General features: G+C 61.0%; 53 protein-coding genes (2 of these 53 running past the window's edge). 34 read left to right on the top strand and 19 right to left on the bottom strand.

Annotation, left to right across the window (positions count from 1 at the left end; all coding sequences use genetic code 11):
• Positions 1-444, bottom strand: partial view of a 3'(2'),5'-bisphosphate nucleotidase CysQ gene (gene cysQ, locus AB4N80_RS03660; RefSeq protein WP_460080732.1) — the 5' portion only. Its footprint begins 384 nt before the window's first position; only the first 444 of its 828 coding nucleotides appear in the window; the start codon lies at positions 442-444; the stop codon falls past the left edge of the window.
• Entirely contained in the window at positions 441-1,007 is a 567-nt protein-coding gene (gene nudE / locus AB4N80_RS03665; protein ID WP_214510973.1) for an ADP compounds hydrolase NudE, read from the bottom strand. The genes cysQ and nudE overlap by 4 nt, the downstream gene beginning before the upstream one ends.
• Before the next feature lie 88 nt (positions 1,008-1,095).
• On the opposite strand from nudE, the gene yrfG reads away from it, so the two are divergent.
• Positions 1,096-1,758, top strand: a complete 663-nt coding sequence (gene yrfG, locus AB4N80_RS03670) for a GMP/IMP nucleotidase (protein WP_122565202.1) — start codon at positions 1,096-1,098, stop codon at positions 1,756-1,758.
• A gap of 150 nt (positions 1,759-1,908) precedes the next feature.
• Here yrfG and lysM read toward each other — a convergent pair whose 3' ends face one another.
• The gene (gene lysM / locus AB4N80_RS03675; protein ID WP_092330074.1) at positions 1,909-2,349 is read right to left on the bottom strand and encodes a peptidoglycan-binding protein LysM; all 441 of its coding nucleotides are present in this window, start codon (positions 2,347-2,349) and stop codon (positions 1,909-1,911) included.
• Between the two features lie 132 nt (positions 2,350-2,481).
• On the opposite strand from lysM, the gene AB4N80_RS03680 reads away from it, so the two are divergent.
• The 4 genes from AB4N80_RS03680 to AB4N80_RS03695 all read left to right on the top strand — a co-directional run bounded on the left by AB4N80_RS03680 (position 2,482) and on the right by AB4N80_RS03695 (position 7,474).
• Positions 2,482-3,369: a LysR family transcriptional regulator gene (locus AB4N80_RS03680; RefSeq protein WP_122565201.1), complete on the top strand. Its 888-nt coding sequence runs from the start codon at positions 2,482-2,484 to the stop codon at positions 3,367-3,369.
• Between the two features lie 93 nt (positions 3,370-3,462).
• Complete coding sequence (gene fdhD / locus AB4N80_RS03685) at positions 3,463-4,302, top strand: formate dehydrogenase accessory sulfurtransferase FdhD (protein ID WP_305469234.1); 840 nt, start codon at positions 3,463-3,465, stop codon at positions 4,300-4,302.
• Positions 4,299-6,647 carry an FdhF/YdeP family oxidoreductase gene (locus tag AB4N80_RS03690; RefSeq protein WP_122565199.1) on the top strand — a complete coding sequence of 783 codons (2,349 nt, stop codon included), beginning with the start codon at positions 4,299-4,301 and terminating at the stop codon, positions 6,645-6,647. The genes fdhD and AB4N80_RS03690 overlap by 4 nt, the downstream gene beginning before the upstream one ends.
• A gap of 344 nt (positions 6,648-6,991) precedes the next feature.
• Positions 6,992-7,474 (top strand): glycine zipper domain-containing protein, encoded by a 483-nt coding sequence (locus AB4N80_RS03695; protein ID WP_460080739.1) that lies wholly within the window; start codon positions 6,992-6,994, stop codon positions 7,472-7,474.
• Between the two features lie 86 nt (positions 7,475-7,560).
• Here the strand turns inward: AB4N80_RS03695 and AB4N80_RS03700 are convergent, their stop codons facing one another.
• The 3 genes from AB4N80_RS03700 to AB4N80_RS03710 all read right to left on the bottom strand — a co-directional run bounded on the left by AB4N80_RS03700 (position 7,561) and on the right by AB4N80_RS03710 (position 11,288).
• Positions 7,561-7,980: an acyl-CoA thioesterase gene (locus AB4N80_RS03700; RefSeq protein ID WP_122565197.1), complete on the bottom strand. Its 420-nt coding sequence runs from the start codon at positions 7,978-7,980 to the stop codon at positions 7,561-7,563.
• Positions 7,981-8,025: 45 nt separating this feature from the next.
• A complete protein-coding gene (locus tag AB4N80_RS03705; protein ID WP_122565196.1) occupies positions 8,026-9,252 on the bottom strand; it encodes a 3-hydroxyacyl-CoA dehydrogenase in 1,227 nt (408 codons plus the stop codon).
• Between the two features lie 107 nt (positions 9,253-9,359).
• Positions 9,360-11,288, bottom strand: a complete 1,929-nt coding sequence (locus AB4N80_RS03710) for a RecQ family ATP-dependent DNA helicase (RefSeq protein WP_122565195.1) — start codon at positions 11,286-11,288, stop codon at positions 9,360-9,362.
• 256 nt (positions 11,289-11,544) lie between these two features.
• Between AB4N80_RS03710 and AB4N80_RS03715 the strand changes: the two genes are divergently transcribed.
• Positions 11,545-12,609 (top strand): S8 family peptidase, encoded by a 1,065-nt coding sequence (locus tag AB4N80_RS03715; protein ID WP_460080744.1) that lies wholly within the window; start codon positions 11,545-11,547, stop codon positions 12,607-12,609.
• A 105-nt stretch (positions 12,610-12,714) separates the two neighbouring features.
• On the opposite strand, the gene AB4N80_RS03720 is transcribed toward AB4N80_RS03715, so the two are convergent.
• Both AB4N80_RS03720 and AB4N80_RS03725 read right to left on the bottom strand, forming a co-directional pair.
• Complete coding sequence (locus tag AB4N80_RS03720) at positions 12,715-12,942, bottom strand: hypothetical protein (RefSeq protein ID WP_305491511.1); 228 nt, start codon at positions 12,940-12,942, stop codon at positions 12,715-12,717.
• A complete protein-coding gene (locus AB4N80_RS03725; protein ID WP_460080747.1) occupies positions 12,939-14,150 on the bottom strand; it encodes a colicin E3/pyocin S6 family cytotoxin in 1,212 nt (403 codons plus the stop codon). The genes AB4N80_RS03720 and AB4N80_RS03725 overlap by 4 nt, the downstream gene beginning before the upstream one ends.
• 188 nt (positions 14,151-14,338) lie before the next feature.
• On the opposite strand from AB4N80_RS03725, the gene AB4N80_RS03730 reads away from it, so the two are divergent.
• Positions 14,339-14,701: a DUF1493 family protein gene (locus AB4N80_RS03730; RefSeq protein ID WP_122565194.1), complete on the top strand. Its 363-nt coding sequence runs from the start codon at positions 14,339-14,341 to the stop codon at positions 14,699-14,701.
• Positions 14,702-14,838: 137 nt separating this feature from the next.
• Here the strand turns inward: AB4N80_RS03730 and AB4N80_RS03735 are convergent, their stop codons facing one another.
• The 3 genes from AB4N80_RS03735 to AB4N80_RS03745 all read right to left on the bottom strand — a co-directional run bounded on the left by AB4N80_RS03735 (position 14,839) and on the right by AB4N80_RS03745 (position 18,117).
• On the bottom strand, positions 14,839-16,383 hold the full coding sequence (locus AB4N80_RS03735; RefSeq protein ID WP_122565193.1) for a phosphoenolpyruvate carboxykinase: 1,545 nt from the start codon (positions 16,381-16,383) through the stop codon (positions 14,839-14,841).
• Between the two features lie 178 nt (positions 16,384-16,561).
• Positions 16,562-17,464 carry an Hsp33 family molecular chaperone HslO gene (gene hslO, locus AB4N80_RS03740; protein ID WP_122565192.1) on the bottom strand — a complete coding sequence of 301 codons (903 nt, stop codon included), beginning with the start codon at positions 17,462-17,464 and terminating at the stop codon, positions 16,562-16,564.
• Between the two features lie 248 nt (positions 17,465-17,712).
• On the bottom strand, positions 17,713-18,117 hold the full coding sequence (locus AB4N80_RS03745; protein ID WP_122565368.1) for an RNA-binding S4 domain-containing protein: 405 nt from the start codon (positions 18,115-18,117) through the stop codon (positions 17,713-17,715).
• A gap of 235 nt (positions 18,118-18,352) precedes the next feature.
• Between AB4N80_RS03745 and rimB the strand changes: the two genes are divergently transcribed.
• Both rimB and rimK read left to right on the top strand, forming a co-directional pair.
• A complete protein-coding gene (rimB, locus tag AB4N80_RS03750) occupies positions 18,353-18,835 on the top strand; it encodes a retropepsin-like aspartic endopeptidase RimB (RefSeq protein ID WP_122565191.1) in 483 nt (160 codons plus the stop codon).
• Positions 18,832-19,737, top strand: a complete 906-nt coding sequence (rimK, locus tag AB4N80_RS03755) for a 30S ribosomal protein S6--L-glutamate ligase (protein WP_003196697.1) — start codon at positions 18,832-18,834, stop codon at positions 19,735-19,737. The genes rimB and rimK overlap by 4 nt, the downstream gene beginning before the upstream one ends.
• A gap of 166 nt (positions 19,738-19,903) precedes the next feature.
• On the opposite strand, the gene AB4N80_RS03760 is transcribed toward rimK, so the two are convergent.
• Positions 19,904-21,217: an ATP-binding protein gene (locus AB4N80_RS03760; protein ID WP_060739672.1), complete on the bottom strand. Its 1,314-nt coding sequence runs from the start codon at positions 21,215-21,217 to the stop codon at positions 19,904-19,906.
• A 114-nt stretch (positions 21,218-21,331) separates the two neighbouring features.
• Entirely contained in the window at positions 21,332-22,072 is a 741-nt protein-coding gene (gene ompR, locus AB4N80_RS03765) for an osmolarity response regulator transcription factor OmpR (RefSeq protein ID WP_003196691.1), read from the bottom strand.
• 357 nt (positions 22,073-22,429) lie between these two features.
• Here ompR and AB4N80_RS03770 point away from each other — a divergent pair, with 357 nt between their 5' ends.
• The 7 genes from AB4N80_RS03770 to tauD all read left to right on the top strand — a co-directional run bounded on the left by AB4N80_RS03770 (position 22,430) and on the right by tauD (position 30,760).
• A complete protein-coding gene (locus AB4N80_RS03770) occupies positions 22,430-24,754 on the top strand; it encodes a Tex family protein (RefSeq protein ID WP_122565190.1) in 2,325 nt (774 codons plus the stop codon).
• The gene (locus AB4N80_RS03775) at positions 24,754-25,137 is read left to right on the top strand and encodes a PaaI family thioesterase (protein ID WP_122565189.1); all 384 of its coding nucleotides are present in this window, start codon (positions 24,754-24,756) and stop codon (positions 25,135-25,137) included. Before AB4N80_RS03770 ends, AB4N80_RS03775 begins: the two co-directional genes overlap by 1 nt.
• A gap of 269 nt (positions 25,138-25,406) precedes the next feature.
• Positions 25,407-26,990: a glutamate--cysteine ligase gene (gshA, locus tag AB4N80_RS03780; RefSeq protein ID WP_122565188.1), complete on the top strand. Its 1,584-nt coding sequence runs from the start codon at positions 25,407-25,409 to the stop codon at positions 26,988-26,990.
• A gap of 248 nt (positions 26,991-27,238) precedes the next feature.
• Complete coding sequence (gene tauA / locus AB4N80_RS03785) at positions 27,239-28,216, top strand: taurine ABC transporter substrate-binding protein (protein WP_122565187.1); 978 nt, start codon at positions 27,239-27,241, stop codon at positions 28,214-28,216.
• A 20-nt stretch (positions 28,217-28,236) separates the two neighbouring features.
• Positions 28,237-29,031 carry a taurine ABC transporter ATP-binding subunit gene (tauB, locus tag AB4N80_RS03790; protein WP_122565186.1) on the top strand — a complete coding sequence of 265 codons (795 nt, stop codon included), beginning with the start codon at positions 28,237-28,239 and terminating at the stop codon, positions 29,029-29,031.
• Positions 29,028-29,867, top strand: coding sequence for a taurine ABC transporter permease TauC (gene tauC / locus AB4N80_RS03795; protein WP_460080756.1), 840 nt, complete (start codon positions 29,028-29,030; stop codon positions 29,865-29,867). Before tauB ends, tauC begins: the two co-directional genes overlap by 4 nt.
• A 50-nt stretch (positions 29,868-29,917) precedes the next feature.
• Positions 29,918-30,760, top strand: a complete 843-nt coding sequence (tauD, locus tag AB4N80_RS03800) for a taurine dioxygenase (RefSeq protein WP_122565184.1) — start codon at positions 29,918-29,920, stop codon at positions 30,758-30,760.
• 214 nt (positions 30,761-30,974) lie between these two features.
• On the opposite strand, the gene mgrA is transcribed toward tauD, so the two are convergent.
• Positions 30,975-32,012, bottom strand: coding sequence for an L-glyceraldehyde 3-phosphate reductase (gene mgrA / locus AB4N80_RS03805; protein ID WP_122565183.1), 1,038 nt, complete (start codon positions 32,010-32,012; stop codon positions 30,975-30,977).
• Between the two features lie 208 nt (positions 32,013-32,220).
• The gene (locus AB4N80_RS03810; RefSeq protein ID WP_460080761.1) at positions 32,221-33,111 is read right to left on the bottom strand and encodes a LysR family transcriptional regulator; all 891 of its coding nucleotides are present in this window, start codon (positions 33,109-33,111) and stop codon (positions 32,221-32,223) included.
• Between the two features lie 131 nt (positions 33,112-33,242).
• Between AB4N80_RS03810 and AB4N80_RS03815 the strand changes: the two genes are divergently transcribed.
• Entirely contained in the window at positions 33,243-33,983 is a 741-nt protein-coding gene (locus tag AB4N80_RS03815) for an SDR family oxidoreductase (protein ID WP_305482404.1), read from the top strand.
• Positions 33,984-34,134: 151 nt separating this feature from the next.
• Here AB4N80_RS03815 and betT read toward each other — a convergent pair whose 3' ends face one another.
• Complete coding sequence (betT, locus tag AB4N80_RS03820) at positions 34,135-36,096, bottom strand: choline transporter BetT (RefSeq protein WP_163006691.1); 1,962 nt, start codon at positions 36,094-36,096, stop codon at positions 34,135-34,137.
• Between the two features lie 492 nt (positions 36,097-36,588).
• On the opposite strand from betT, the gene AB4N80_RS03825 reads away from it, so the two are divergent.
• The 12 genes from AB4N80_RS03825 to AB4N80_RS03880 all read left to right on the top strand — a co-directional run bounded on the left by AB4N80_RS03825 (position 36,589) and on the right by AB4N80_RS03880 (position 49,239).
• Positions 36,589-37,587, top strand: coding sequence for a D-cysteine desulfhydrase (locus AB4N80_RS03825; protein ID WP_305469210.1), 999 nt, complete (start codon positions 36,589-36,591; stop codon positions 37,585-37,587).
• Between the two features lie 314 nt (positions 37,588-37,901).
• Positions 37,902-38,702 (top strand): cystine ABC transporter substrate-binding protein, encoded by an 801-nt coding sequence (gene tcyJ / locus AB4N80_RS03830; protein ID WP_122565177.1) that lies wholly within the window; start codon positions 37,902-37,904, stop codon positions 38,700-38,702.
• A complete protein-coding gene (tcyL, locus tag AB4N80_RS03835) occupies positions 38,702-39,367 on the top strand; it encodes a cystine ABC transporter permease (RefSeq protein ID WP_163006689.1) in 666 nt (221 codons plus the stop codon). Before tcyJ ends, tcyL begins: the two co-directional genes overlap by 1 nt.
• A 3-nt stretch (positions 39,368-39,370) precedes the next feature.
• Positions 39,371-40,132, top strand: coding sequence for an L-cystine ABC transporter ATP-binding protein TcyN (tcyN, locus tag AB4N80_RS03840; RefSeq protein ID WP_122565176.1), 762 nt, complete (start codon positions 39,371-39,373; stop codon positions 40,130-40,132).
• Positions 40,133-40,642: 510 nt separating this feature from the next.
• Positions 40,643-41,413: a hypothetical protein gene (locus AB4N80_RS03845; protein WP_122565175.1), complete on the top strand. Its 771-nt coding sequence runs from the start codon at positions 40,643-40,645 to the stop codon at positions 41,411-41,413.
• A gap of 420 nt (positions 41,414-41,833) precedes the next feature.
• On the top strand, positions 41,834-43,075 hold the full coding sequence (locus tag AB4N80_RS03850) for an SfnB family sulfur acquisition oxidoreductase (RefSeq protein ID WP_305491504.1): 1,242 nt from the start codon (positions 41,834-41,836) through the stop codon (positions 43,073-43,075).
• A gap of 23 nt (positions 43,076-43,098) precedes the next feature.
• A complete protein-coding gene (locus AB4N80_RS03855; RefSeq protein WP_122565173.1) occupies positions 43,099-44,292 on the top strand; it encodes an SfnB family sulfur acquisition oxidoreductase in 1,194 nt (397 codons plus the stop codon).
• On the top strand, positions 44,292-45,650 hold the full coding sequence (locus tag AB4N80_RS03860; RefSeq protein WP_122565172.1) for an LLM class flavin-dependent oxidoreductase: 1,359 nt from the start codon (positions 44,292-44,294) through the stop codon (positions 45,648-45,650). Before AB4N80_RS03855 ends, AB4N80_RS03860 begins: the two co-directional genes overlap by 1 nt.
• A gap of 185 nt (positions 45,651-45,835) precedes the next feature.
• Positions 45,836-46,645, top strand: coding sequence for a MetQ/NlpA family ABC transporter substrate-binding protein (locus tag AB4N80_RS03865; RefSeq protein ID WP_122565171.1), 810 nt, complete (start codon positions 45,836-45,838; stop codon positions 46,643-46,645).
• A 1-nt stretch (position 46,646) separates the two neighbouring features.
• Positions 46,647-47,771, top strand: a complete 1,125-nt coding sequence (locus AB4N80_RS03870) for a methionine ABC transporter ATP-binding protein (protein ID WP_122565170.1) — start codon at positions 46,647-46,649, stop codon at positions 47,769-47,771.
• A complete protein-coding gene (locus AB4N80_RS03875; protein ID WP_122565169.1) occupies positions 47,761-48,405 on the top strand; it encodes a methionine ABC transporter permease in 645 nt (214 codons plus the stop codon). The genes AB4N80_RS03870 and AB4N80_RS03875 overlap by 11 nt, the downstream gene beginning before the upstream one ends.
• A gap of 204 nt (positions 48,406-48,609) precedes the next feature.
• Positions 48,610-49,239: a class I SAM-dependent methyltransferase gene (locus tag AB4N80_RS03880; RefSeq protein ID WP_460080770.1), complete on the top strand. Its 630-nt coding sequence runs from the start codon at positions 48,610-48,612 to the stop codon at positions 49,237-49,239.
• A 160-nt stretch (positions 49,240-49,399) separates the two neighbouring features.
• Here the strand turns inward: AB4N80_RS03880 and AB4N80_RS03885 are convergent, their stop codons facing one another.
• A complete protein-coding gene (locus tag AB4N80_RS03885; protein WP_122565166.1) occupies positions 49,400-49,966 on the bottom strand; it encodes a transporter substrate-binding domain-containing protein in 567 nt (188 codons plus the stop codon).
• 133 nt (positions 49,967-50,099) lie between these two features.
• On the opposite strand from AB4N80_RS03885, the gene AB4N80_RS03890 reads away from it, so the two are divergent.
• Positions 50,100-50,525 carry a DUF4399 domain-containing protein gene (locus AB4N80_RS03890; RefSeq protein WP_305469193.1) on the top strand — a complete coding sequence of 142 codons (426 nt, stop codon included), beginning with the start codon at positions 50,100-50,102 and terminating at the stop codon, positions 50,523-50,525.
• Positions 50,526-50,721: 196 nt separating this feature from the next.
• On the opposite strand, the gene serA is transcribed toward AB4N80_RS03890, so the two are convergent.
• Positions 50,722-51,951, bottom strand: coding sequence for a phosphoglycerate dehydrogenase (serA, locus tag AB4N80_RS03895; protein ID WP_122565165.1), 1,230 nt, complete (start codon positions 51,949-51,951; stop codon positions 50,722-50,724).
• Between the two features lie 204 nt (positions 51,952-52,155).
• Between serA and AB4N80_RS03900 the strand changes: the two genes are divergently transcribed.
• The 4 genes from AB4N80_RS03900 to AB4N80_RS03915 all read left to right on the top strand — a co-directional run bounded on the left by AB4N80_RS03900 (position 52,156) and on the right by AB4N80_RS03915 (position 56,459).
• Positions 52,156-53,550 (top strand): FAD-binding oxidoreductase, encoded by a 1,395-nt coding sequence (locus AB4N80_RS03900; protein WP_122565164.1) that lies wholly within the window; start codon positions 52,156-52,158, stop codon positions 53,548-53,550.
• 41 nt (positions 53,551-53,591) lie between these two features.
• The gene (locus tag AB4N80_RS03905; RefSeq protein WP_122565163.1) at positions 53,592-54,257 is read left to right on the top strand and encodes a fumarylacetoacetate hydrolase family protein; all 666 of its coding nucleotides are present in this window, start codon (positions 53,592-53,594) and stop codon (positions 54,255-54,257) included.
• A 233-nt stretch (positions 54,258-54,490) separates the two neighbouring features.
• Entirely contained in the window at positions 54,491-55,423 is a 933-nt protein-coding gene (locus AB4N80_RS03910; RefSeq protein WP_122565162.1) for an SdiA-regulated domain-containing protein, read from the top strand.
• 121 nt (positions 55,424-55,544) lie between these two features.
• A complete protein-coding gene (locus tag AB4N80_RS03915) occupies positions 55,545-56,459 on the top strand; it encodes an SdiA-regulated domain-containing protein (RefSeq protein ID WP_305491501.1) in 915 nt (304 codons plus the stop codon).
• A 79-nt stretch (positions 56,460-56,538) separates the two neighbouring features.
• Here the strand turns inward: AB4N80_RS03915 and rpiA are convergent, their stop codons facing one another.
• Positions 56,539-56,888, bottom strand: partial view of a ribose-5-phosphate isomerase RpiA gene (rpiA, locus tag AB4N80_RS03920; RefSeq protein WP_122565160.1) — the 3' portion only. 325 nt of this gene lie beyond the right edge of the window; 350 of the gene's 675 nt are visible here — the last part of the coding sequence; its start codon lies off the right edge, out of view — the gene reads right to left on this strand; the stop codon is at positions 56,539-56,541.

Raw genomic sequence — 56,888 nt, forward strand, 5'->3', positions numbered from 1 at the left:
CGGCAAAGGCACACCGCCCTTGTCACCACGCCAGGCACCCAGCCCTGCGCCGCCCACGTAAAAGCGACCATTGGTGGGCATCGACACCACGCCGAACACCACGCGCCCCTGTTCCACCAAGGCAATGTTGACAGTGAACTCTTCGCTGCCGGAAATGAATTCCTTGGTGCCATCCAATGGGTCCACCAACCACCAGCGTTGCCAGCCGGCGCGTACGCTTTGGGCAATATCGGCGTCTTCTTCGGAAAGGATGGGAATATCCGGGGCCAGCGCCGTCAGCCCGGCCACGATCACATCATGAGCCGCCATATCTGCGGCAGTCACCGGCGACTCGTCGGCCTTATGGTTGACCTGCACGTTGGCGCGCCAGAACGGCAGGATCGCGTCGCCGGCCTTGAGCGCCAGCTCGACCACCGGGGCCATCAGCGAATGAGGAAATGTCATGACAGGAACGCTCCACGCTGGGTCAGCAGGTCACGGGCCAGGTACAGCGCCGCCAAGGCACGGCCCTCGGTGAACTGCGGGTTCTGCGCCAGGGCCGAGAGCTCACGCAGGTTGACCTTGTCCACGCGCATCGGCTCGGGCTCGTCGCCCTCCAGCCGTTCTTCATACAGATCGGTGGCCAGCACCACCTGGATCTTCTGGCTCATGTAGCCAGGGGACAGCGACAACTCGGTCAGGTGTTCCAACTGTCGCGCACCGAAACCGGCTTCTTCCTTGAGCTCCCGCTCGGCCGCCGCCAGCACATCTTCCCCCGGCTCGATCAAGCCCTTGGGCAGGGACAATTCGTAGGCATCGGTGCCGCCGCAATATTCTTCCACCAGCACTGCGTGATCGGCGTCGAGCATCGCCACGATCATCACCGCGCCGTAGCCTGCACCCTTGCTCGCCAGACGCTCATAAGTGCGCTCCACACCGTTGGAAAACCGCAATTTCAGTTCTTCCACGCAGAACAGGCGGCTGGTAGCGACGATCCGGCGATCGAGTATGGTGGGTTTCTGGCGCATAAACGGCTCCCTGGGCGATAGCGGGCTACTATACCCGGCCTATTCTGATTGTTTGTGTCGGATATCCGATTACCGCTGGAGAAGTTTTATGGCCTTGTTGCCCTGGCATGAGATCGATACGGTTCTGCTGGACATGGACGGCACCCTGCTGGACCTGCATTACGACAACCATTTCTGGCTCGAACACCTGCCCCAGCGCTACGCCGAACTGCATGGCGTGAGCCGGGCGATGGCCGAGATGGAGCTACAGCCGCTGTTCGAGCGCAACGCCGGCCAGTTGCAATGGTATTGCCTGGATTTCTGGAGCACTGAGCTGAAACTGCCGGTGCGCGAACTGAAGTTGGAAACCGCGCACCTGATCGCCTTGCGCCCGGACGCCGATACGTTCCTGGCGGCGATCAAACAGGCCGGCAAACGGGTGGTGATGATCACCAACGCCCACCGCGATTCGTTGTCCTTGAAGCTGGAACGCATCGAACTGGCCCCCTACTTCGAACGCTTGATCAGTTCCCACGACTACGGCTTCCCCAAGGAAAACCCGCAATTCTGGGACGCGCTGCAAGCCGACCTGAATTTCGACCCGGCCCGCAGCCTGTTCATCGACGATACGTTGCCGGTGTTGCGCAGCGCCAGGGACTTCGGCGTGGCGCACCTGCTGGCCGTGAGCGAGCCGGACAGTCGCAAGGGGCCGAAGGACACGGGGGAGTTCGAGGCGTTGGGGGATTATCGAGTCCTGATCGAAGGGCTTTGACAGGCTCTAATGTGGCGAGGGGATTTATCCCCGCTGGGCCGCGAAGCGGCCCCCAACCAGCCAACTCGGCATGCAAGGAAGATTGAGTTCACTGCTTTAGGGCTGCTGCGCAGCCCAGCGGGGATAAATCCCCTCGCCACAGGGGGCCGGTTACTCAGGGATACGCAACACCTGCCCCGGGTAGATCTTGTCCGGGTGCGACAGCATCGGTTTGTTGGCCTCGAAGATCTTGTTGTACTTGTTCGCGTCGCCGTACTCGGCCTTGGAGATGGCGCTGAGTGTGTCGCCTTTCTTCACGGTCACGAAGCGCGCTGCTTTTGCTACTGGGCCGGTCACGGTGATCTGGTCGTCGACACTGCCGACACCGGCGATGTTGCCCACCGCCAACAGGATCTTTTCCTTCTCTTCCTGGCTCGCCACTTCACCCGTGACGATGACTTTGTCGCCTTCGACGGTCGCCTGGACATTCGGATTACCCAGGCCGACCTTTTCAATATGCTCTTTCAGTTGTTCGCTGGCATTGGCATTACCGGGGGTCAGCAGGTCGATCAGCTTTTCACCGGCTTCCTTCACAAAGCTAAAGATACTCATGGCACACGCTCCTTGATTAAGTGTCCAGACGCAAAGACTAGACCAGGCGAAACGAACCCGGTTCCCAGCCGACCAATGACCCCGCCACGCGCAAGCGCTAGAATCCGAACCTTCCCGCGCCCTGGAGCGAAGATGGACATCAAGCAGCTGAAATTTCTCATCGCGCTGGACGAAACCCGTCACTTCGGCCAGGCCGCCGCACGCTGCCATATCACCCAGCCGACCCTGTCGATGCGACTGCGCAGCCTTGAAGAAGAACTCGACCTGCCGCTGGTCAACCGCGGCCAGCGCTTTGAAGGTTTCACCGCGCCGGGGGAACGGGTACTGGCCTGGGCGCGCACGGTGCTGGCGGCCTATGACGGGCTGCAGGCCGAAGCGGCAGCCTGTCGGGGCAACCTGGTGGGTACGCTGCGTCTGGGCGTGGTGCCGTTGTCGGACTTCGACCCGCTGGCGATGATGCAGCGCTTGCACGCCGAGCACCCCAGCCTGCGTTTCGAATTGTCGTCCCTGAGCTCCGAACGCATCCTCGAACAGTTGGCGAACAACCGCATCGACCTGGGGGTTTCCTACCTGGAACGCCTGGACAACGAACGCTTCGAGGCCCTGCCCTTCAGCCCCACCCGCATGGGCCTGCTTTACGACCAGCGGTTTTTCTTTTTCGGTGAACAACCGCTGAGCTGGGAAGCCCTGATCGAACTGCCTCTGGGCATGCTCACCAGCGGCATGCATTTTCGCCAGTCCATCGACCACAACTTCCACAGCCGAGGTCTGACGCCCCTACCGCTGTTGCAAACCGACGCGGTGCATCAATTGTTACAAGCTGTGCACGGCGGGCTGTGTTGCGCGGTGATGCCCCTGGACAGCGGCCTGGACGTCTTGACCGAAGACTTGCGCATCCAGCCTATTGAAAGCGCCCAGACGCTTGTCCCGCTGGGCCTGATCATGCGCCGCGGCGCCCCCCGCTCGGCGTTGGCGGAGGCCTGTTTCGCCCTCTATCAGAAATCACCGACAGCTTCTTGATCGACGTCATCTATTGGAAGATCAGTAATAGCGATTAGACGTGGCAGATTGCCGCATTTAGTCTTAACACTATTCCTACTTTCAGTGATGCCTATGAACGACAAGCCTCCGGTCAGTCCAGCGCCCGCGATGGAAACATCCACGCCGGTCGCCAGCCAGAGCTATCGCTACTGCAATCTGGACCACTCTCAATCGGACAGCACCGCGCTGGCCGAGGAAGTGGCGCTGGCGATTGCCTATAACGGCATCAGCCAGGCGGTCATGCTGGTCACCCCCACCGACCTTGAAGACTTCATCGTCGGCTTCAGTCTTGGCAGTGGCATCATCGAAGATTCAGCGGATATCTATGACCTGCAACTGAGCGGCACGGGTGCCGCGCACTATGCCCAGGTGACCATCGCCAACCGCGCCTTCTGGAACCTCAAGCAGCAACGCCGACAGTTGGCGGGCACCAGTGGCTGCGGATTGTGCGGCGTGGAAGCGGTGGAACAGGCCTTGCCAAACCTCAAGGTGCTACCCGGCGCACCACTGCCTGCGGCGCAATGGCTCGATGGCCTGCGTGACCGTATCAGCCAGTTCCAGCCCCTGGGCCAACATTGCGGCGCAGTGCATGCGGCGCTGTTCATGAACGCCCAGGGTGAATTACTGCTGGGCCGCGAAGACATCGGCCGGCACAACGCTCTCGACAAGCTGATCGGCGCGTTGATCCGGCAACAGGTCCCGGTGGCCGGTGGCGTGGCGATCGTCACCAGCCGCTGCAGCCTCGAACTGATCCAGAAAGTACTGCGCGCCGGCATCCAGACCCTGGTCAGCCTGTCGTCGCCCACGGGCCTCGCCGTGCAGTGGGCCCGCCAACACAACCTCAACCTCATCCACCTGCCGCAAAAAAGTGCGCCGCGGGTCTACAGCCCTGCGATGGAGAAACAAGCGTGAGCAATCATCAACAAGCCGACCAGAAACCCGTACCACGCTACAAGCCCTACAAGGGCCCCGCTGGTGGTTGGGGTGCGCTGATCAGTGTCGCTCAGGCCTGGTTGACCAGCGACAACGCGCTGAAAAACATCCGCATGATGCTCAAGACCAACCAGAATGGCGGTTTTGACTGCCCCGGCTGCGCTTGGGGTGACTCTCCGGAAAGCGGCATGGTCAAGTTCTGCGAGAACGGCGCCAAGGCCGTGAACTGGGAAGCCACCAAACGCCGCGTCGATGGTGCATTTTTCGCCAAGCACAGCGTGACCTCGCTGCTGGAGCAGAGCGACTACTGGCTCGAGTACCAGGGTCGTCTCACCGAGCCAATGCGCTACGACGCCGAAACTGACCGCTACAAGCCCATCAGTTGGGAAGCGGCGTTCGCCCTGATCGGCAAGCACCTGCAAGGGCTGTCCAGCCCCAACCAGGCCGAGTTCTACACCTCGGGCCGGGCCAGCAACGAAGCGGCCTACCTGTATCAACTGTTCGTGCGCGCCTATGGCACCAACAACTTTCCCGACTGCTCGAACATGTGCCACGAAGCCAGCGGCGTAGCACTGGCCCAGAGCGTGGGCGTGGGCAAGGGCACGGTGACGTTCGACGACTTCGAACACGCCGACGCGATTTTCGTCTGGGGCCAGAACCCTGGCACCAACCATCCGCGGATGCTCGAACCACTGCGCGAGGCCGTGAAACGCGGCGCCCAGGTGGTGTGCATCAACCCGCTCAAGGAGCGTGGCCTGGAGCGTTTCCAGCATCCACAGCATCCGCTTGAAATGCTTACCAACGGTGATAAGCCGACCAACACCGCGTATTTCCGCCCCGCCCTGGGCGGTGACATGGCGATCTTGCGCGGCATGGCGAAGTTCCTGCTGCAATGGGAACGTGAGGCGCAGAACACTGGCGCTGCGGCGGTGTTCGACCACGCGTTCCTCAATGAGCACAGCACCAACGTGCTGGATTACCTGGCGGCGGTCGACGATACGCCGTGGGAACAGATCGTCGAGCAATCGGGCTTGACCCTGGTCGAAATCGAGCAGGCGGCGCGCATGTACGCCAAAAGCGAGAACGTGATCATGTGCTGGGCGATGGGCATCACCCAGCACCGTCATTCGGTGGCGACCATCCAGGAAATCGCCAACGTGATGATGCTGCGCGGCAACATTGGCCGGCCAGGCGCAGGCCTGTGCCCGGTTCGCGGCCACAGCAACGTGCAGGGCGACCGGACCATGGGCATCAACGAACGTCCACCAGCGGCATTCCTCGACGCGCTGGAGCGGCGCTTCCATTTCAAGGTACCGCGGGAAAACGGCCACAACGTGGTCGAGGCGATCCACGCCATGGCCGACGGCCAGGCGAAGGTGTTCATCGCCCTGGGCGGCAACTTCGCCCAAGCCACGCCGGACAGCCATCGGACGTTCCAGGCCTTGGCCAATTGCGACCTGACGGTGCAGATCAGCACCAAGCTCAATCGCAGCCACCTGGCGCACGGCAAGGACGCGCTGATCCTGCCGTGCCTGGGCCGCACCGACATCGACCTGCAAACCGAAGGTGCGCAAGCAGTGACCGTGGAGGACTCCTTCAGCATGGTGCATGCTTCCAACGGCCAGTTGCAGCCGCTGTCGAACCAGATGCGCTCCGAACCGTGGATCATCGCCGGCATCGCCGCCGCCACGCTGGGTAGCCGCCCGGTGGACTGGAACTGGCTGGTGGCCGACTACAGTCGCATCCGCGACCTGATCGCCGATACCATACCCGGCTTCAAGGACTTCAACGAAAAGCTGAAGAACCCCGGTGGATTCTATCTGGGCAACAGCGCCGGTTCGCGACGCTGGAACACCCCGTCAGGCCGCGCCAACTTCAAGCCCAACCTGCTGCCGACCGACCTCGTGCATGAACGCACCCGTGCCACCGGCCAGTTGCCCGATCTGATCATGCAATCCATGCGGTCCCACGATCAGTACAACACCACCATCTATGGTCTTGATGACCGCTATCGCGGCGTCAAGGGCCAGCGTGACGTGTTGTTCGCCAACGAAGCGGACATCATTCGCCTGGGCTTCAAGCCGGGGCAGAAAGCCGACATCGTCTCGCTCTGGGATGACGGTCGCGAACGTCGGGTCAAGGGCTTTACCCTGCTGGCGTTTGACATTCCGGCCGGGCAGGCTGCGGCCTACTACCCTGAAGTGAACCCGTTGGTGCCACTGGAAAGCACGGGCGACGGCAGCCACACCCCGACCTCGAAATTCGTTGCGATCCGCCTGGAAGCGGCAAGCGAGAATGGACTGATCCTGGCCAAGTCGGCCTGACACACAGTTCCATGGCGAGGAGATTGGGTTGTGTGGGAGCAAGGCTTGCCCGCGATGAAAGCGATGCGGTCTTGCAGAAATAGAGTCGCCTGTGTCGCGAGCAAGCTTTGCTCCCACACAGTGTTGCTCCCATCATCGTACTTTTCGAACGCCCACAAAAAAGGCCGTTTTCCATAGAAAACGGCCCATCTGAAGTAACTAAAGACCGGCCGATTTGCCTTAAGTTCCCGCCGAAAAACAATAACTTAGAGAATTGTGCACAAGTCGTGTTACTCGTCGGATTTCGATTGTAACCAAGCGAAGCCAGCCTCAGGATCGCGCCGTCATCCCTTTGAGGCTCCTCTATGAAGTTCTCCTCCATTCTCTTGTTGTCCCTTAGCCTGGCCAGTGGCATCGCTTCTGCCGGTGGTACTGCCGAAGCAGGTGTAGGCGGCGCATTGGGCGGGGTTTTGGGTTCGGTCGTCGGCCAGTCCCTGGGCGGCAACACCGGGTCCACTATCGGCGCGGCGCTGGGCGGTGCGGGCGGTAGTGCGGTCGGTGCAGACAAACACAGCCGCGGCGAAGCGGCGATCGGCGGCGCACTGGGCGCAGCCGGCGGTAACGTGGTCGGCCGTAGCGTCGGTGGCAACACCGGCAGCCTGATCGGTGCGGCAGCGGGCGGTGGTGCCGGTGGCGCCCTGGGTAACTACATGGGCAAGGACGATGACGACGATCGTTATGAAGGTCGCCGTGGTGATCGTCGCTACTATCGCGACGGCCATCCGGGTCGCGGCCATGCCTATGGGCATCGCAAGCACAAGCATAAGCATCGCTATCACGATGACTGACCGCTGGCTTTAACTACCCGCCGGTAAAAGATCGCAGCCTACGGCAGCTCTTCCCAGAGTCTGACCGAAGGCTGCGATTTTTCGTTTCAGACCACCAACTGCTCCAATGCCCCGCGCAGCCGATCCGGAATCGCCACCGGCCGATTCGTTGCCCGATCCACGAATACGTGAACAAAACGCCCCGCCGCGCAAGCCTCCTCCTCGCCCGCCTTGAACACCGCCAGCTCATACTGCACCGAACTGCTGCCCAGCTTGCCGACCCGCAGGCCGATTTCAATCCGGTCCGGAAAGGCGATCGAGGCGAAGTAGTCGCAGGCCGAACTCACCACGAACCCCACCACGTCTCCATCATGGATATCCAGGCCGCCGACTTCGATCAGGTAGGTATTCACAGCGGTATCGAAAAAGCTGTAGTAGGTAACGTTGTTGACGTGACCGTACACATCGTTGTCGTGCCAGCGCGTGGTGATGGGCTGCAGGTGTGGGTATTCGTTGCGTTGGGGCATCAGGTGTCCTTTACGGTTGTTCAATGATCTTAGCGTGGCCAGGCCTTAGGCCTGCGCGAATCCCTTGCCCTGCGCCGCCAGCTCGCCGATCAGCCGCGCGGGCTTCCACTGGTCGCCCTGCTTCGTTTCAAGCGCCAGCAGGCGTGCGTGGATGGCTTCCAACCCCTGCCCGTCAGCCCAGGCCATCGGCCCGCCCTTGTCCGCAGGGAAGCCGTAGCCGTTGAGGTAGACCAGGTCGATATCGTGGGCCGACTCGGCAATGCCTTCCTGCAGGATCTTCGCCCCCTCGTTGACCAACGCCAGCAAGCAGCGCTCAAGGATTTCCTCCGGGCCGATCTCGCGTCGCTGGAAACCCAGCGTTTCACTGACCCGCAGCACCAGCGCATCGACCTCGACATCATGCTCGGCCTGTCGACTACCCGGTTCGTAGTGATAATACCCATTGCCGCTTTTCTGGCCGAACCGTCCCAGCTCGCACAAACGATTGTCCACCTGCACCTCGGGCGCATCCTGGCCCTGGCCCGCCAACTCACGGGCGCGCCACTCCAGGTCGATGCCCACGACGTCGTACATGCGAAACGGCCCCATGGCGAAGCCGAAACCTTGCAACGCCGCATCCACCTGATGGGGGAACGCCCCCTCCAGCAGCATCTTGCGCGCTTCCAACACATAAGGATGAAGCATCCGGTTGCCGATGAAGCCATGGCAGTTGCCCGATATCACGCTGACCTTACCCATGCGCTTGCCCAGCACCAGGGCCGCATCCAGCACCGCTTTGGAGGTGTGTGCGCCGCGAACGATCTCCAGCAGCTTCATGATGTGCGCCGGGCTGAAGAAATGCAGGCCCAGAACCTGAGCTGGCCTGCGCGTGACGGCGGCGATGGCATCGATGTCCAGCGCCGACGTGTTGCTCGCCAGGATGGCCTCGGGCTTGAGCAGGCCGTCCAGCTCGCGAAAGATTTTCTGTTTGAGTTCCAGGTTTTCGTAGACCGCTTCGATCACCAGATCCACGTCACGGATCGCCGCATAATCATCCGCCCGTGTCACCCGGACGATCCGCGCATCGGCCTCACCCTGGTCGATACGGCCCTGGCGTACGCCATGGGCATAGGTCTCGGCCACGGCGACCAGTGCCTGCTCGAGCATCTGCGGATTGTTGTCGACCCACTGCACCGCCACGCCGGCGTTGGCCAGGCACATCACGATGCCCCGCCCCATGGTGCCTGCACCGACCACCGCGGCGCGCTGAATATCGAAAGGTGTCTGGCTCATGTTGGCTCTCTTATTGGCGATCCGAAGACAGCCTTCACCTTAGTCAGCCGCCGAATGTTTTTGAAATTTATTCGTGTGATGAGGGGCATTCAGCGGATGGATGCAGCTCACAGGTGCGCTTGGGCCCATTGGCGAACCTCAGCGTATGGATACGCTTCCAGTGCGGCATACCCAGGGATCTTCCGCGCCTTCAATCGGGTAAACAGCGGCACGCTGATCCCGCACAGGAAGCGAGTCAGGCGCTCGGCAGACGGCACGCTGCCGCTGTGCTGCTCATGCTTGTGGATAAAGTCGCCACACAGCGCCTCGAAATTTTTATCCACAAGCGCCGGCAACGCAGGCGGCTCCGGCAGGCGAGCGACATGCCCATGGCACACCGAACAATGGCCACACGGGCGTGGCGCATTGTCGTCACCGAAATACTGCGCCAAGCGATGACCCAGGCAACGGTCGGTGGCGAACAATTCGAGCATGGCGTGGATCCGCGCGATTTCACCCTGTTCATGCCGAGAGAAATAAGCATGTAGCTCGGCGCTCAAGACCGGCACATCCAGGTCCGCTTCCAGCACGCTGTACACCTCGGTCATCTGCTTGCTTTCCAGCTCGATCCAGCCTTTTTCCTGGAAATAATCCAGCGCCTTGACCACGCGATTACGCTCAGCATGATACTGCTGGTACATCCCATCGAAATCCACCGTGGCCCAGGCCCGGGCGCGACTGGAGGTCTGGATGATGGCCGCGACAAAGTCCCTTCGCTCACCTTCGAAGCGCTCCAGCAGCTCGTGCGGCTCGGTCAGGTACTTGAAGCGATACTCCGCGAAATAGGCATAGCGCGGCGCGATCAACCGGCGCAACTCCAACTGGACCAACAACGTCTTGAGCGGCAATTGCCGGACGTTGCTCTGATCCGCCAGCGGGCCCAGCAAGAACTCCCATTGCCCATCGGCGGCGGCAGCCTTCAGTTCATCGAGCACGCAACGAATGCCTGCAAGCTCCGGCGTATCGCCATACACAAAATTTTCCAGCACATTGAGGCTGTCGCGGTTGGCCAGCACTAGGCAATCGGACGGCTGCCCATCCCGTCCGGCACGGCCGATCTCCTGGCTGTAGTTTTCGATGGACTTGGGCAGGTCGAAGTGCACGACGTTGCGAATGTCGCTCTTGTCGATGCCCATGCCGAAAGCGATGGTCGCGACGATGCAATTGGATTGCCCACCCATGAATCGCCGCTGGATGGCTTCACGTTGGTCATGGGGCAAACCGGCGTGATAGGCCTCGGCCTCGATACCGTGCCGGCCCAGGTGTTCGGCGATCTGCTCGGCGGTTCGCTGCAAGGTGACGTAGACGATGCTCGGCTGCCCGGTACGCTCGCCCAACCACTGCACCAGCCGTTCGCGCTTATCGGCACCCCGCACGGGCTCGACCAGCAGATTGAGGTTCGGTCGGTAGAAGCCGGTCGTCACCACATCGGCGGCGGCAATGGCGAATTTCGCCTGCATGTCGGCGATGACCTTGGGTGTCGCGGTAGCCGTCAGCAGCAATACCTGGGGAATGTTGAACTGGTGCTGGTAATCGGGGAGCTTGAGGTAGTCAGGTCGGAAGTTATGCCCCCATTCCGAAATACAGTGGGCCTCGTCCACCACCAACAACGAGATCGGCACCTGCTGCAGGAAATTGCGAAAACGCTCGTTCTTCAGGCGCTCCACGGAAATCATCAGGATTTTCAGCTCACCCGAACGGGCCCGCGCCATGGCGTCGTTGGTTTCGTCACGGCTCTGGGCCGAATCGATACTGGCCGCCGCGATGCCGTGGCGCTTGAGGAACGCCAACTGGTCCTGCATCAACGCCAGCAGTGGCGAAACCACCAGGGTCAGGTGCGGCAGGAGTAAGGCTGGCAATTGATAACACAGGGACTTGCCCGAGCCGGTGGGGAAGATGGCCGCCGCCGACCGACCGGCCAGTACAGCGCCAATGGCCGCCTCCTGACCGGGACGAAACTGTGGATAACCGAAAACCTGTTCCAGGGTGCTGTGCATGCGCGGTCGCTCCTTTGACTGCTGCGATGCCCAAAGCCTAGCGGGACAACGCAGCGAGTCGAGAAAAGGTCGGGGTCAAAAACGATACCGGATGATACAGCCTCGGCGTCCTTGCGCCCTGCCACGAAGTGATACAAACCCGGGCACTTTGATGCCTCGTTCCCCTTCCGTTTGCAGGTTAAGGTTCGCGTCCAACTCATGCATTACATCGAGGCCAGGAGGCCTGGTGCTCAAGACGATGTTCAAGGAACGAACGATGCCATACCCAATTTCCGCGCTGCGCGCCCTGGCGATAACCTCGGCCTCACTACTGGTCGGTTGCCTGTCCATTCCCGAACGACCCGGCGTAGAACCGGCGGTGTTCGAAACCCCGGAATATCACGCGCAACGAGGCTTGGCCGTGGTCAAGGCTTCGGCGTTGTATGCACGCGGCGGCACGGGCCAGGACGTGACCGTGGCGCTGATCGACTCAGGGCTCAGCACCGGCCTGAAGGAGTTCGAAGGCCGGCTGAGTGATCCGGGATTCGATTACGTCGAGAACCGTCCCGGCACGGTTGACCGCGTTGGTCATGGCACGCAAATGGCCGGCATACTCGCCGCCAACAAGGACGACCAGGGCATACACGGCATCGCGTTCAATGCCCGGCTGATCCCTTTTCGCTTTGGCGATGACAACGAACCCTTCTTTTTCGACAGCGAGATCGCGCAGTCCTGGCAAAGCGGCTTCGACAAGGGCGCCCGCCTGTTCAACAACTCGTGGGCCAACGCCATCCCCGCCACCGAAATCAACGAGGCGCGCTACAACCAGGTGATGCCCGACGCCCTGGCCGTTGCCCGAAAGCTAGTCGCGGACGGCGCAGTGTTTGTCTTCCCGACCGGCAACGAAATCAAGCGAGAGCCCCTGGCCGAACCAGGCTTACCGCTGGCCTTGCCTGAACTGGAAAAAGGCTGGATCGCGGTCGTCGCATTGAAAAACGACGGCAGTGCCATTAACGCGAAATCCAATTATTGCGGCGTCGCGGCCGCCTGGTGCATCGCCGTACCCGGCGGTGATGCCGGCGTACAAGCCGGCTTGCTCACGGTGGGCAAGGATGGCCGCTACGTACACACCGCCGGCACCTCCCCGGCCGCAGCCTTGGTCAGTGGCGCCTTGGCGGCCCTGCAAAGCCGCTATCCACAACTCAGCCCACAGCAAGTGCGCGAACACCTGCTGGCGACAACCAACCGCACAGGTATCTACGCCAACAGCGAAGCCTATGGCCGAGGGTTGATGGACCTTGAGGCGGCTTCGCGGCGAGCTCCTGGGACAATGGTTGACTGAGTCTTTGCATGTGATTGGGGGGGTGATACAGGCAGAAGCCCCCTAGGCCCTGCCAGGAGGCAATACAAATCCGGGCAGGTTGTTAAGGTTCGCCGTCGAGCCTGGTCAGTCGGTCGACGTTAAATAAAGATCAAGCTCTTCGGGAAAAGCAAATGACGCCAAACGCCCAATTTCAATAATTTGTTTCGTAGAAAGCCTGAAGTCAGCACCGACATGATCAGTGTTGTTAGTCCAATGCATCACAGGCCTCAAGTCTTCTGCTGACAGGTTGATGCTCTGCTCAAATACCAATTCGTCCTTGCCGGGATAAAATCCCAATACAGCAAAGCTCATGGCTCTACCTCCCTCGTCTTATCTGCTTTTTTGGTCTGTTCGCCCGTGATGTGATTAAACTCACCTAAATGTTTTCCACGCGGGTTGTACTTTTCAAGGGCTCCATGCTGCCGGTCCCACTCATAAATATTTCCTTTCCGATCGTGCCAACGTGGACGTAATCCTCCACCTCCTTGTACGGGAGTTTTTGACCGACCGCGAACGAGGTCAGGGAACGCAGGAAGTACACCTTTCGGAGTCGGGTAATATTTGTGATCAGAAGCGCCATACACGACATATAACGGCGAAACCCCAGAATCCGCCGGAAACACAAGAATGAAATCCTTGTACTCAGGTGGATAAATCGGGTTTACGATGATGCTGTCCGCCGCAAGCGTTGGCGGAAAAATCCAGATATGGGGAGCCTGTGGCGCGGCCTCCAGCGCTGGGATGCCCAACGTCGCGGAAGGGTCGATCGCCGGCGTCCAGATCAACTCCACCCCATCGCCAAAGTCCGCCACTTGCTGATCGCCGCGAGCCTGGAACGTCACGACGGGAATCATTTCCCACTCACGTCGCGTCTGGGTGTTGTAGCCGTATCCCTTGAGCGTGCCATCAGCCTGGGTTTCGACATGCAACCGAACCCGCGTACGAGCCTGCTCCAAGGAGCGCAGTTGCTCTTCGGTGTACAACGAACCGTCACCTAGGTTGGTGGGCATCAGCAATCCCACCAGGCCGATCAGTACACCCGCCGCCACCGGCGCCGTGACCGCGCCAGCAGCCCCGGCCGCCGCACTATAGCCGGCCGGCATCGTCCTACCCAAGGCAAACGTGCCGAAGCTTGCCGGCAACGACCCGCTGATGCGCTTAAGTTGAATTTGCTCTGAGTCGTCGGTCTGACGCCCACCCAACAAGGTAAATTGGCCGTACTCCCTCAGGGCTTCAGTCGGGATATAACCGGTCGGGTTGTGGTAGTCGATCACCGAATCAGGCAGCTTGCAGGACTTGGCAAATACGCAGCCCTTCAAGTCTGAAGGTGGCGCTTCGCGAACCTGGACCAGACGCTTGCTCATGTACGCCGCTTGCCTGGCGAGCATGTCCTCATAGGCCTGTTGATCGGCGTCTCTTTTCTCCAGTTCACTCGGGGTCATGTCCCGCAGGATCCTGTAGCCCCGATCACCACCGTAATGCTCCCAGACCTGCGGAACACCAGTCTTTCCTTTTGTCATGCTTCGCCCTTGCTCGGTCGTCTTTAACCCATTGAAAGGGCGTGGCAAACCTTACCGGGCGACTAAAGGTTTACTCAGCAGACGGTTCCTAGACGGCTGTGAGATCTTTCTTCTTTTCCAATGAGCAACGATTTCCCCCTAAACTTTCCCTCCAGACGGACACGCACCAATACCCCGGAACCCTCGCCATGCACCTCGCCCCAGACTTCCCCGACGATCACACCATGCGCCAGCTCATGGAACTGCTGCACGAAGAGATCGGCCTACCGGAGCGCAAGACGATCCGCCTGGGCACCGCGATCAATCTCGACTTGGGTTGCGATGGCGCGGATGCCCGCCACTTGATGGAGGCATTGGAGGAACGGTTCGCCATCGAGCTCATCGACTACGACGCCTACCGCTATTTTCAACCTGAAGGGTTCGATGTGTTTCAAAAACGCAGGGCCAAGGGCCGGGGGAACAAGATGCCACTGACCATCGGCATGCTTTACAAGGCAATCAAGGCGCAGAGATGGGACACGCGGGAAGTGGAGGAGAATGAGGTGACTTGAGCACCTTAAGTGGCATTATTCTGGCTGTCTGGCTCGATTTTCAGCTGGAATAATGGCAGTTTCCAGCCCTGCACACATAACTAACCGCCCATAAAAAACCGCCCATAAAGGGCGGTTTTTCATTCAACAACCAAGCCTTACAGCTGCGGACCCGCAGCCTTGATCGCGTCGCTCACGTCGAACTTCTTGAAGTTCTCGGTGAACAGACCGGCCAGTGCCTTGGCCGCTTCGTCGTAGGCAGCTTTGTCGGCCCAGGTGTTGCGTGGGTTCAACAGGCCAGTCTCGACGCCCGGAACAGCCAGTGGCACGTCCAGGTTGATGATGTCCAGGTGTTCGGTTTCAGCACCGATCAGCGCGCCGCTCTGGATGGCTGCGATCACCGCACGGGTGGTCGGGATGTTGAAGCGCTTGCCAACGCCGTAGCCACCGCCGGTCCAACCGGTATTGACCAGGTAGACCTTGGAGCCGAAACCGCGGATGCGCTTGATCAGCAGCTCAGCGTACTCACCGGCTGGACGCGGGAAGAACGGGGCGCCGAAGCAGGTGGAGAAGGTCGACTTGATGCCGCTGCCCGAACCCATTTCGGTCGAGCCCACCAGTGCGGTGTAGCCGGACAGGAAGTGGTAGGCGGCTTGTTCTTCGCTGAGGATCGACACCGGCGGCAGTACGCCGGTCAGGTCGCAGGTCAGGAAGATCACGGCGTTTGGCTCGCCACCGAGGTTCTTCGGTGCACGTTTTTCGATCAGCTCACGCGGGTAGGCGGCGCGGCTGTTCTGGGTCAGGCTATCGTCGGCGTAGTCGGCTTTCTTGGTGACCGGGTCCAGGACAACGTTTTCCAGTACGGCGCCATGCTGGATGGCCTTCCAGATAACCGGCTCGTTCTTCTCGGACAGGTCGATGCACTTGGCGTAGCAGCCACCTTCGATGTTGAAGACTACACCCACGCCCCAGCCGTGTTCGTCGTCACCGATCAGGTAACGGCTTTCGTCGGCGGACAGGGTGGTCTTGCCGGTGCCCGACAGGCCGAAGAACAGGGTCACGTCGCCCTCTTCGCCCATGTTGGCAGCGCAGTGCATCGGCAGCACGTCAACCGCTGGCAGCAGGAAGTTCTGCACGGAGAACAGGGCTTTTTTCATTTCACCGGCGTAGCGCATGCCGGCGATCAGCACTTTCTTGGCCGCGAAATTGATGATCACGGTGCCGTCGGAGTTGGTGCCGTCGCGCTCAGGCTCGCAAACGAAATTCGGCGCGTTGAGGATCTGCCACTCGTCCTTGCCGCCGGCGTTGTATTGCTCGGGGTTGATGAACAGGCAGCGGCCAAACAGGTTGTGCCACGCCGTCTCGGTGGTCATCTTGACCGGCAGGTAGTGCGCAGGATCGGAACCTACATGCACGTGGGAGACAAAACGCTCGCGCTCGCCCAGATAGGCTTCGACGCGGTTCCACAGGGCATCGAATTTGTCGGCCGGGAACTTGCGGTTGATCGGGCCCCAGGCGATGGCGTCCTGGGTGGTTGGCTCTTCCACAATGAAACGGTCGACTGGCGAGCGACCGGTACGATGACCGGTACGAACAACCAGCGCGCCAGTATCGGCAAGCTCGCCTTCACCGCGATTCAGGGCTTCTTTGACCAGTTCATCGACACTCAGATCGGTGTACACGGCGTTATTGGCTTGCGTCATGAGATTCCCCGTCGGCCCGTGGCCGAGTGCTCCAAACGTTTTGTAGTAGGAAGTCGCGCACTACTACCCGAAAAAAGTGGGCCGGATTATGCCAGAAAAGCCCAAAAAAAGTAGGGCCCTCCCGTCAGTACGGCGTAAATCCGGCGTTTGCCAGGAGATTTACCTGCGCTGAACCGTTTTAGTGTCGAGTATCTGACGGTGTGTCGACACCCGCACCGGCGAACAATTGAGCGATGTCGGCCGCGTCGAACAGGTAGCGCTCGTTGCAAAACTGGCAGTCGACCTCGATGGCGCCACCATGCTCGATCACCAGTTGCTGCGCATCTTCCAGACCCAGACTGACCAGCGCATTGCCGGAACGTTCACGAGAGCAGCTGCATTGGAAGCGCAACGGCTGGCCGTCGAACAAGCGTACCTGCTCCTCGTGATAGAGGCGATGCAACACGGTTTCGTTGTCCAGGCTCAGCAGCTCATCGGCGCTCAAGGTACTGGCCAGAGCGGTGATGTGCTGCCAGCTGGCGTCACGTTCTTCCGGGTCGCGCAGGCGATCGGCGGGCAGTTGTTGCAACAGTAAACCCCGCGCGCGCCGCCCGTCGGCGTAGAGCCAGAACCGGGTATTGGTCTGCTGGGACATGACGAAGTAGTTGGTGAAGCAATCGGCCAGGGTTGCGCCGTCCAGATCGACGATGCCCTGGTAACGCTGGCCTTGGGTCGGATCGACCGTCAGGGCCAACACGCCATTGGGCATCATGTCGGCCAGGGTCGCGTCGGGCGCGATCTGTTCGGCGTCATAACGGGCCAGGCCGCGGATTTCGCGCTCGCTGGAGCACTCGATCATCAGCAACGGCACCGGGCCATCGGAGCGGGCCTGAAGAATCAACAAGCCATCGAACTTCAAGGTGCCCACCAGCAACGCCGCAGCCGCCATCAGCTCGCCGAGCAGCTGTGCGACCGGCTCCGGATAGGGGTGCTTGGCAAGGACTTCGGCGTAGCTACGCTCCAACGCCACTAGCTCGCCACGGGCGTCGCTGTCATCGAAGATGAAACGTTGGGTGAAGTCGGTATCCGGTAAATCAGTCATAAGGTCTGGTATCTGAGGTGATGACAAATGATGGCGGGCATTTTATGGCCATTCCGGGTGGGTTCCAAGCAAGGCGGGGTTTTCTGACGGGAAGGCGCTGCCAACTCATCTGAATGTGTGGCCTGACACATTGTGGCGAGGGAGCTTGCTCCCGCTGGGCTGCGCAGCAGCCCCAAAATCTTACGGTCGCTACGCAACCGAGTGGGAGCAAGCTCCCTCGCCACGGATGATCTCCAATGGCCGGTGCCTTATTCGCTGTTGCTGCCATGAAACTTGAACAGGTCCCGGCGCTGCTTCTTGCTCGGCTTGCCGTCAGTGCTGACACCCAGGGCGCCGGCCTTGCGTTGCGCGGCGGCGGTTTCGCGCTTGGCGATGCTGGCCTCGGTTTCGCGATACAGCGCCTGCGCTTCAGGTGCACCGCGACGCACGATCGACAGGGCCTCGACCACCACGGTCTTTTCATCGAACCCGGTGCGGATGACGAACTCATCGCCGATGCGGGGCTCCTTGCCCGGCTTGCAACGCTCTCCCCGGTGATGGACCTTGCCGCTTTCGATGGCGGTCTTGGCCAGGGCCCGCGTCTTGTAGAAGCGCGCCGCCCACAACCATTTATCGAGACGAACCTTGTCGTCCTCTTCCTTTTTTTGTGCCACTGCCATTCCTCTTTCTGCCGATAGCCGGAACTGTACTACCGTTTTTGTCGGGCGCACGAATCCGACCCGACAGATAGAATGCCCGCCAAACCGGCGCCGCACCTATCGCCTGGGTCGGAATCGGTTACAAGCACACACAAGTGCGTAGATAACTGTCGCCATTTTGTGATTATTCTGCGTGAATACCGCGATTCGCGGAGTCCACGATCCGATGCACTGATCGCAGGTTTTTTTATTGAAGACTTTTGACCATTTGACCGTTGTCGGTCTGCGCGAGTGGGTGGCGCTCCCGGACCTGGGAGTCGCGGGCCTGCGGGCAAAAATCGACACCGGAGCCAGCACCTCCAGCCTGCATGCCACTGACATCGAGCCGTTCGAGCGCGATGGCGAAAAGTGGGTGCGCTTCACGGCGCACCTCGGCACGGTGGTGCAGTTGCGCCATCGTCGCTGCGAAGCCCCGCTGGTGGCGCGCAAGACCATAAAGAGTTCCAACGGCCACGCTCAGGTCCGCTACGTGATCAGCACCACGTTGGCGCTGGGTGACAGGGTCTGGCGGGTCGAGTTCACCCTCGCCTGCCGCAAATCCATGCGATATCGCCTGTTACTGGGTTCCAAAGCCTTGATCGACGGCCAACTGGTGGTCAATCCGGGTACCAAATACGTTCAAGAAAAGCCGGTATTCCCGGTGTCCACTACCTCTGCCACAGGTGTTGCATGAAGATCGCTGTGCTGTCGCGTAATCCGCGTCTGTATTCCACTCGTCGCCTGGTTGAAGCCGGGACCGAACGAGGCCACGAAATGGTGGTGATCGATACCCTGCGCGCCTACATGAACATCGCCAGCCACAAGCCGCAGATCCATTATCGTGGCAAGCCGCTGGAAGGGTTCGACGCGGTGATCCCCCGCATCGGCGCATCGGTGACGTTCTATGGTTGCGCGGTGTTGCGCCAGTTCGAAATGATGGGGGTGTTTCCCCTCAACGAGTCGGTGGCCATCGCCCGCTCCCGGGACAAACTACGCTCGCTGCAACTGCTGTCGCGGCGCGGGATCGGCCTGCCAGTCACCGGTTTCGCCCACTCCCCCGACGACATTCCCGACCTGATCGCGATGGTCAACGGCGCACCGCTGGTGATCAAGGTGCTGGAAGGCACCCAGGGCATCGGCGTGGTCCTGTGTGAAACCGCGACGGCGGCGGAGTCGGTGATCGAAGCGTTCATGGGTCTGAAGCAGAACATCATGGTCCAGGAATACATCAAGGAAGCCGGTGGCGCGGATATTCGCTGCTTCGTGGTCGGCGACAAAGTGATTGCCTCGATGAAGCGCCAGGCCAAGCCCGGTGAGTTCCGCTCCAACCTGCATCGCGGTGGTAGCGCCAGCCTGATCAAGATCACCCCGGAAGAACGCATGACCGCCCTGCGGGCCGCAAAAGTCATGGGCCTTGCCGTGGCCGGCGTGGATATCCTGCGCTCCAATCACGGGCCGCTGGTGATGGAGGTCAACTCCTCGCCGGGCCTGGAAGGCATCGAGACCACCACGAGCAAGAACGTGGCGGGGATCATCATCGAGCACCTGGAAAAGAATGGCGGGCCGAACATGACCCGGACCAAGGGCAAGGGCTGACTCAATACAAGACCCTGTGGGAGCGAGCTTTTGTGGGAGCCGAGCTTGCTCGCGATGGCGGTGAATCAGTAAAGTTGATCTTGACTGACACACCGCCATCGCGAGCAAGCTCGGCTCCCACAGGGCCCGCTCCCACAAAGTTCTCTGTCTTACTTGAGAGAGATCGCTACACCGCATCCCGAGGCAGCATCAAGCCCAACGGCAACCGTACCCGGGCCTCCAGCCCGCCACCGGCGCGGTTGCGCAGCTCGACGTTGCCGCCGTGCATCGAGGCGATGCGCTTGACGATGGCCAGGCCCAGCCCCGTGCCTTTCCCACCCCGGGCGCGATCACCCCGGGTGAAGGGGTTGAAAATGGCTTCCAGCTCCGAGGGATCGATGCCGGCGCCACGGTCCATGACGCTCAGCACCACGTAGGGCGCGCTGGTGTCGCCGGAGACATAGGCCGCGACTTCGACGCCAGCACCGGCATGGTTCAGGGCATTGCCGATCAGGTTGTTCAGCAAACGTTTCATCGACACCCGGCGTAACGGGAACGGCTGGATCGGCTCCAGGCGCAGGTGCACTTTCTCGTCGTTCTGGTTATAGGGCGCAACCACTTCCCGCACCAGCTCGCTGAGGTCCACCTCCTCCACGGATTCATCACGACCGTCGCGAATGAACGCCAGGAACTGGTCGAGAATCGCGTCCATGTCCTCGATGTCGCGGACCATCTCGTCGGTCAGGTCGGTATGTTCGCCCATCAACTCCAGCGACAACCGCAGCCGGGTCAGCGGCGTGCGCAGGTCATGGGAGACGCCCGCGAGCATCAGTTCGCGCTCCCGCCCGGCCTGTTCCACATCCTCGGCCATCTGGTTGAAGGCGCGGTAGACCTCGGTCATCTCGCTGGGCGTATCGCTGATGGGCAGTCGCACGCTGCGTCCCTGACCCAGCTGGCGGGCAGCGTAGACCAGGCGTTTCAACGGTTGGTTGAGCTGGCTGACGAAGATCCACGCCGACGCCGTCGACAGCAGGCCGATGGCCAGGAACCAGCCAAGCACGTTCCAGATTTTCTGGCCGCGCAGCGGATGCGGGTACAACGGCACTTTCAGCCAGCCGTCCCCCAGGCTCGGGGCCCGCACCCAAAGCGCCGGCGGCGAGTGCATGCGCAATCGCACCTCGGTATCGGCGCCCAGTTCGGCCTGCATCTGGCGTTGATAGATCTCGCTGTAGGGCCAGTGCTGCTCACCCTCCGGCACGCCGGCGCCAACGACACGGATCAGAGTCGCCGCCTCGGCAATTTTCGCCCGGTTGGTTTCGTCCGCCGCCCAATACGCCCGCAGGGTCAAGGCAACGCCGTGGCTGTACTGCCGGTCCACGAGCACGTCCTCGTTCATCAGCAGGTACACCAACGTCAGTGCCTTGGAGAAGAGCACGACGATCAGCACCAGCCAGAGGGTGCGGGAGAAGAAACTCTGGGGGAACCAAACGGGGGTTTTCATGAATAACCGCTACACACTTGCAGGAGCGAGCGATGCTCGCACAATGACAGACCGCGAGTCGCCTGGAAGAAGACATTTCAACCGGCCAGACCACCCGCTCCTACAAATCGCCGATCACTTGCTGGCGGCGCCATCCGGCACGAACACGTAACCCACGCCCCACACGGTCTGGATATACCGCGGCTTGGAAGGATCAGGCTCGATCATCCGGCGCAGGCGGGAAATCTGCACGTCGATGGAACGCTCCAGCGCATCCCATTCACGACCACGGGCCAGGTTCATCAGCTTGTCGCGGGTCAGCGGCTGACGGGCGTTCATCACCAGGGCCTTGAGCACGGCGAACTCACCGGTGGTGAGCATGTGGACCTCATCGCCGCGCTTGAGCTCGCGGGTGGCCAGGGACAGTTCATAGTCGCCGAAGGTCACGCTTTCGTCTTCGCTGCCCGGCGCGCCAGGCACCGGCGCCGACTGACGACGCAGCACCGCCTTGACGCGGGCCATCAGCTCGTCGGGGTTGAACGGCTTGGCCAGGTAATCGTCGGCGCCCAGTTCAAGGCCCTTGATACGGCTCAACTCGTCGCCCTTGGCGGTGAGCATGATGATCGGGATCTGGTTGTTGGCGCCGCGCAGGCGGCGGCAGGCGGTCAGGCCGTCTTCACCGGGCAGCATCAGGTCGAGTACCACCAAGTTGAACACTTCACGGGCCAGCAACCGATCCATTTGCTCGGTGTTCGGTACGGTGCGGGCGCGGTAGCCCTTGCTGACGAAAAAGCGTTCCAGCAGGCTGCTCAGCCCCGGATCATCGTCAACAATAAGAATTTTTTCGCCTTCAGCAGTTTGTGCTGTGCTGCTCATAGGAAGCTCCTTTGATCTCGGCGCGCATTATGGCCTAGCTGCCGTTATACGCACCGTGTGCATTGTTAGCAGATTTTTCCTCTATCTCCACAAATCCGGGTATCAAGCCTACAGACCCTGTCACCCCCTCAGGACGGAACGCTGGTTATAATGCCCGGCCTTTTGTGCCAGGGAATGCCGGATCGTGATCCCGGCGTGCCATTTTTTAGCGTTGGCCAGGCAGTACTTTTTGAATTTCGCGGGTCAACAGGCAGCCTTTTGACCCAGGCAGCGGCGCATGCCAGGCCGCTCAACCAGTCTCGCCGAGCCCGGTTTCTGTGGTGGCGAGCCTGATTTCACAATTTTTCAGGTGGTTTTATGGACAGCATCAACAGCCGCATCGCCGAGGAACTCGGTGTACGCCCACAACAGGTCGAAGCGGCCGTCGCGCTACTCGATGAAGGTTCCACGGTGCCTTTCATCGCCCGTTACCGGAAAGAAGTGACCGGCAGCCTCGATGACACCCAATTGCGGCATCTGGAAGAGCGCCTGCGCTACCTGCGAGAACTCGACGAACGGCGCATCAGCATCCTGGCCAGCATCCAGGAGCAGGGCAAGCTGACCCCGCAACTCGAGCGCGACATCAAGCTGGCCGACACCAAGACTCGTCTCGAAGACTTGTACCTGCCCTACAAGCAAAAGCGCCGCACCAAGGGCCAGATCGCCCTGGAAGCCGGCCTCGGCGAGCTGGCCGACGGCCTGTTCAACGACCCGACCCTGGCCCCGGAAACCGAAGCCGCGCGCTTCGTCGATGCCGAAAAAGGCGTGGCGGACGTGAAGGCGGCGCTGGAGGGTGCCAAGTACATCCTCATGGAGCGTTTCGCCGAGGACGCCAACCTGTTGGAAAAACTGCGCAACTTCCTCAAACAGGAAGCCATCCTCAGCGCCCGGGTAATCGCCGGCAAGGAAGAGGAAGGCGCGAAGTTCCGCGACTACTTCGAACACGACGAACCGCTCAAGAGCATGCCGTCCCACCGCGCACTGGCGATTTTCCGCGGACGCAACGAAGGCATCCTCAGCTCCGCGCTGAAGGTCGGTGAAGAATTGCCCGGCACCATGCACCCGTGCGAAGGCATGATCGGCCAGCAGTTCGGCATCCAGAACCAGAACCGCGCCGCCGACAAATGGCTGGCTGAAGTGGTGCGCTGGACTTGGAAGGTCAAGCTCTACACCCACCTGGAAACCGACCTGCTGGGCGAGTTGCGCGACAACGCCGAGACCGAGGCGATCAACGTATTCGCCCACAACCTGCACGACCTGCTGCTGGCCGCACCGGCCGGCCCGCGCGCCACCCTGGGCCTGGACCCGGGCCTGCGCACCGGTTGCAAGGTGGCGGTAGTTGATTCCACCGGCAAACTGCTGGACCACGCCACGGTCTACCCGCACGTGCCACACAACAAGTGGGACCAGACCCTCGCCGTGCTCGCCGCCCTGTGCGCCAAGCATTCGGTGGATCTGATCGCCATCGGCAACGGCACCGCCAGCCGCGAGACCGACAAACTGGCCGCCGAGCTGATCAAGAAATACCCGGCCATGAAAATGACCAAGGTCATGGTCTCCGAGGCCGGCGCTTCGGTTTACTCGGCCTCGGAGCTGGCCTCCAAGGAATTCCCCGACCTCGACGTGTCGATCCGTGGCGCGGTGTCCATCGCCCGTCGCCTGCAGGATCCACTGGCGGAGCTGGTGAAGATCGACCCCAAATCCATCGGTGTCGGCCAGTACCAGCACGACGTTTCCCAACTGAAACTGGCGCGCGGCCTGGACGCGGTGGTGGAGGACTGCGTGAACGCCGTGGGCGTGGACGTGAACACCGCTTCGGTGGCGCTGCTGGCGCGGATCTCCGGCCTGAACGCCACGCTGGCGCAGAACATCGTCACCCACCGTGACGAACATGGCGCGTTCAAGACCCGCGCCGCGTTGAAGAAAGTCCCGCGCCTGGGTGAAAAAACCTTCGAACAGGCCGCCGGCTTCCTGCGGGTCATGAACGGCGACAACCCACTGGACTCTTCGGCTGTCCACCCTGAAGCCTACCCGCTGGTGCAACGCATCGCCGCCCAGACCGACCGCGACATCCGCTCGCTGATCGGTGATGCCGCGTTCCTCAAGCGCCTGGACCCGAAGAAATTCACCGACGAAACCTTCGGCCTGCCCACCGTCACCGACATCCTTCAGGAACTGGAAAAACCGGGCCGCGACCCGCGCCCCGAGTTCAAGACCGCCGAGTTCCAGGACGGCGTCGAAGACCTCAAGGACCTGCAACCGGGCATGATCCTCGAAGGCGTGGTGACCAACGTCACCAACTTCGGTGCCTTCGTCGACATCGGTGTGCACCAGGACGGTCTGGTGCACATCTCGGCGTTGTCCGAGAAGTTCATCAAGGACCCGCGCGAAGCGGTGAAGGCCGGCGATGTGGTGAAAGTGAAGGTCATGGAAGTCGACATCCCGCGCAAACGCGTCGGCCTGTCGATGCGCATGAGCGACACACCGGGCGAGAAAATCGACGGTGCCCGCGGTGCGCGCCCTGGCTCGACACCCCGCCAGTCGCAAAACACCGCGCCGCGCAAGGAAACCGCCACGGCGGCCCCGGCCAATAACGCCATGGCCTCGCTGTTCGCCAACGCCAAGCAGTTGAAGAAACGCTAATGGACGCGCCAGCCGGGTTGGTGGAGAGCGCGTTCTTCAAGCTGCTCGGCTGCCGTCTGCAGAGCCTGGGGGACGGGGTGGCGCAAGTCGCCCTGAGCCTTGAGCCGCCGTTGCGCAACCGCGGCGGCAAGCTGCACGGCGGCGCGCTGTTCAGCCTGGTGGACATCGCCATGGGCCTGGCCTGTTCCAGTGTCCATGGCTTTGACCAGCAGAGCGCGACCATCGAATGCAAGATCAACTACATTCGCGCCGTGTCCGACGGCGACGTGTTGTGCACCGCCCGGGTCATCCACCCCGGTCGGCGCACGCTGGTGGTCGAGGCCGAGGTGATGCAAGGCGACAAACTGGTCGCAAAAGCGCAAGGCACGTTCGCTGTCCTATAGCTCCCTGTCATCGATTTGAGTTAATTTCGACGCCATGAATGCGGCATCGAACTTCCCTGTGGGAGCGAGCTTGCTCGCGATAGCGGTATGTCAGTTGGCTCGTTATTGACTGCTCCACCGCCATCGCGAGCAAGCTCGCTCCCACAGTGGGGTTGCGGTGGCGAGTCTTTGGCACGAAAACCAGGCGAAAACGCCAGTTTTAACTTCACCCTTGTAGACCGTCTTGCCCACCCCCATATTGGGGCGACTGACGCGTGAAGGAATTCAACTTGAGCGACCTTTTAAACCGCCGCCTGGCCCTGCTCGGCGAGCGCGCCAACCTCTCCCTGCTCGAACAGTGCCTGCATGGCATCGAGCGTGAATGCCTGCGCGTCACGGACGATGGACGTCTGGCGCAGACCCCGCATCCCAAGGCCCTGGGTTCGGCGCTGACCAACGAACAGATCACTACCGACTATTCCGAGTCGCTGCTGGAGTTCATCACGCCGGCCCTGGCCAACCCGGCCGATACCCTGCGCAGCCTCGACAAGATCCACCGGTTTGCCTACAGCAAACTTGGCGACGAGTACTTGTGGAGCCCGTCGATGCCGTGCCCGCTGCCGGCGGAAGAGGACATCCCTATCGCGTATTACGGCACCTCGAACATCGGCCGGCTCAAGTACGTCTACCGCAAGGGCCTGGCCCTGCGCTACGGCAAGACCATGCAATGCATTGCCGGGATCCACTACAACTTTTCCCTGCCGGAAAAACTCTGGCCCCTGCTCCGCCAGAACGAAGCGGCCGAAGTGAGCGACCGTGACTTCCAGTCGTCGGCCTATATCGCGCTGATCCGTAATTTCCGCCGCTACAGCTGGTTGCTCATGTACCTGTTCGGTGCCTCGCCGGCCCTGGACATCGGTTTCCTGCGGGGCCGCCCGCACCAGTTGGAACAACTGGACCCGGACACCTTGTACCTGCCCTACGCCACCAGCCTGCGCATGAGCGACCTGGGTTACCAGAGCAACGCCCAGGCAGGGCTCACGCCTTGCTACAACGACCTGGCGAGCTACACCGACAGCCTGCGCAAAGCGGTGGCAACGCCCTACGCGCCGTACGTCGAAGTCGGCACTCACCAGAACGGCGAGTGGGTGCAGCTCAATACCAACATCTTGCAGATCGAAAACGAGTACTACTCCAACATCCGCCCCAAACGCGTGACCTACACCGGAGAGCGGCCGATCCAGGCCTTGATGGCCCGGGGTATCCAGTACGTCGAAGTGCGTTGCCTGGACATCAACCCGTTCCTGCCGATGGGCATCGACCTCACCGAGTCGCGCTTCCTCGATGCGTTCCTGCTGTATTGCGGCCTCAATGACAGCCCGCAGCTGGAAAACAACGAATGCGGCAACGCCACGAGCAACTTCCTGACCGTGGTCAAGGAAGGTCGCAAGCCAGGCCTGCAATTGCAGCGCCAGGGTCAAGCGGTGGACATGCAGGCCTGGGCCGTGGAATTGCTGGAAAAAATCGCCCCGCTGGCCTCGCTGCTCGACCAGAGCCAAGGTGGCGATGCCCATCGCCAGGCGCTGGACGCGCAATTGGCGAAAGTCCGCGATCCGTCCCTGACGCCCTCCGCCCAGGTGCTGGCCGCGATGGCCGAACACCAGGAAAGCTTCGCCCAGTTCTCCCTGCGCCAAAGCAAGGCCCACGCCGAATTCTTCCGCGCCGAGCCGTTGCCTGCCCAGGAGCAGACAGCCTTCGAAGCAACCGCCCGGGAATCACTGGTCCAGCAAGCCGAGCTGGAGCAGAACGAGGTGGGGGATTTCGATGTGTTCGTGGGTTCGTATCAGGCGAGCATCCTGGCGATCAGCAACTGAGCCCTCTTTGACGAAGACGGCTTTTTGTGGCGAGGGAGCTTGCTCCCGCTGGACTGCAAAGCAGGCCCCTTTTACGGCTGCTACGCAGCCGAGCGGGAGCAAGCTCCCTTGCCACAAGGGCTCCGAGCCGTCTTCAATAGATTTTTTCGAAAATAAGCTCATTCGAAAAAGTTATTTATTTTCCAATTCTTAGATCATTTAGTCTCCTCCAACGCCGAACATCCGGCGGCCTGTTGAGGAGATTTTCCATGTCTTTGCGTTTCCCCCTTCGCCTTCTCGCGGCCGCCTCCCTGGCCGCAACGAGTCTTTTTGCCCAGGCGGTCGACCTGACCGTCGCTTACCAGACCACCGTCGACCCGGCCAAAGTCGCCCAGGCCGATGGCGCCTATGAAAAAGCCACCCAAGCCAAGATCGACTGGCGCAAGTTCGACAACGGCGCCGATGTCATCAGCGCCATCGCCTCGGGCGACGTGCAGATCGGCTACCTCGGCTCCAGCCCATTGACGGCCGCAATCACCCGCCAGGTCCCGGTGGAAACCTTCCTCATCGCCACCCAGATCGGCGCCGCCGAGGCCTTGGTGGTTCGTGATGGCTCCGGCATTAATTCCCCGCAAGATCTGATCGGCAAGAAGATCGCCGTGCCGTTCGTGTCCACCGGGCACTACAGCCTGCTCGCCGCGTTGAAGCATTGGAACATCGACCCGTCGAAAGTCACCGTGCTCAACCTGGCGCCACCGGCCATCATCGCCGCCTGGAAGCGCGGCGACATCGATGCCACGTACGTCTGGGACCCGGCCCTGGGCGTGGCCAAGGAAAACGGCAAGGTGCTGATCACCTCCGCGGAACTGGCCAAGTTCGGCGCACCAACCTTCGATGCCTGGATCGTGCGCAAGGACTTCGCCCAGAAGCATCCTGAAATTGTCACCGCCTTCGCCAAAGTCACCCTGGACGCCTACGCCCAGTACCGCAAGGACCCAAAAGCCTGGCTGGCCGATGCGTCCAATGTCGACAAACTGGTGAAGCTCTCCGGCGCCAAGGCCAGTGATATCCCGCTGTTGCTGCAAGGCAACGTCTTTCCCCTGGCGGCCGATCAGGTCGTGAGTCTTGGCACACCGACCACCCAAGCCATCACCGACACCGCCGCGTTCCTCAAAGAGCAAGGCAAGGTCGACGCCGTACTGCCGGACTACGCGCCTTACGTCAGCGCCAAATACATCACTCACTGATCAAAAAAGGGAGACAGGCGATGGCCTTGCTACAGCTGGAGCGCATCAGCGCACAGTACCCCGGCGCGGCGGAACCGGTGCTGGCGGATATTTCCCTGACCCTGGGGCCGAAGCAGTTGCTGGTTGCCCTTGGCCCGTCCGGCAGTGGCAAGACATCGCTGTTGAACCTGATTGCCGGGTTCGTCGAGCCCAGCGCCGGGCAGATCACCCTCGACGGTACGCCGGTCAAGGGCCCGAGCGCCGAGCGCGGCGTGGTGTTCCAGGATGATGCGCTGCTGCCCTGGCAGGACGTGCTGGCAAACGTTGGGTTCGGCCTGGAACTGGCCGGGGTCGCCAAGCAAAAGCGTGAGGCTCGCGCCCGGGAAATGCTTGCCCTCGTGGACCTGGCCGGTTTCGAGCAACGCCGCGTCTGGCAGCTCTCCGGCGGCCAGAAGCAACGCGTCGGCCTGGCCCGGGCATTGGCGGCCGACCCGCGTGTGCTGTTGATGGACGAACCCTTCGGTGCGCTGGACGCCTTCACCCGTGAGCAGATGCAGGAACTGTTGCTGCAGGTCTGGCAGCGCACCGCCAAGCCGGTGTTTCTGATCACCCATGACATTGAAGAAGCCGTCTTCCTTGCCACTGACTTGATTCTGCTGGCACCGAACCCGGGGCAGATCGTCGAGCGCCTGAGCCTGGATTTCGGTCAGCGCTACGAGGCAGGGGAGTCGGCGCGGTCGATCAAGTCCGACCCGCGCTTCATCGAAACCCGCGAGCATGTGCTCGCCAAAGTGTTCTCCCAACGCAGCGCCACTCGACCCCAGGAGCGCGCATGAGCAGCTACGAAATTCCAGCCGTGATCAGTGATGCGGCGAACAAGCCCACGGCCAGCGACTTGAGACCCCATCTGAGTACGCGCTGGATCAGTGGCTTGACCTTGATCGCCTTGCTGGCAGCCTGGTGGGCCGTCACCGCCAGCGGTCTGATCGAACCACTGTTCCTGCCCCCGCCGTCGGCCGTGCTGCAAAAAGGCTGGTTGCTGGTGACCCATGGCTACATGGACTCCACTCTCTGGCAACACTTGGCCGCCAGCCTTGAACGCATCGGCCTGGGCCTGTTGTTCGCAGTGCTGACGGCGGTGCCGGTGGGCATCGCCATTGGCGCCAACCGCATCGCGCGCGGCGTGCTCGATCCGTTGATCGAGTTCTACCGGCCGATTCCACCGTTGGCGTACCTGCCGTTGATCGTGATCTGGTGCGGCATCGGCGAGTTGTCGAAGGTACTGCTGATCTACCTGGCGATCTTCGCCCCAATCGCCATTGCCACCGCCACCGGCGTGCGCACCGTCGACCGGGCCAAGCTGCGCGCGGCCCAATCGCTGGGCGCCACACGGGCACAGTTGATTCGCCATGTGATCGTGCCCAGTGCCCTGCCGGACATCCTCACCGGTATTCGCATTGGCCTGGGCGTAGGTTGGTCGACGTTGGTGGCCGCCGAGCTGATTGCCGCCACCAGCGGCCTGGGGTTCATGGTGCAGTCAGCGGCGCAGTTCCTGGTCACCGATGTGGTGGTGCTGGGGATCCTGGTGATCGCACTGATCGCCTTCGCCATGGAAATGGGCTTGCGCGCCCTGCAACGCAAACTGGTGCCCTGGCACGGCCAGACCCATTGAGACCCAATGACCACGCCGTCCATTCGGCGCCCCACCGCGAGAACACGACAATGAGCCGCCCGATCATTACCCCTTTGAGCATCGCCCTTGGCGCGCAGATCAGCGGGATCGATATTAGCCAGCCACTGAGCTCGGAACATCGTGATGTCATCGAGCAGGCCCTGCTTGAGCATCAGGTGCTGTTCTTTCGCGACCAACCAATCGAGCCGACGCAGCAAGCGCGTTTCGCCGCCTATTTTGGTGACCTGCACATTCACCCGATCTACCCCAACGTGCCGGAGCAGCCTGAAGTATTGGTGCTCGACACCGCCGTCACCGATGTCCGCGACAACGCCGTGTGGCACACCGACGTGACCTTCCTCCCGACGCCCGCCCTGGGCGCGGTGCTCAGCGCCAAACTGCTGCCGACGGTGGGCGGCGATACCTTGTGGGCCAGCGGCATCGCCGCCTACGAAGCCTTGTCGACACCGTTGAAACACTTGCTGGAAGGCCTGACGGCGACTCATGACTTCACCCGTTCCTTTCCATTGGAACGGTTTGGTAACACCGCCGAGGACCTGGAACGCTGGGAACAAGCACGACGGAAAAACCCGCCGCTGTCCCACCCGGTGATCCGCACCCATCCGGTGAGCGGGCGTCGGTCGCTGTTCGTCAATGAAGGCTTCACCACGCGCATCAACGAACTGTCGGAGACCGAAAGCGAGGCGATCCTGAAACTGCTCTTTGCCCACGCCACTCGCCCGGAGTTCACCCTGCGCTGGCGTTGGCAGGTCAACGACGTGGCGTTCTGGGACAACCGCGTCACCCAGCATTTTGCCGTGGACGACTACCGCCCCGCCCGGCGGGTGATGCACCGGGCGACGGTGTTGGGGGATGTGCCGTTTTTCAAGTAAGGCACTGGATCTGAATTGCTCTTGTGGCGAGGGGATTTATCCCCGCTGGGCTGCGAAGCAGCCCTAAACCTGAGCATGCGGTGTATCAGGTTGATCCAGTTGGCTGCTTGGGGGGGGCCGCTTCGCAGCCCAGCGGGGATAAATCCCCTCGCCACAGATCATCTCCAGTCACAGGATTGTATGTTCAGCCGAACATCGCTGATCGGCTGATTCATTACTCCGCCGACGAAGGTTTCTCCCAAAGATTGATCCCGCCTTCCTGGGCAAACCGGTCGATCTCGGCCAGTTCTTCGGCGCTGAAGTTCAGGTTCTGCAAGGCCGCGACGTTCTCAATGATCTGCTCCGGCCGGCTGGCGCCGATCAGGGCGCTGGTCACGCGGGGATCACGCAAGGTCCAGGCCAGCGCCATCTGGGCCAGGCTCTGGCCGCGACGCTGGGCGATCTCATTGAGCGCACGCACGTGGGCGAGGTTCTCCTCTGACAAGTGCGAAGCCTGCAACGAGCCACCGCCCGGACGATTCACCCGCGCGTCGGCCGGAACGCCCTTGAGGTACTTGTCGGTCAGCAGGCCTTGAGCCAGCGGGGTGAAGGCAATCACACCGGTACCCAATTCGTCGGTGGCGTCCAGCAGGTCTTTTTCCACCCAGCGGTTGAGCAGGTTGTAAGCCGGCTGGTGGATCAGCAGCGGGACTTTCCACTCCTTGAGCAGCGCCGCCATTTCCCGGGTCTTCACCCCGGAATACGAGGAAATACCGATGTACAACGCCTTGCCCTGCTGCACCGCAGTGGCCAGCGCACTGGCGGTTTCTTCCAGTGGCGTATCGGGGTCGAAACGGTGGGAATAGAAGATATCCACATAGTCCAGCCCCAGGCGTTGCAGACTCTGGTCGAGGCTGGCCAGCACGTATTTGCGCGAACCACCGCCCTGGCCGTAAGGCCCCGGCCACATGTCCCAACCGGCCTTGCTGGAGATGATCAACTCATCGCGGTACTGCTTGAAATCTTCGCGCAGCAATCGGCCGAAATTGATCTCGGCGCTGCCGTAGGGCGGGCCGTAGTTGTTCGCCAGGTCGAAGTGGTTGATCCCCAGGTCGAACGCCGTGCGCAGCAAGGCGCGCTGGGTGTCGATGGGCGTACTGTCGCCAAAGTTGTGCCACAACCCCAGCGACAACGCCGGCAGCACCAGACCGCTGCGACCGACGCGGCGGTAAGGAATGGACTCGTAGCGGTTTTGCGCAGCGGTGTAGGTCATCGAAAAGGCTCTCTGTTCGGACGGCTGGTGGCAGAAGCTAACATTTCACAGACGCCTCGGTCAGGCTGAAAGTTCGCATATCAGGTGTGGGAGCGGGCTTGCTCGCGAAAGCGGTGTGTCAGTCAGCACAAATTTCGAATTTGCCGACGCATTCGCGAGCAAGCCCGCTCCCACAGGGTTTTGCAGTGCCAGGAAGTCGGAGGGCACACTAACGCGCCTGCGCAAACACCTCCGCCACCCAATCCACGAATACGCGAACCCGTGGCGACATGAGTCGGTTGTGCGGATAAAGCACCGAGACCGGCATGGACGGTGGTGGGGTGGCAGGGAGGACTTCCTGGATCAGGCCCTGCTGGATCTGCTCTTGCATTCGGTAATGCGGGCATTGGATCAGGCCCAGGCCGGCGATGGCCGAGGCGGCATAGATTTCGGCGCCGGACACCGACAACGAGCCCCCGATCGGCACCTCCTTGAGTTCGCCATCGACCATGAACTCAAACGGATAGAGCTTGCCGGTGGTCCGCGAGACGTAATTCACCGCCCTGTGATGTTTCAAGTCATCGAGGCTTGTCGGTACGCCGTGCTGGCGCAGGTAACCGGGACTGGCACAGGTGATTTGCCGAAGGTTGGCGACACGCCGGCCGATCAATGACGAGTCCGTCAGCGCACCGGAGCGCAGCACGCAATCGACGCCCTCGGCAATCAGGTCGACAAACCGATCCGCCTCGCTGATGAACAGTTCTATTTCGGGGTAGCGGGCCATGAATTGTGGTAACGCCGGAATGACGAAATACCTGGCCTGGGTGCCGTGCAGGTCTAGTCTCAGTTTGCCTTTGGGCGCCACGCCGCGAAACGCCAGTTCGGCTTCTTCGAGCTCCGCCAGCAATTGCACGCAGCGTGGGTAGTAGGCTTCGCCATCGAGGGTCGGGCGCACCTTGCGAGTGCTGCGCTCCAGCAAACGAACGCCCAGCCAGGCTTCGAATTGATTGAGCGTGTGGGTCAGCGTGGCCCGGGGCATGTTCAAGTCTTCAGCGGCCAGGGTGAAGCTGCTGCGCTCGTAGATGCGGACAAACACCCTCATCGCCTTGACTTGGTCCATCTGAGCCCCACGCACTGATTGTTGGAAAAAATTGAACAGTCAAGGCAACTCTCGTGCATTTATCGCCAAGAGTAAACATGTGAATCTGACCTCAACGGATCCCAACCCCTCAATCTCAAAGGAACCCTCACATGACTGTTCAAAACTCGAAAGTTGCCATCGTGACCGGCGCCTCCCGCGGCATTGGCGCCGAAATCGCCAAGCAACTGGCCAGCGACGGTTTTGCCGTTGTCGTCAATTACGCCAACAGCGCCAGCGAGGCGTCCAGGTTGGTGGTGCAATTGCGCCAGGCTGGCCACCAAGCCATAGCGGTCAAGGCGGACGTATCTTCCGCCGCCGATGTGCGGCGGATGTTCGATGAAACCGAAGCGCAGTTGGGCAAGGTAGATGTGTTGATCAATAACGCTGGCATTCTCCAGGTGATGCCCCTGGCGCAGCACAGCGACGAGCTGTTCGAGCAGACGTTCGCCATCAACACCCGTGGCACCTTCAACACCCTGCGCGAAGCCGCGACCCGGCTGAACGACGGCGGCAGGATCGTGAATTTTTCCAGCAGTACCGTAGGCCTGAACCTGCCCGGCTACTCGGTGTACATCGCCAGCAAGGCGGCGGTGGAATCCCTGACCCAGGTGTTTGCCAAGGAACTGCGCGGGCGCCAGATCACGGTGAATGCCGTGGCCCCCGGCCCGGTCGCCACTGAACTGTTCATGCACGGCAAGAGCGAAGAACAGGTGCAGCACTACGCCAAGATGCCGCCCCTGGAACGCCTCGGCCAGCCCCAGGACATTGCCAGCATCATCGCGTTCCTGGTGAGCCCGGCCGCTGGCTGGGTGAATGGGCAGGTCCTGCGGGCCAATGGCGGGCTGGTCTGAGGCTTCGTTCTGCGTCGCCAGTCAAACCGCTATCGCGAGCAAGCTCGCTCCCACAAGGAAATCACTAGCCCTGTAGGAGAGAACCACTTAACCCTGTGGGAGCGAGCTCGCTCGCGATGAGGCCGTGAAGATAGAAAAACCAGGACCTCTGTCAGCGCACCAAATGCAGGAACTGCAAATGCCGCTCGTACTGGTCGAGGATGTCGTTGATGACTTGCTCCTTGGTATAGCCCACCAAATCGTAATCCTGGCTGCCTTCACTCAAGTGCACCTCGGCACGGTAGTAGCGTCGGTTGTTGAGCTCCTTCGAGCCCATGCCGCCGCGGGCGAAGGACGGCGTGAAGTAGCCGCGCATCTGCACCTGGTAAATAAACGGATGCTGCTCCCCGTGGCCGATCTCCAGGCTGACGCTGTCGTTGGCCGGGTCAGGCTGGGTCACCACCGTCAGGCCCTTCTCGACGAACACCGCGGTCACTTCTTCAATGGCCGGGCGCACCGTCGTGTCGAGGAAACGGTACACCTCATCACGGGACGGAAAATGCACCGCCTGGCTCAAGCGCTGGCGCCAGCCGCCCGTGCCCCGGCGCGCCCCCGACACCGGCGCCAGGGAATGCAATTGCGCGATCTGCTTCTGGGACTCCAGGTAAAACGCCTTGTGCAGGCCCCACATCATCAACAGCAAAATCAACGAGAACGGCAGGGACGTCAGCACCACCGCCGACTTCAAGGCATCGATGCTGCCGGAGAACAACAACGCACTGGTCACCAGGGCCGTCATCGCGCCCCAGAACACCCGCAGCCATTTCGGCCCGTCCTCATCGGGGTTGCCGCCCTTGGCCGACAACGTCGACAGCACCACCGTGCCCGAGTCGGCAGACGTGACGAAAAACACGAAGCTGATGAACACGGTGACCGCGATGACGGTCTTGCTCCAGGGATAGGTTTCCAGCAGCAGGTAAAGGCTCATCGATGGGTTTTCCAGGGCGGACATGCCCAGGGCGCTCATGCCGTGGTTCAACACTTGGTCGATGGCGCTGTTGCCGAAGATCGACATCCACGCCAGGGTGAAACCCAGGGGGATCAGCAACACGCCAAACACGAATTCACGGATGGTGCGACCACGGGAAATCCGTGCGATGAACAGCCCCACGAACGGCGACCACGCGATCCACCAGGCCCAGTAGAACACCGTCCAGCCGCCCAGCCAGTCGCTGGGTTTGTTGTAGGCGTACAGGTCGAAACTCTTCATCGGCAGCGCGCCGAGGTAATCGCCGATGTTCTGGATCAAGGTGTTGAGCAAATGCTGGGTGGGCCCGGCGAACAGCACGAACAGCAACAATGCACAGGCCAACAGCATGTTGATGTCGGACATGACCCGCACGCCCTTGTCGACACCGGCCACCGCCACGAGGATCGCCGCCCCCATCATTAGCACGATCAGGCCGACCTGAATCCACTGGGTGTGGGCGATGCCGAACAGGTAGTCGAGCCCGGAATTGAGGTGCAGCACACCAAAGCCCATGTCCGCGCCGAGGCCGAACACCGTCGCGATAATGCCGAAGCCGTCCACGGCGTAACCGATGGGGCCGTTTATGCGCTTGCCGATCAACGGGTACAACGCCGAACGCAGGGCCAGCGGCAGATTGTGCCGATAGGCGAAGTACGCCAAGGCCATACCGACGAACGCGAAAACGCCCCAGCCGTGCAGGCCCCAGTGCAAGAACAGGATCTGCATGGCCTGACGCGCCGCCTCGGCGGTACCGGCCTCGCCTTGGGGCGGTTGCACCATGTGGGTCAGCGGCTCGGAAACGCAGAAGAAAAACAGCGTGATGCTGATGCCGGCGGCGAACAGCATGCCGGCCCAGGACAGATAACTGAATTCGGGCTCGTCGTGGTCGGCACCGAGCTTGATCTTGCCGTAGCCGGACAAGGCGGTGACCACCACGAAGACCAGATACAGCGTCATCGCCAGCATGTAGTACCAGCCGACCGTATTGGCCGCCCAGTTCTGCGCGGCCAGCAACCAGGCGCCGGCTTGCGCGGGCATGGCAATCACCACCAGGCCGAACAGCAGGATAAAGGTCGCGGCGAAGTAAAAGACCGGCGGGTTCATGCGGACCAGGCCGCTGGGTGGCAGGGACGAGGCACTCATGAACGAAGCCCCCCGGGGAGCAAAAGGGTGGCAATGGAATACGGACTCGGCAAAGGCAAGCCTCCTGTTGTGAGCGGGCAGCAAACCGACGGTTTAACTTGAATGAACGTTCAAGTTAAACATGAATAGCCAGCTAAGGACTAATCGCAGGGCTCGACGGTACGTTTCCTACGCGAGCCCGTGGGAGGGTAGACGCTGCCTGGTATGTATTCGTTCAGTGTTCAACAGACACCACACAGCCCCTGTGGGAGCGGGCTTGCTCGCGATGGCGGTAGGTCAGTAAATAAATAGGCCAACTGACCCACCGCTATCGCGAGCAAGCTCGCTCCCACAGGTTTTTCGACGATCACTCATCATTCGCCACCCCGTTTACACTCCGACCCATGATTGCCGGTTGCCCCTGAATATCGGCGTGCCTATAGTCCAGACATCGCCTACAACCAGTACGGACTCATGATCAAAGAACAGTTGTCTCGCTTTAACCGTCTCGACCTGCTCGACCATCCGACACCGCTGGAAAAACTCGACCGCCTCTCCACCTGGCTCGGCCGGGACATCTATATCAAGCGCGACGACCTGACGCCCCTGGCCTTGGGCGGCAACAAACTGCGCAAGCTCGAATACCTGGCCGCCGATGCCATCGCTCAGGGTGCCGATACCCTCATCACGGCCGGGGCGATCCAGTCCAACCACGTTCGCCAGACCGCCGCCCTGGCCGCGAAGCTCGGCCTGGGTTGTGTCGCCTTGCTGGAAAACCCCATCGGCACCGAAGACAGCAATTACCTGGGCAACGGCAACCGGCTGTTGCTGGAGCTGTTCGACGCCAAGGTCGAGCTGGTGGACAACCTGGACAACGCCGACGAGCAATTGCAGGCCCTCGCCGCTCGCTTGCGCAGCAATGGGAAAAAACCCTACCTGGTGCCGATTGGCGGCTCGAACGCCTTGGGCGCGCTGGGGTATGTGCGTGCTGGCCTGGAACTGGCCGAGCAGATCAAGGACACCGGGATCGAGTTCGCTGCCGTGGTACTGGCCTCGGGCAGTGCCGGGACCCACAGCGGCCTGGCGCTGGCGTTGAGTGAAAGCCTGCCGGCGCTTGCGGTCATTGGCGTCACGGTTTCCCGCAGCGAGGAGGACCAGTTTCCGAAGGTCCAGGGCCTGGCCGAGCGCACGGCAGCGTTGCTGGACGTCGCCCTTCCAGAAGCGTTCAAGGTGAACCTGTGGGATGAATACTTCGCCCCTCGCTATGGTGAACCGAATGCCGGGACACTGGCGGCGGTCAAGCTGCTGTCCAGCCAGGAAGGCCTGTTGCTCGATCCGGTCTACACGGGCAAGGCCATGGCCGGCCTGCTCGACGGCATTGGCCGCGACCGTTTCGACGAAGGCCCGATCATCTTCCTGCACACCGGCGGCGCACCGGCGTTGTTTGCCTACAGTGCGGCGTTCCAGGCTTAGTGAAGACTTCGGTGGAAGCCTTCTGTGGGAGCGAGCTTGCTCGCGATAGCGGCATGTCAACTGCATAAATTTCTGCTGATCCACCGCGATCGCGAGCAAGCTCGCTCCCACAAATTTTCATTCCAAATAAACATATGCGTTTTATTTAATATTATTTTCCAATCTATAAAAGCCAACTTATAGTCTCGCCGCAGGCGCATTTGCCGCGAGACGCCCAGGCTGCTTTAAGGCAGGATGTGGCAATCTTTTCGGATCGCTGCTACGCCTTATCTCAGCCAAAATAACCTCTTCATAAGAAAACACAGGGGCTTGTCATGAATTTTTCCGCATTACGTCGCAACCTGTTGGTGGGTTCGCTGGGCCTGGCATTGAGCGCCGGGCTGCTGGGGCAAGCAGTTGCCGGTGAGCAACTGCAAGCAATCAAGGACAAAGGCGAAATCAAGATCGGCTTGGAAGGTACTTATCCACCGTTCAGCTTCGTTGATGACAGCGGCAAGCTGACCGGCTTCGAAGTGGAATTCTCCGAAGCCCTGGCCAAGGAACTGGGGGTGAAGGTCAAGCTGCAGACGACCCCATGGGCCGGCATCCTCGCGGCGTTGGAATCCAAGCGTCTGGACGCCGTGGTCAACCAGGTGACCATCTCCGAAGAACGTAAGAAAAAGTATGACTTCTCCGAGCCGTACACCATTTCCGGGATTCAAGCGCTGGTACTGACCAAGAAAGCCGACGAGCTGAACATCAAGAAGGCCGCTGACCTGGACGGTAAAAAAGTCGGCGTGGGCCTGGGCACCAACTACGAACAGTGGGTAAAAGCTGAAGTACCGGGCGCCCAAGTCAAAACCTACGATGACGACCCAACCAAGTTCCAGGACCTGCGTGTCGGCCGTATCGATACCATCCTGATCGACCGCCTGGCCGCGCTGGAATACGCCAAGAAAGCCAAGGACACCACCGTCACCAGCGAAGCCTTTTCGCGTCAGGAGTCCGGTATTGCCCTGCGCAAAGGCGAGCCTGAGTTGCTGGCGGCCGTGAACAAGGCCATCGAGAAACTGCGCGCCGACGGTACGCTGAAAAAGCTTTCGGAAAAATACTTCAGCGCTGACGTTACCCAATAATGGAAGCAGCTCTTCAACTCGCACTGGACTCCGCGCCCTTTTTGCTCAAGGGCGCGTATTACACGGTCATCCTCAGCCTGGGCGGCATGTTTTTCGGCCTGCTGCTGGGGTTCGGCCTGGCGCTGATGCGCTTGTCGCGCTTCAAACTGGTGAACTGGATCGCCCGCATCTACGTGTCGTTCTTTCGCGGCACGCCGTTGCTGGTGCAGTTGTTCGTGATCTATTACGGGTTGCCGCAACTGGGCATCGAGCTGGATCCGCTGCCCGCGGCCCTGATCGGTTTCTCGCTGAACATGGCAGCCTATGCGTGTGAAATCCTGCGGGCCGCCATCAGTTCCATCGAGCGCGGCCAGTGGGAAGCGGCGGCGAGTATCGGCATGACCCGCGCCCAGACCCTGCGCCGGGCCATCCTGCCGCAAGCCGCACGTACGGCCCTGCCGCCGTTGGGCAACAGCTTCATTTCCCTGGTCAAGGACACCGCGCTGGCGGCGACCATCCAGGTGCCGGAGCTGTTCCGCCAGGCGCAGCTGATCACCGCACGAACCTTCGAAATCTTCACCATGTACCTTGCCGCCGCGCTGATCTATTGGGTTCTTGCCACCGTGCTCTCGCACCTGCAGAACGTCCTGGAAGCCCGGGTCAATCGGCATGACCAGGAGTCCTGACCAATGATTGTCGTGGAAAAACTGACAAAGCAGTTCAAGGGTCAGGTGGTGCTCAACGGCATCGACCTGAAGATCGAAGAAGGCGAAGTGGTTGCGATCATCGGCCCTAGCGGCTCGGGCAAGACGACGTTCCTGCGCTGCCTGAACTTCCTCGAAGAGCCTTCCAGCGGCCGGATCAAGGTCGGCGACATCGAGATCGATGGCAGCCGCCCGCTGAACCAGCAACAGGGCCTGGTGCGCCGTTTGCGCCAGCAGGTGGGCTTCGTGTTCCAGAACTTCAACCTGTTTCCCCATCGCACCGCGCTGGAGAACGTGATCGAAGGCCCGCTGGTGGTGAAAAAGACTCCACGCGCAGAAGCCGAGGTCCTGGGCCGCAAGCTCTTGGCCAAGGTCGGCCTGTCCGGCAAGGAAGACGCCTACCCACGACGTCTTTCCGGTGGCCAGCAACAGCGCGTGGCGATCGCCCGGGCGTTGGCGATGGAACCGGCGGTGATCCTGTTCGACGAGCCGACCTCGGCCCTCGATCCGGAGCTGGTGGGCGAGGTCCTGGCAACCATTCGCGGCCTGGCCGAAGAAAAACGCACCATGGTCATCGTGACCCACGAAATGGGCTTCGCCCGGGACGTGGCTAACCGTGTGGTGTTTTTCGACAAAGGCGTGATCGTCGAACAAGGCGAAGCCAAGGCTTTGTTTGCAGCCCCCAAGGAAGAACGTACGCGACAGTTCCTCAGCAAGTTTCTCTCTGCCGGACACGACAGCCAGTAAATCAGCGTTATCACTTCCAGGGATGGAAGTGAGGCCGTCGCACAACTAATACGCCATCGCTATTCACTTCACCCGAACGACACAACTTGCAACTTCCGCCCTACTAACTTCTTCAATTGCTCTATATAGGCAGCAGTCTGTATAGACCTCTCGTAACATATCCCTGCAGCCCAGCCCTCTAAAGCCTAGTTGCCATACACTGTTTCGAGCCCTTGTCGGAAAACCGACAAGCCTAGGAAATTTGCCTGCCGCGCCGCGCATTCTTAACACGCACGCGTAGGATGTTTCTGAAGCCTTTCACAATGAGTTATTAGGCAAGTGCCTCTATTGACACTGAAACTATTGACCCTTTATCTAGTGCCCAACAGGCAACGCACATTATTTGATGTTTGCGCAGTGACTAGACGCAGACAGCCCATAGGGCTGCGCAAATAAAAATATGTCGCGATGATCCATCGCCTTTTGATCTTCCCGAAACGGACTTAGTTTTCAAGCATCAAGGAGAACACCATGACATGTAAGTCGAAGAGTCCTGAACTGGCCGCCCCCACCCTGGCCAATGCCCACCCTACTGGCATCAATATCGCCAACGCCGCTCACTTGGAGGTGATTATTGCGCCTTACCCCGGCATGGACGTGGGCGATCTGATCGAACTGTTCTGGGACAACTGCTACGTCGGCTCGCGCGTGCTGTCGCAGGCCGATGTGTCGGGCCCCATCACCCTCCGCGTCCCGGAGAGTTTTATCGTCAACGGTACCTCGCGCATCCATTATCGGGTAATGCAGGTTGGACGCGGGCCGGCGCTGTCGGCCAAGCAACAGGTGCAGGTGAAGCTCGATTGTCCCGGCGGCCAACCGTCAGCCCAGAGCGGCGACGAGAACCAGAGCCTGGCGCCGGTGCGCATTCCCGCCACCATCCGGCGCCAAGGGGTGAACCCGAACCAGATCAAGCGCGGCGTACCGCTGACCATCGAGCCCTACCGGAACATGGCCGCCGGCGATGCCGTGACCCTGCGCTGGGGCGATGTGCGCATGGACTTGCCTGCGCTCACCACCAGCGAAGTCGGCCAGCCGATCAATATCTGGGTCCCGCCGCAGATCATCCTGGAGGCGGGAGAAGACCTGCGCCTGGAAGTGACCTACTGCATCCTCGACCGCGTGGGCAACAACTCCCACTGGGCACCGCCACGGACGTTGAAGATCGGTTGCGCCAATCCGTACTTGAGCACGTCACCGAAACCGGCGTTCATGGCCGCCGAAACGCGCCGCCGAGAGCCATGATGCAAACGTTTCGGCGATACACATGCTTTTGTGGCGAGGGAGCTTGCTCCCGCTTGGGCTGTGGGAGCAAAGCTTGCTCGCGAAACAGGCGCCTCGATTCTGCAAGACCGCATCCTGTCCATCGCGGGCAAGCCTTGCTCCCACATAGCGGGAGCAAGCTCCCTCGCCACGAAAAGCGGCTTCGCCCCTAAGCGAGCATACGGTCCTCCATTTAAAACCAACCTATATATATTCCTAAAAGTTAGTTCAAAAATAAATTACACACGATTAGGGTATATAAACCGGACCACCGGACATTCTTGATTTTTGCTCGCCGCCTTCATCGCGGCGTTTCTTGAGATGTGAGGTGGGTATGGAACGGAACACAATCACCCCAGTGCAGTATGCCAAGGCACTGCCCGCAGCCACGGAGTGGCTGTAATGTCGGATCTGGCGCAAGCAAAGGTCCAGAGCGACCAGGACATCGCTCCGCTGTTGTTGCCCGCACAGGTGTTGCGCAACGATGCCGAGGCGATCAAAGCCGCCCATGAACTGGCACAAGTCGCCCGTCAGCAAGCGGCGCGTCGTGACCAGCAACGCAAGCTGCCCTGGGCGGAAATCGAGCAATTCACCCGCAGCGGACTGGGCAGCATCGCCATCCCCCGGGCCTACGGCGGCCCGCAGGTTTCGTTCGTCACCCTGGCCGACGTATTCGCAATCATTTCCGCCGCCGACCCGGCCCTGGGACAGATCCCGCAAAACCAGTTCGGCGTGCTCCAGCTGATTCTCGGTACCGGCACCGAGCGGCAGAAAAAAATCCTGTTGCAGAGCGTGCTCGAAGGCTGGCGCATCGGCAACGCCGGGCCCGAACGTGGCACCCGCAACACCCTTGAACTCAAGGCGCGGATCACCGCCGACGGTGACGGGTTCGTCATCAATGGCCAGAAGTTCTATTCCACTGGGGCACTGTTCGCCCACTGGGTCGCGGTCAAGGCGCTGAATGACGAGGGCCGGCAAGTACTGGCGTTCGTGCGGCGCGGCACCCCGGGCCTGCGGATCGTCGACGATTGGTCGGGCTTCGGCCAGCGCACCACGGCCAGCGGCACCGTGCTGTTGAACAATGTGCGGGTGGATGCCGAGTTGGTCCTGGAGAACTGGCGCATCAACGAAACGCCCGGCGTGCAAGGGGCGATTTCCCAACTGATCCAGGCCGCCATCGATGCCGGCATCGCCCGTGGCGCCATCGACGATGCCATCGCCTTCGTGCGCGAACGGGCCCGGCCCTGGATCGACGCCAAGGTCGAGCGGGCCAGTGATGACCTCTACGTGATCGCCGACATCGGCAAGCTGAAAATCGAGTTGCACGCCGCCGAAGCGTTGCTGCGCAAGGCCGGACAAGTACTGGACCAAGTCAGTGCCGCGCCCATCACAGCGCAATCTTCCGCTCGCGCCTCGATTGCCGTGGCCGAAGCCAAGGCACTCACCACCGAGATCGCCCTGCAGGCCAGCGAAAAACTGTTCGAGCTGGCCGGCAGCCGCGCCACCCTCGCCGAATTCAATCTCGATCGCCACTGGCGCAACGCACGGGTCCACACCCTGCACGATCCGGTGCGCTGGAAGTATCACGCGGTAGGCGCCTACCACCTGAACGGCACCTTGCCGGCCCGGCATTCCTGGATCTGACGACCCGACCTCTGGAGCAGTACATGACGCTTTCCCAACACGTCGCGGTGATCACCAGCGATGAACAAGCCCTGATCGTGGCCAGTGACCTGGCCGATGACTTCAAGCGCGACAGCGCCCTGCGCGACCGCGAGCGCCGCTTGCCGTACCCGGAGCTGGAGGCCTTTTCCCGCTCCGGCCTGTGGGGCATCAGTGTGCCCAAGGCCTACGGCGGAGCCGGGGTGTCCAACGTCACCCTGGCCAAAGTCATTGCGCTGATTGCTCAGGCTGACGGCTCTCTGGGGCAGATCCCACAAAACCACTTCTATGCCTTGGAAGTGCTGCGGGTGAACGGCAGCGAGTCGCAGAAACAACGCCTGTACGCCGAAGTATTGGCCGGCCAGCGTTTTGGCAATGCGTTAGCGGAGCTCGGCACCAAGACCGCCCACGACCGCATCACCCAACTGCGCCGTGACGGCGAGGGCTATCGCATCAACGGCCGCAAGTTCTACGCCACGGGGGCAATCTATGCCCAGCGCATCCCCACATCAGTGGTAGATGAAAACGGCGTGCAACAACTGGCGTTTGTTCCTCGCAACAGCAAAGGCCTGACGGTGATCGACGACTGGAGCGGTTTCGGCCAGCGCACCACGGGCAGCGGTTCGGTGGTGTTCGAAGATGTCTATGTCACCGCCAACGACATCGTGCCCTTCCAGAACGCTTTCGAACGTCCCACTCCGGTGGGGCCGCTGGCGCAGATTCTTCACGCCGCCATCGACACCGGCATCGCCCGCGCCGCCTATGAAGACGCCCTGCATTTTGTTCGCAGCAAAACCCGCCCCTGGATCGACGCCACCAGCGACGTCGCCACCGAAGACCCGCACACCCTCAAGAGTTTCGGTCAACTGAGCATCCGCCTGCATGCCGCCGAAGCCCTGTTGGAACGCGCCGGTGAATTCCTCGACCGGGCCCAGGCCGACACCCAGGCCGACACGGTCGCCGCCGCCTCGATTGCCGTGGCCGAAGCCCGCGCCATCAGCACCGAAATTTCCCTGGCCGCCAGCAGCACGCTGTTCGAACTGGCCGGCAGCCAGGCGACCCTGGCCGAACATGGCCTCGACCGTCACTGGCGCAACGCCCGGGTGCACACCCTGCATGACCCGGTGCGCTGGAAATATCACGCGGTGGGCAACTTCTACCTCAACGATGAAAAACCGCCGCTGCGGGGGACGATCTGATGGCGGCCGGCAAGAAAAAAATTCTCCTCAATGCCTTCAACATGAACTGCATCGGGCACATCAACCATGGCCTGTGGACTCATCCCCAGGACACCTCGACTCAGTTCAACACCCTCGAATACTGGACCGCCCTGGCGCAATTGCTCGAGCGCGGGTTGTTCGACGGGCTGTTCATCGCCGACATCGTCGGGGTCTATGACGTGTACCAACAGTCAGTGGACGTCACGCTCAAGGAGTCGATCCAACTGCCGGTCAATGACCCGCTGTTGTTAGTGTCCGCGATGGCCGCCGTGACCAAAAACCTCGGCTTCGGCCTCACCGCCAACCTGACCTACGAACCGCCCTACCTGTTTGCCCGACGCATGAGCACCCTCGACCACCTGAGTCGCGGCCGGGTCGGCTGGAACATCGTCACCGGCTATCTGGACAGCGCAGCCAAGGCCATGGGTCTGACAGCGCAGGTCGAGCATGACCGCCGCTACGACCAGGCCGATGAATACCTGCAAGTGCTCTACAAATTGTGGGAGGGTAGTTGGGAAAACAACGCGGTCATCAACGACCGCGAGCAACGGATTTATGCCCTGCCGGAGAAAGTGCACAAGGTCCGGCACCAGGGCGAGTTCTATCAGGTCGAGGGCTATCACCTGTGCGAACCGTCGCCCCAACGCACCCCGGTGCTGTTCCAGGCCGGCAGTTCCGAGCGCGGCTTGTTGTTCGCCGGGCAGCATGCCGAGTGCGTGTTCATCAGCGGCCAGAACAAACCGGCGACCAAGGCCCAGGTGGACAAGGTCCGCGCCAGCGCCGCCGAGGCCGGGCGCAACTCCGGGGACATTAAGGTGTTCATGGGCTTGAACGTGATCGTCGGCGAGACCGAAGCGGCCGCCTGGGCCAAGCATGCCGAGTACCTGGGCTACGCCAGCGCCGAGGCCGGGGTGGCGCATTTTTCCGCGTCGACGGGGATCGATTTTTCCCAGTACGAACTGGATGAGCCGATCCAGTACGTCAAGAGCAACGCCATCCAATCAGCCACCAAGACCCTGCAGAACAACGATTGGACCCGGCGCAAATTGCTGGAGCAACACGCCCTGGGCGGTCGCTACATCACCCTGGTCGGATCGCCCGAACAGGTGGCCGATGAGTTGGAATCGTGGATCGCCGAAACCGGCCTCGACGGCTTCAACCTGACCCGTATCGTCACGCCGCAAAGCTACGTGGACTTCATCGACCTGGTGATCCCCGAGTTGCAGCGACGCGGCTCGTACAAGACCGAATACGACAACGGCACCCTGCGCGAAAAGCTGTTTCACGCAGAGGCCCATTTGCCCGAACAACACACCGGCTCGACCTACCGGCACTGACCCTGGGGCTACCGACACTGACCCTGTGGGAACAAGGCACTGTGGGAGCAAAGCTTGCTCGCGATGCGGACACCTCGGTTTTTGAGAGACCGCATCAACTTCATCGCGGGCAAGCCTTGCTCCCACATCGCTCTGTTCACCACAAAAAATATGCACCGCCTCCTAAAATGACTGGAACAACTGACATGACCAAACACCTCCTCACCCTGCCAGTCAAAGCACTGGCCCTGGCCCTCGGCCTGTTCAGCTCGGCGCTGTTTGCCGCCGACGCACCGTTGAAGATCGGCACCACCGCCGCGTTCGCCATTCCCCTGGAAGCAGCCGTCGAAGAAGCCGGCAAGCAAGGCCTGAAGGTCGAGCTGGTGGAGTTCAGCGACTGGATCGCGCCCAACGTCAGCCTGGCCTCGGGCGATATCGACGTGAACTACTTCCAGCACATCCCGTTCCTGGAAAATGCCAAGGCCGCCGCCGGGTTCGACCTGGTGCCGTTTGCGCCGGGGATCATCAACAACGTCGGTCTCTATTCGAAAAAATACAAAAGCTTCGACGAACTGCCCGAAGGCGCCAGCGTCGCCATTGCCAACGACCCGATCAACAGCGGTCGCGGCCTGCAACTGCTGGCCAAGGCCGGGCTGATCAGCCTCAAGCCGGGCGTCGGCTACAAGGCCACCGAAGATGACATCATCGCCAACCCGAAGCGGCTCAAGATCCTGCAAGTCGAAGCCGTGCAATTGGTGCGCGCCTATGAAGACGCCGACCTGGTGCAGGGATATCCGGCCTACATCCGCCTGGCCAAGACCTTCGATGCCAGTTCAGCCTTGCTGTTCGACGGCCTCGACCACAAGGAATACGTGATTCAGTTCGTGATCCAGCCTAAGAACCAGAACGACCCACGGCTGATCAAGTTCGTCGACATCTACCAACACTCACCCGCCGTGCGCGCCGCCTTGGACAAAGCCCACGGCAAGCTCTACCAAGCCGGCTGGGAAGGCTGACATGAACGCCGTCAACGCTCGACTCCGCCATGACGCCCCCGCGCCGCAAAGCGCCGACCAGACCGAACTGCACCCAGAGCTGAACCGCGCCCATGTGCGCTTCATCGGCCTGGGCAAGACCTACAACGGCAGCCAGGGCCCGGTGGCCGCGCTGCAAGGCATCGACCTGGCGATTCAGCGCGGCGAGGTGTTCGGCATCATCGGCCGCAGCGGCGCCGGAAAATCATCACTGATCCGCACCATCAACCGCCTCGAGCAACCCACCAGCGGCCGGGTGTTGATCGACCGGGTGGACATCGGCGAGTTCGATGAAGACCGCCTGGTGGAACTGCGCAGGCGTATCGGCATGATCTTCCAGCACTTCAACCTGATGTCGGCCAAGACCGTGTGGCAGAACGTTGAACTGCCCCTGAAAGTCGCCGGTGTGCCCAAGGAACAGCGCCAGCGCAAAGTCCGCGAGCTGCTGGAACTGGTGGGCCTGGATGGCAAGCACCAGGCCTATCCGGCGCAGCTTTCCGGCGGGCAGAAGCAACGGGTGGGGATTGCTCGGGCGCTGGTGCATGACCCGCAGATATTGTTGTGCGACGAGGCCACCTCGGCCCTGGATCCGGAGACCACCCAATCGATCCTCGGCCTGCTGCGCGAGATCAACCAGCGGCTGGGCCTGACCATCGTCTTGATCACCCATGAGATGGCGGTGATTCGCGAAGTCTGCGACCGGGTCGTGGTGCTCGAGCAGGGGCGAATCGTCGAGCAAGGACCGGTCTGGGAAGTCTTCGGCAACCCACAACACGAGGTCAGCCGGACGCTGCTGGCACCGTTGCAACACGCCATCCCGGAAGAACTGCAAAGTCGCTTGCAGGTACAGCCGGCGTCGGCGGATGCGGCGACGGTGCTGCGCCTGCAATTCACCGGCATAGAGCGTGAGGAACCGGATCTCGCCGCCTTGTTCAGCGCCCTCGGTGGGCGGGTGCGATTGCTGCACGGCGGCATCGAACGGATTCAGGGCCACGGGCTGGGGCAACTGCTACTGGCCGTGAGCGGCTCGTCGTGGGGCGCCGAGGAACTGCGTCAACGGGCGGGCAATTGGGCGCAACGGGTGGAGGTACTGGGTTATGTGGTTTGATCGGTTGTTGCAGGGTTTCATCGACACGTTCCTGATGGTCGGCGTGTCGTCGTTGATCGCGTTGCTGGCGGGCATACCGCTGGCGGTGATCCTGGTCACCAGCGGCAAGGGCGGGATCTATGAAGCGCCGACCTTGAACCGGGCCCTGGGCGCGTTCGTGAACCTGTTCCGCTCGATACCGTTCCTGATTCTGATGGTGGCGCTGATTCCGTTCACCCGGCTGATCGTCGGCACCACCTATGGCGTGTGGGCCGCGGTCGTACCGCTGACCATCGCCGCCACGCCGTTCTTCGCCCGTATCGCCGAAGTCAGCCTGCGGGAAGTCGACCATGGCTTGATCGAAGCGGCCCAGGCCATGGGTTGCCGACGTTGGCACATTGTCTGGCATGTGCTGCTGCCCGAAGCCCTGCCGGGCATCGTCGGCGGTTTCACCATCACCTTGGTGACCATGATCAACTCCTCGGCCATGGCCGGAGCGATCGGCGCCGGCGGCCTGGGCGACATCGCCTACCGCTATGGCTATCAGCGTTTCGACAGCCAGATCATGCTCACGGTGATCGTGTTACTGGTCGCGTTGGTCGCCGTGATCCAATTGGGGGGGGACCGCCTGGCGCGCGGCCTGAACAAACGCTGACCTATGGGAGCAGTTGACCTGTGGGAGCAGTTGACCTGTGGGAGCAGTTGACCTGTGGGAGCAAAGCTGGCTCGCGATAGCAGTATTCCATCCAACATGGATGCCAACTGGACGACTGCAATCGCGAGCCAGCTTTGCTCCCACAGGCAGATCAGCGGGCTTGCGGTATAGTCGGCTGACACTCCTCACCCAAGCCCCACACCCATGAAACACACCGCCGACGACCTGCACGCCATCACCGCCACGACCCTGAGCCATTACAACGCCGTGGCCGAGAGCTTTCGCGAAGGCACCCGCGACCACGATGTCAGCCAGAACATCGACGCCCTGCTGCGCCACATCCAGGGCCAGGCCCCACTGCACATCCTGGATTTCGGCTGCGGCCCGGGGCGCGACCTGCGTACATTCACGACCATGGGCCATGTCGCGGTCGGCCTCGACGGTTCAGCGGAATTCGCCCGGATGGCACGCCAGGACAGCGGCTGTGAAGTGTGGCAACAGGACTTCCTGGAACTCGACCTGCCGGCCGAGCGCTTTGACGGGATTTTCGCCAACGCGGTGCTGTTTCATGTCCCCGTCCAGGAACTGCCGCGGGTGCTCAAACAACTGCACACCACGCTCAAGCCCGGCGGCGTGCTGTTCAGCTCCAATCCTCGGGGCGAAAACCAGGAAGGCTGGAACGGCCAGCGCTTCGGCGCCTACCACGACCTCGCGGCCTGGCGCACGCTGCTTGGCGAAGCAGGCTTCGTGGAACTGGAGCATTACTATCGTCCGGCGGGACTGCCGCGAGAGCAGCAGCCTTGGTTGGCGAGTGTCTGGCGTAGACCTGCTTAGGATTTGAGGACGCCATCGCGAGCAAGCTCGCTCCCACATTGGAACTGCGGTGCTCACAGATTATGAGTTCACAACTGATCAAGTGTGGGAGCGAGCTTGCTCGCGATAGCGGTGCAACAATCAATGAAGCTCGATGGTTTGGCCTCATCGCCTGGAAGCTTCACTCCTGTTTTTTCAACCACTTCTGCGACAACTGCTCCAGCCTCCCGTCATCCTTGATACGCGTCAGGGCGTTGTCCAGGCTGGCCTTGAACGCCGGATTGCCCTTCTGGAACGGAATCACCAGGCTCGGCGGCGGGCCGCTCTTTTCTTCCGGCTGGAACGACTGCGCCATGACCAACGGACGCTGCGGCTCCTCCTTGCTCGCCAGCAGTTGTGCATCCGGACGGCTGTAAGCGGCACTGAGGTCGAAACGTTCGGCCAGTTCCGGGGTCATTGCTATGTGGTTGATGGCAACGTCGTACTTGCCGCTCTCCACACCGGGCAGCAGATCCGCGGCATCGGTGACCACAAAATCGGGGCGTACATCGAGTTCAGCCGCGAGCATTTCACCCAGTTCCACTTCGAAGCCGGTGAGTTTGCCGTCTTCCTTGAAGTTGAAGGGCGCGGTGTTGGCCTCGAGGGCGATGCGCAGTTCGCCACGGTCATTGATGTCATCGATCAGTTCGGCATGAGCCAGGGGGCTCAAAAGGGGTAGCAGGCAAATCAGGCCAGGCAGAAAGCGCATGGTCACTCCTTTGTATTTATACAAGCGACGCTCATTTCAGGCTCGCTTTGCTATGGTTGTTGCAGGCTTCGACAACGATTGGTCATGAAGTTGTGATGGCCAGGCGGATTTCATGGAAAAACTGGAGAAAAAAATGAAAAGCTTTATGTCTCGTGCCGCGTTGGCCGGTCTGTTATTGGGCGCTTCGATGCTGGCAAGCGCCGCGACACCGGCGCCCAAAGGTGCTGAAGTGTTCATCGTTTCCCCGGCAGACGGCGCCACCGTTGCCCAGGAATTCACGGTCAAGTTCGGCGTCAAGAACATCGCCCTGGCCCCGGCGGGCGATGTGACCAAGAACACTGGCCATCACCACTTGCTGATCGATGTCGACAAGCTGCCTGCCGCCGGCGCGCCGATTCCGACCGACGCCAACCACATGCACTTCGGCAAGGCGCAAACCCAGGCCGATATCAAACTGGCCCCGGGCAAGCACACCTTGCAATTGATCCTGGGCGACAGCGGCCACATGCCGTTCGACCCGTCGATCGTGTCCAAGAAAATCACGGTGAATGTGAAATAACGGCACTCACTGAAGAACCGCAAAACCCTGTGGGAGCGGGCTTGCTCGCGAAGGCGGTGTATCAGCCAGAAATACATAGACTGACACACCGCCTTCGCGAGCAAGCCCGCTCCCACAGGTTATGTGTACGACAGAAAAAACGGGAGCCCCTTGCGAGGCTCCCGTTTTTATTCGGCTAGTAGCTCGTTACTGCGCCTTAGAACAACACCCGGCAACGAATCGTGCCATTGATGTGCTGCAGCTTCTCTTGCGCCAGGTCCGAGTATTCGGCGTCGACGTCGATCACGACGTAGCCGACTTTCTCGTTGGTCTGCAGGAACTGACCGGAAATGTTGATGCCGTTTTCGGCGAAGACCTTGTTGATCTCGCTCATCACACCCGGGATGTTCTCGTGGATGTGCAACAGGCGGTGCTTGCCAGGGTGTGCCGGCAGGGCCACTTCCGGGAAGTTCACCGACGACACCGACGTACCGTTGTCGCTGTACTTGACCAGTTTCTCCGCCACTTCCAGGCCGATGTTGGCTTGGGCTTCAGCGGTGGAACCGCCGATGTGCGGGGTCAGGATCACGTTGTCCAGGCCACGCAGCGGGCTTTCGAAGATGTCGTCGTTGGAGCGAGGCTCCACCGGGAACACGTCGATGGCGGCGCCGATCAGGTGCTTGTCCTTGATCGCGTCGGCCAGGGCATCGAGCTTGACCACGGTGCCACGCGCGGCGTTGATCAGAATCCCGCCCTTCTTGATGGCACGGATTTCCTTCTCGCCGATCATCCACTGGGTGGCGGCGGTTTCCGGCACGTGCAGGGTCACGATGTCGGACATGCCCAGCAGCTCGTGCAAGTCGTTGACTTGGGTGGCGTTGCCCAAGGGCAGCTTGGTCACGGTGTCGTAGAAGTACACTTGCATGCCCAGGCCTTCAGCCAGGACCGACAACTGCGTGCCGATCGAGCCGTAGCCGACGATACCCAGCTTCTTGCCACGGATTTCGAAGGAGTTGGCCGCGCTCTTGATCCAGCCGCCACGGTGGCAGGAAGCGTTCTTCTCAGGGATGCCGCGCAGCAACAGGATCGCTTCGGCCAGCACCAGCTCGGCAACGGAACGGGTGTTGGAGTACGGCGCGTTGAACACTGCGATACCGCGCTCGCGCGCCGCGTTGAGGTCAACCTGGTTGGTGCCGATGCAGAAGCAGCCGACCGCCACCAGCTTCTTGGCGTGGTCGAAGATCTCTTCGGTCAGTTGAGTACGGGAGCGAATACCGATGAAGTGAGCATCGGCGATCTTTTCCTTGAGCTGGGCTTCCGGCAGAGAACTGGTGATGTACTCGATGCTGGTGTAGCCCGCCGACTTGAGGACGTCGACAGCCGATTGGTGGACGCCTTCGAGAAGAAGGAACTTGATCTTGCTCTTATCGAGAGAAGTCTTGCTCATCTGCGTAAACCTGTGTCCCGGAGAAAAATGGCAGGGAATCGGACAGCGCATGCTGGCCCGACCGGCGTGACAGCCGTCGCCGCAGAACAGCCGTTGGGCACTACGCTGCGGGGTCGGTATGCTAGCATACGCACCCCGCAAACACTCATTCCTGCGACGTGAAGCGTTCTCAGGATGACCATGAATTGTTCGAGAGTTCTGTCGATGACCCATCCTGCCGTGATAGATGAGCTGAAGACCCTGGTTGAGCCTGGCAAGGTCTTGACCGATGCCGACTCCCTGAACGCTTACGGCAAGGATTGGACCAAACATTTCGCCCCGGCGCCCTCGGCCATTGTCTTTCCCAAGACCACCGAACAGGTCCAGGCCATCGTGCGCTGGGCCAATGCGCACAAGATCGCGCTGGTGCCATCGGGCGGGCGCACCGGGTTGTCCGCCGCCGCTGTGGCCGCCAACGGCGAAGTGGTGGTTTCATTCGACTACATGAACCAGATTCTCGACGTGAACCTCACCGACCGCACTGCCGTGTGCCAGCCGGGCGTGGTCACCGAACAGCTACAGAACAAGGCTGAAGAACATGGCCTGTACTACCCGGTTGACTTCGCTTCGGCCGGTTCCAGCCAGATTGGCGGCAATATCGGCACCAATGCCGGCGGAATCAAGGTCATTCGCTACGGCATGACCCGCAACTGGGTGGCGGGCATGAAGGTCGTCACCGGCAAGGGTGACCTGCTGGAGCTGAACAAGGACCTGATCAAGAACGCCACCGGCTACGACTTGCGGCAGCTGTTCATCGGCGCCGAAGGCACCCTGGGCTTCGTGGTCGAGGCCACCATGCGCTTGGACCGTGCGCCGAAAAACCTCACCGCCATGGTGCTCGGCACCCCGGATTTCGATTCGATCATGCCGGTGCTGCACGCCTTCCAAGGCAAACTGGACCTGACCGCCTTCGAATTCTTCTCCGACAAGGCCCTGGCCAAGGTCCTCGGTCGTGGCGACGTACCGGCACCGTTCGAAACCGACTGCCCGTTCTACGCCCTGCTGGAATTCGAAGCCACCACCGAAGAAGTCGCCAACCAGGCCTTGGAAACCTTCGAGCACTGCGTGGAACAAGGCTGGGTGCTGGACGGCGTGATGAGCCAGAGCGACACTCAGCTGCAAAACCTGTGGAAGCTGCGCGAGTACATCTCAGAAACCATCTCCCACTGGACGCCGTACAAGAACGACATCTCGGTGACCGTCTCCAAGGTTCCAGCTTTCTTGCAGGAAATCGACGCGATCGTCGGCGAACACTACCCGGACTTCGAAATCGTCTGGTTCGGTCACATCGGCGACGGCAACCTGCACCTGAACATCCTCAAGCCGGAAAACCTGAGCAAGGATGAGTTCTTCGCCAAGTGCGCCACCGTGAACAAATGGGTCTTCGAAACCGTCGAGAAGTACAACGGCTCGATTTCCGCCGAACACGGCGTGGGCATGACCAAGCGCGACTACCTGACCTATAGTCGCTCGCCCGTGGAAATTGAATACATGAAAGCCGTGAAGGCCGTCTTCGACCCGAACGGCATCATGAACCCGGGCAAGATTTTCGCGATTTGACGCCTAAAACACCTGATGCCCCCCAAAAGCAGGAGTCGGTAATGAGCTATCAGCACCAGTATGTCGACGGTACACGTATTCATTTTCCACTAGGGAAAGTGGTGTGTATTGGCCGTAACTACGCCGAACATGCAAAGGAACTGGACAACCCGGTGCCCACCGAACCTTTGCTGTTCATCAAGCCGGGCAGTTGCGTGGTGCCGCTGGAAGGCGGTTTCAGCATTCCAGCCGACCGTGGCTCAGTGCACTACGAGGCAGAAATCGCCGTGCTGATCGGCAAGCCATTGTCCACCAAGCCCAGCGTTGAAGAAGTACTGGACGCGATCTCCGGCTTCGCCCCAGCCCTGGACCTGACCCTGCGGGACAAACAGGCCGAGCTCAAGGGCAAGGGCCTGCCATGGGAAGTGGCCAAGTCCTTCGACGGCGCGGCGGTGATCGCTCCATTTGTCTCGAAAGATACCTTTGCCGACCTGACCGACATCCCCGTGCGCCTGACCATCAACGGTGAAGTGCGCCAGGACGGCAACAGCAGCCTGATGCTCAACCCCATCGTGCCGATGATCCAATACATGGCCGGTTGCTTCTCGCTGCAGGCCGGCGACGTGATCCTCACCGGCACTCCGGCGGGCGTCGGGCCGCTGAATGCGGGCGATGAACTGGTCCTGGAACTGCCAGGGGCGAGCCGCTTCGAAAGCAGCGTTCGCTAACAGCTACACCTATGCCCCCCTGTGGGAGCGAGCTTGCTCGCGATAGCGGCATGTCAGCCAACCTCAATGTTGGAAGTGATGACCTCATCGCGAGCAAGCTCGCTCCCACAGGTGTATAGGGCGCCTATCCGATCATTTACCGTTTTTTTCACATGCCATCCGGATAATTCCAGGGAATGCGGCATCTGAGCCAGCCACTCCCTAGCCGAACTTTTTCTGGAACGCATTCCCCGATGGCCAAAACCCAAGCACTGCCTGCCACCAAACCTGCCCGCCGCTCGCGCTTCGCCCTGCCCTGGTATGCCTGGTCGCTGCTGGCGGTGGCCGCCGCCTATGGCCTGGCGTTTGCGATGCATTGGGACGACCGTGGCCTGCTTTGGCTCTCGGAACACTTCCAGAGCCCGGCCCAGCGCCAGGAAAGCATTTGGTTGCCGAACTACCGCGCCGTGATCGACGCCAAGCCGCTACCGGGCATGGAGAAGGACGAGGCGTCCGATGTGACCTACAACCCGCAGACCAAGACCCTGTTCGCAGTCATGGGCAAGAAGCCGTTCCTGGCGGAACTGACCCTGCAAGGCGACGTGCTGCGCAAGATGCCCTTGATGGGTTGGAGCAATCCCGAGGGCGTGGCTTATATGGAGAACGGCCTACTGGCCATCACCGACGAGCGAAGTCACACCCTGACCATCGTCCACGTCGATGCCGATACCCGCGAACTGAACAATGCCGACTTCCCCCACTATGATCTCGGCCCATCCAAGAACCAGAACAAAGGGTTCGAAGGGATCGCCTGGGACCCGCGCAACCAGCAGTTGATACTCGGCGAAGAACGCCCACCGGCACTGTTTACCTGGAAAAGCGACGGCAGCCAACAGCTCAAGGGCGACAAGCAGATCCATGTCAGCAATGAATTGGACCTGCGCAACCTCTCGGCCTTGGCGATCGACCCGCGCACCGGCCATACACTGGTGCTTTCGGCCGACTCCCACCTGCTGCTGGAACTGGACGAAAAGGGCGAGCAGGTCAGCTTCATGACCTTGCTGGGCGGCTTCAACGGCCTGAAAGACACGATCCCTCGCGCCGAAGGCGTCACCATTGATGAGGCCGGCAACCTGTACGTGGTCAGCGAGCCGAACCTGTTCTATCGTTTCGAAAAACAGCGCTGACAGCACTAACTCTGTAGGATAAGTCCTCCTTCGTTGTAGGGTGTGGCACACAGCCATTAAGTTTCAGTTCAGGCAGCCGTGGTATTTCCACCCACCTGTTCTTATCCGAGCCCACCCCAACATGCGTCGACTCGCCCGCCCCAAGCCCTTGATCCTGATACTGCTGACGCTGGTGCTGATCCTCCTGATCGCCGCCGGCCAGCACCTGCGCTTGTTCGAGCGCGCCTGGTTCAACCTCAACACCTATTGGAAACCCACCAGCGAAGAGACCATCGCCCTGGACCAATACCGGGTCACGGTGGAGGCTCAAGTGATCAACGGTCTGGACGATGACGTTTCAGCACTGACGTTCGATCCGATCCGCAAGAGCCTGTTCACCGTCACCAATAAAAATGCCGAACTGATCGAATTGTCGTTGGACGGCAAGATTTTGCGGCGCATCGCCCTGATCGGTTTTGGCGATCCTGAGGCGGTGGAATTCATCAGCGAAGACACTTACGTCATCACTGACGAGCGCCAGCAGCGCCTGATCAAGATTCACCTGGAAGACGACACCCAATTCCTCGACGCCGCCGACGCCGAGCAGATGACACTTGGCGTGCACATGAGCGGCAACAAGGGGTTCGAAGGACTGGCGTACGACTCGGTGGGCAAACGCCTGTTCGTGGCGAAAGAGCGCGACCCGATGCTGATTTATGAAGTGCATGGCTTTCCCCATCACAATCCGGAAAAGTCCTACGCGGTCCATGTGATCAACAACCCCAAGCGAGATGCCGGGCTGTTCGTGCGCGACCTTTCAAGCCTGCAATACGACGAGCGCAGCGGTCATTTGCTGGCACTGTCCGATGAGTCACGGTTGATTATCGAGCTGGATATCGACGGCCGACCGTTGAGCACGCTGTCGTTGAGCAAGGGCGGCCAGGGCCTGCAAAAAACCGTGCCCCAGGCCGAAGGCCTCGCCATGGACGACGATGGCAACCTGTACCTGGTGAGCGAGCCGAATCTGTTCTATGTGTTCAAGAAACCGCAGCCTTGATGCACCACAAACCTAATGTGGGAGCGAGCTTGCTCGCTCCCACAGGGTTGGGTGTTGAATCAATAACTGATTGCCCGACCTATTCAGCCCGCAGGGTCTTCACCCCTTCAGCAGTCCCCAGCAACAGCACATCCGCCGGACGGGCAGCGAACAAACCATTAGTGACCACGCCAACGATGGCGTTGATCTGGCTTTCCAGTTCTACCGGGTTGGTGATCTGCAGGTTATGCACGTCCAGGATGATATTGCCGTTGTCGGTCAGCACGCCTTCGCGATACACCGGGTCGCCGCCCAGCTTCACCAGTTGCCGGGCCACGTGGCTGCGGGCCATGGGAATGACTTCCACCGGCAATGGGAACGCGCCGAGCACGGGCACCAGTTTGCTGGCGTCGGCGATGCAGATGAAGGTCTTGGCCACCGCCGCGACGA

It is taken from the genome of Pseudomonas sp. H3_A02 (assembly GCF_054671965.1).

Coding starts and splice junctions, on each gene's coding strand:
- nudE (WP_214510973.1), bottom strand. CDS start 1,007: ATGCGCCAGAAACCCACCATACTCGATCGCCGGATCGTCGCTACCAGC.
- yrfG (WP_122565202.1), top strand. CDS start 1,096: ATGGCCTTGTTGCCCTGGCATGAGATCGATACGGTTCTGCTGGACATG.
- lysM (WP_092330074.1), bottom strand. CDS start 2,349: ATGAGTATCTTTAGCTTTGTGAAGGAAGCCGGTGAAAAGCTGATCGAC.
- AB4N80_RS03680 (WP_122565201.1), top strand. CDS start 2,482: ATGGACATCAAGCAGCTGAAATTTCTCATCGCGCTGGACGAAACCCGT.
- fdhD (WP_305469234.1), top strand. CDS start 3,463: ATGAACGACAAGCCTCCGGTCAGTCCAGCGCCCGCGATGGAAACATCC.
- AB4N80_RS03695 (WP_460080739.1), top strand. CDS start 6,992: ATGAAGTTCTCCTCCATTCTCTTGTTGTCCCTTAGCCTGGCCAGTGGC.
- AB4N80_RS03700 (WP_122565197.1), bottom strand. CDS start 7,980: ATGCCCCAACGCAACGAATACCCACACCTGCAGCCCATCACCACGCGC.
- AB4N80_RS03705 (WP_122565196.1), bottom strand. CDS start 9,252: ATGAGCCAGACACCTTTCGATATTCAGCGCGCCGCGGTGGTCGGTGCA.
- AB4N80_RS03710 (WP_122565195.1), bottom strand. CDS start 11,288: ATGCACAGCACCCTGGAACAGGTTTTCGGTTATCCACAGTTTCGTCCC.
- AB4N80_RS03715 (WP_460080744.1), top strand. CDS start 11,545: ATGCCATACCCAATTTCCGCGCTGCGCGCCCTGGCGATAACCTCGGCC.
- AB4N80_RS03720 (WP_305491511.1), bottom strand. CDS start 12,942: ATGAGCTTTGCTGTATTGGGATTTTATCCCGGCAAGGACGAATTGGTA.
- AB4N80_RS03725 (WP_460080747.1), bottom strand. CDS start 14,150: ATGACAAAAGGAAAGACTGGTGTTCCGCAGGTCTGGGAGCATTACGGT.
- AB4N80_RS03730 (WP_122565194.1), top strand. CDS start 14,339: ATGCACCTCGCCCCAGACTTCCCCGACGATCACACCATGCGCCAGCTC.
- AB4N80_RS03735 (WP_122565193.1), bottom strand. CDS start 16,383: ATGACGCAAGCCAATAACGCCGTGTACACCGATCTGAGTGTCGATGAA.
- hslO (WP_122565192.1), bottom strand. CDS start 17,464: ATGACTGATTTACCGGATACCGACTTCACCCAACGTTTCATCTTCGAT.
- rimK (WP_003196697.1), top strand. CDS start 18,832: ATGAAGATCGCTGTGCTGTCGCGTAATCCGCGTCTGTATTCCACTCGT.
- AB4N80_RS03760 (WP_060739672.1), bottom strand. CDS start 21,217: ATGAAAACCCCCGTTTGGTTCCCCCAGAGTTTCTTCTCCCGCACCCTC.
- ompR (WP_003196691.1), bottom strand. CDS start 22,072: ATGAGCAGCACAGCACAAACTGCTGAAGGCGAAAAAATTCTTATTGTT.
- AB4N80_RS03770 (WP_122565190.1), top strand. CDS start 22,430: ATGGACAGCATCAACAGCCGCATCGCCGAGGAACTCGGTGTACGCCCA.
- AB4N80_RS03775 (WP_122565189.1), top strand. CDS start 24,754: ATGGACGCGCCAGCCGGGTTGGTGGAGAGCGCGTTCTTCAAGCTGCTC.
- tauA (WP_122565187.1), top strand. CDS start 27,239: ATGTCTTTGCGTTTCCCCCTTCGCCTTCTCGCGGCCGCCTCCCTGGCC.
- tauB (WP_122565186.1), top strand. CDS start 28,237: ATGGCCTTGCTACAGCTGGAGCGCATCAGCGCACAGTACCCCGGCGCG.
- tauC (WP_460080756.1), top strand. CDS start 29,028: ATGAGCAGCTACGAAATTCCAGCCGTGATCAGTGATGCGGCGAACAAG.
- tauD (WP_122565184.1), top strand. CDS start 29,918: ATGAGCCGCCCGATCATTACCCCTTTGAGCATCGCCCTTGGCGCGCAG.
- mgrA (WP_122565183.1), bottom strand. CDS start 32,012: ATGACCTACACCGCTGCGCAAAACCGCTACGAGTCCATTCCTTACCGC.
- AB4N80_RS03810 (WP_460080761.1), bottom strand. CDS start 33,111: ATGGACCAAGTCAAGGCGATGAGGGTGTTTGTCCGCATCTACGAGCGC.
- AB4N80_RS03815 (WP_305482404.1), top strand. CDS start 33,243: ATGACTGTTCAAAACTCGAAAGTTGCCATCGTGACCGGCGCCTCCCGC.
- betT (WP_163006691.1), bottom strand. CDS start 36,096: ATGAACCCGCCGGTCTTTTACTTCGCCGCGACCTTTATCCTGCTGTTC.
- AB4N80_RS03825 (WP_305469210.1), top strand. CDS start 36,589: ATGATCAAAGAACAGTTGTCTCGCTTTAACCGTCTCGACCTGCTCGAC.
- tcyJ (WP_122565177.1), top strand. CDS start 37,902: ATGAATTTTTCCGCATTACGTCGCAACCTGTTGGTGGGTTCGCTGGGC.
- tcyL (WP_163006689.1), top strand. CDS start 38,702: ATGGAAGCAGCTCTTCAACTCGCACTGGACTCCGCGCCCTTTTTGCTC.
- tcyN (WP_122565176.1), top strand. CDS start 39,371: ATGATTGTCGTGGAAAAACTGACAAAGCAGTTCAAGGGTCAGGTGGTG.
- AB4N80_RS03845 (WP_122565175.1), top strand. CDS start 40,643: ATGACATGTAAGTCGAAGAGTCCTGAACTGGCCGCCCCCACCCTGGCC.
- AB4N80_RS03850 (WP_305491504.1), top strand. CDS start 41,834: ATGTCGGATCTGGCGCAAGCAAAGGTCCAGAGCGACCAGGACATCGCT.
- AB4N80_RS03855 (WP_122565173.1), top strand. CDS start 43,099: ATGACGCTTTCCCAACACGTCGCGGTGATCACCAGCGATGAACAAGCC.
- AB4N80_RS03860 (WP_122565172.1), top strand. CDS start 44,292: ATGGCGGCCGGCAAGAAAAAAATTCTCCTCAATGCCTTCAACATGAAC.
- AB4N80_RS03865 (WP_122565171.1), top strand. CDS start 45,836: ATGACCAAACACCTCCTCACCCTGCCAGTCAAAGCACTGGCCCTGGCC.
- AB4N80_RS03870 (WP_122565170.1), top strand. CDS start 46,647: ATGAACGCCGTCAACGCTCGACTCCGCCATGACGCCCCCGCGCCGCAA.
- AB4N80_RS03875 (WP_122565169.1), top strand. CDS start 47,761: ATGTGGTTTGATCGGTTGTTGCAGGGTTTCATCGACACGTTCCTGATG.
- AB4N80_RS03880 (WP_460080770.1), top strand. CDS start 48,610: ATGAAACACACCGCCGACGACCTGCACGCCATCACCGCCACGACCCTG.
- AB4N80_RS03885 (WP_122565166.1), bottom strand. CDS start 49,966: ATGCGCTTTCTGCCTGGCCTGATTTGCCTGCTACCCCTTTTGAGCCCC.
- AB4N80_RS03890 (WP_305469193.1), top strand. CDS start 50,100: ATGAAAAGCTTTATGTCTCGTGCCGCGTTGGCCGGTCTGTTATTGGGC.
- serA (WP_122565165.1), bottom strand. CDS start 51,951: ATGAGCAAGACTTCTCTCGATAAGAGCAAGATCAAGTTCCTTCTTCTC.
- AB4N80_RS03900 (WP_122565164.1), top strand. CDS start 52,156: ATGACCCATCCTGCCGTGATAGATGAGCTGAAGACCCTGGTTGAGCCT.
- AB4N80_RS03905 (WP_122565163.1), top strand. CDS start 53,592: ATGAGCTATCAGCACCAGTATGTCGACGGTACACGTATTCATTTTCCA.
- AB4N80_RS03910 (WP_122565162.1), top strand. CDS start 54,491: ATGGCCAAAACCCAAGCACTGCCTGCCACCAAACCTGCCCGCCGCTCG.
- AB4N80_RS03915 (WP_305491501.1), top strand. CDS start 55,545: ATGCGTCGACTCGCCCGCCCCAAGCCCTTGATCCTGATACTGCTGACG.